Annotated in this window: 50 protein-coding genes, 1 tRNA gene and 8 pseudogenes (1 of these 59 running past the window's edge); 8 read left to right on the top strand and 51 right to left on the bottom strand. The window is 37.6% G+C overall.

Features of this window, described 5'->3' with window-relative positions:
- A protein-coding gene (locus JCM21531_RS00745) for a J domain-containing protein (RefSeq protein ID WP_038286667.1) crosses the window boundary here: on the top strand, positions 1-29 show its 3' portion. Its footprint begins 172 nt before the window's first position; 29 of the gene's 201 nt are visible here — the last part of the coding sequence; its start codon lies off the left edge, out of view; its stop codon occupies positions 27-29.
- 135 nt (positions 30-164) lie between these two features.
- Here JCM21531_RS00745 and JCM21531_RS00740 read toward each other — a convergent pair whose 3' ends face one another.
- From JCM21531_RS00740 to JCM21531_RS00660, 19 genes are all read right to left on the bottom strand, one after another.
- On the bottom strand, positions 165-1346 hold the full coding sequence (locus JCM21531_RS00740) for an electron transfer flavoprotein subunit alpha (RefSeq protein ID WP_094184698.1): 1182 nt from the start codon (positions 1344-1346) through the stop codon (positions 165-167).
- A gap of 47 nt (positions 1347-1393) precedes the next feature.
- A complete protein-coding gene (locus tag JCM21531_RS00735; protein ID WP_038286663.1) occupies positions 1394-2176 on the bottom strand; it encodes an electron transfer flavoprotein subunit beta/FixA family protein in 783 nt (260 codons plus the stop codon).
- Between the two features lie 33 nt (positions 2177-2209).
- Positions 2210-3907, bottom strand: coding sequence for a thiamine pyrophosphate-binding protein (locus JCM21531_RS00730; protein WP_038286661.1), 1698 nt, complete (start codon positions 3905-3907; stop codon positions 2210-2212).
- Between the two features lie 10 nt (positions 3908-3917).
- Complete coding sequence (locus tag JCM21531_RS00725) at positions 3918-4538, bottom strand: cupin domain-containing protein (RefSeq protein WP_038286659.1); 621 nt, start codon at positions 4536-4538, stop codon at positions 3918-3920.
- 94 nt (positions 4539-4632) lie between these two features.
- Positions 4633-5172 carry an acyl-CoA dehydrogenase family protein gene (locus JCM21531_RS00720; RefSeq protein WP_038286657.1) on the bottom strand — a complete coding sequence of 180 codons (540 nt, stop codon included), beginning with the start codon at positions 5170-5172 and terminating at the stop codon, positions 4633-4635.
- A gap of 23 nt (positions 5173-5195) precedes the next feature.
- Entirely contained in the window at positions 5196-5372 is a 177-nt protein-coding gene (locus tag JCM21531_RS18155) for an acyl-CoA dehydrogenase family protein (RefSeq protein WP_243466998.1), read from the bottom strand.
- Positions 5373-5377: 5 nt separating this feature from the next.
- Entirely contained in the window at positions 5378-5773 is a 396-nt protein-coding gene (locus JCM21531_RS00715) for an acyl-CoA dehydrogenase family protein (protein WP_038286655.1), read from the bottom strand.
- A complete protein-coding gene (locus JCM21531_RS00710) occupies positions 5773-6468 on the bottom strand; it encodes a type 2 periplasmic-binding domain-containing protein (protein ID WP_038286653.1) in 696 nt (231 codons plus the stop codon). The genes JCM21531_RS00715 and JCM21531_RS00710 overlap by 1 nt, the downstream gene beginning before the upstream one ends.
- Before the next feature lie 15 nt (positions 6469-6483).
- Positions 6484-7686, bottom strand: a complete 1203-nt coding sequence (locus JCM21531_RS00705; RefSeq protein WP_157833633.1) for a phenylacetate--CoA ligase family protein — start codon at positions 7684-7686, stop codon at positions 6484-6486.
- 207 nt (positions 7687-7893) lie between these two features.
- Positions 7894-10086: a chorismate-binding protein gene (locus JCM21531_RS17515; RefSeq protein ID WP_054846949.1), complete on the bottom strand. Its 2193-nt coding sequence runs from the start codon at positions 10084-10086 to the stop codon at positions 7894-7896.
- A gap of 2 nt (positions 10087-10088) precedes the next feature.
- A complete protein-coding gene (locus JCM21531_RS00695) occupies positions 10089-10700 on the bottom strand; it encodes a flavodoxin family protein (protein ID WP_054846948.1) in 612 nt (203 codons plus the stop codon).
- A gap of 23 nt (positions 10701-10723) precedes the next feature.
- Complete coding sequence (locus tag JCM21531_RS00690) at positions 10724-12070, bottom strand: B12-binding domain-containing radical SAM protein (RefSeq protein ID WP_054846947.1); 1347 nt, start codon at positions 12068-12070, stop codon at positions 10724-10726.
- A gap of 497 nt (positions 12071-12567) precedes the next feature.
- On the bottom strand, positions 12568-13614 hold the full coding sequence (locus JCM21531_RS00685) for a copper amine oxidase N-terminal domain-containing protein (protein WP_038286650.1): 1047 nt from the start codon (positions 13612-13614) through the stop codon (positions 12568-12570).
- 341 nt (positions 13615-13955) lie between these two features.
- Complete coding sequence (locus JCM21531_RS00680) at positions 13956-15002, bottom strand: copper amine oxidase N-terminal domain-containing protein (protein ID WP_038286648.1); 1047 nt, start codon at positions 15000-15002, stop codon at positions 13956-13958.
- Positions 15003-15239: 237 nt separating this feature from the next.
- A complete protein-coding gene (locus JCM21531_RS00675; protein WP_369347548.1) occupies positions 15240-15806 on the bottom strand; it encodes a class I SAM-dependent methyltransferase in 567 nt (188 codons plus the stop codon).
- 464 nt (positions 15807-16270) lie between these two features.
- Positions 16271-16408: a hypothetical protein gene (locus JCM21531_RS19250; protein ID WP_173400162.1), complete on the bottom strand. Its 138-nt coding sequence runs from the start codon at positions 16406-16408 to the stop codon at positions 16271-16273.
- 231 nt (positions 16409-16639) lie between these two features.
- Positions 16640-17251, bottom strand: a complete 612-nt coding sequence (locus tag JCM21531_RS23370) for a serine O-acetyltransferase (RefSeq protein WP_038286646.1) — start codon at positions 17249-17251, stop codon at positions 16640-16642.
- A 401-nt stretch (positions 17252-17652) separates the two neighbouring features.
- Positions 17653-17727, bottom strand: a tRNA-Ala gene (locus tag JCM21531_RS00665).
- Positions 17728-17823: 96 nt separating this feature from the next.
- Entirely contained in the window at positions 17824-18114 is a 291-nt protein-coding gene (locus JCM21531_RS00660) for a DUF503 domain-containing protein (protein ID WP_038286643.1), read from the bottom strand.
- Positions 18115-18262: 148 nt separating this feature from the next.
- Between JCM21531_RS00660 and JCM21531_RS00655 the strand changes: the two genes are divergently transcribed.
- From JCM21531_RS00655 to JCM21531_RS00640, 4 genes and pseudogenes are all read left to right on the top strand, one after another.
- Positions 18263-19447: a response regulator gene (locus JCM21531_RS00655; protein WP_038286642.1), complete on the top strand. Its 1185-nt coding sequence runs from the start codon at positions 18263-18265 to the stop codon at positions 19445-19447.
- 16 nt (positions 19448-19463) lie between these two features.
- A complete protein-coding gene (locus JCM21531_RS00650; protein ID WP_038286641.1) occupies positions 19464-21200 on the top strand; it encodes a PAS domain-containing sensor histidine kinase in 1737 nt (578 codons plus the stop codon).
- A gap of 156 nt (positions 21201-21356) precedes the next feature.
- Positions 21357-23119, top strand: a pseudogene (locus tag JCM21531_RS00645) (Rqc2 family fibronectin-binding protein).
- Positions 23120-23136: 17 nt separating this feature from the next.
- Entirely contained in the window at positions 23137-24330 is a 1194-nt protein-coding gene (locus JCM21531_RS00640; RefSeq protein WP_038286640.1) for a pyridoxal phosphate-dependent aminotransferase, read from the top strand.
- A gap of 290 nt (positions 24331-24620) precedes the next feature.
- Here the strand turns inward: JCM21531_RS00640 and JCM21531_RS00635 are convergent, their stop codons facing one another.
- The gene (locus JCM21531_RS00635; RefSeq protein ID WP_054846946.1) at positions 24621-25136 is read right to left on the bottom strand and encodes an alpha/beta hydrolase; all 516 of its coding nucleotides are present in this window, start codon (positions 25134-25136) and stop codon (positions 24621-24623) included.
- Between the two features lie 51 nt (positions 25137-25187).
- Positions 25188-25708 (bottom strand): annotated as a pseudogene (locus tag JCM21531_RS00630) (nitroreductase family protein).
- A 468-nt stretch (positions 25709-26176) separates the two neighbouring features.
- Here JCM21531_RS00630 and JCM21531_RS00625 point away from each other — a divergent pair.
- Positions 26177-28405: a glycoside hydrolase family 9 protein gene (locus JCM21531_RS00625; protein WP_038286638.1), complete on the top strand. Its 2229-nt coding sequence runs from the start codon at positions 26177-26179 to the stop codon at positions 28403-28405.
- A 74-nt stretch (positions 28406-28479) separates the two neighbouring features.
- Here the strand turns inward: JCM21531_RS00625 and JCM21531_RS19760 are convergent.
- The 24 genes and pseudogenes from JCM21531_RS19760 to JCM21531_RS24185 all read right to left on the bottom strand — a co-directional run bounded on the left by JCM21531_RS19760 (position 28480) and on the right by JCM21531_RS24185 (position 45313).
- Positions 28480-28760: pseudogene (locus JCM21531_RS19760) on the bottom strand (hypothetical protein).
- Positions 28742-29113 (bottom strand): thiamine diphosphokinase, encoded by a 372-nt coding sequence (locus JCM21531_RS19755; RefSeq protein WP_243466984.1) that lies wholly within the window; start codon positions 29111-29113, stop codon positions 28742-28744. Before JCM21531_RS19755 ends, JCM21531_RS19760 begins: the two are co-directional and overlap by 19 nt.
- 15 nt (positions 29114-29128) lie before the next feature.
- A complete protein-coding gene (gene rpe / locus JCM21531_RS00615; protein ID WP_038286636.1) occupies positions 29129-29791 on the bottom strand; it encodes a ribulose-phosphate 3-epimerase in 663 nt (220 codons plus the stop codon).
- Between the two features lie 106 nt (positions 29792-29897).
- Positions 29898-30781: pseudogene (rsgA, locus tag JCM21531_RS00610) on the bottom strand (ribosome small subunit-dependent GTPase A).
- Positions 30782-30794: 13 nt separating this feature from the next.
- Positions 30795-32852 (bottom strand): Stk1 family PASTA domain-containing Ser/Thr kinase, encoded by a 2058-nt coding sequence (gene pknB / locus JCM21531_RS00605; protein ID WP_038286632.1) that lies wholly within the window; start codon positions 32850-32852, stop codon positions 30795-30797.
- A gap of 67 nt (positions 32853-32919) precedes the next feature.
- Entirely contained in the window at positions 32920-33657 is a 738-nt protein-coding gene (locus JCM21531_RS00600) for a Stp1/IreP family PP2C-type Ser/Thr phosphatase (RefSeq protein WP_038286630.1), read from the bottom strand.
- A gap of 62 nt (positions 33658-33719) precedes the next feature.
- Positions 33720-34768, bottom strand: a pseudogene (gene rlmN, locus JCM21531_RS00595) (dual-specificity RNA methyltransferase RlmN).
- Between the two features lies 1 nt (position 34769).
- Positions 34770-36136 (bottom strand): annotated as a pseudogene (gene rsmB, locus JCM21531_RS00590) (16S rRNA (cytosine(967)-C(5))-methyltransferase RsmB).
- On the bottom strand, positions 36136-36819 hold the full coding sequence (locus JCM21531_RS00585) for a zinc metallopeptidase (RefSeq protein ID WP_038286626.1): 684 nt from the start codon (positions 36817-36819) through the stop codon (positions 36136-36138). Before JCM21531_RS00585 ends, rsmB begins: the two are co-directional and overlap by 1 nt.
- A 15-nt stretch (positions 36820-36834) precedes the next feature.
- On the bottom strand, positions 36835-37056 hold the full coding sequence (locus tag JCM21531_RS23365) for a DUF116 domain-containing protein (RefSeq protein ID WP_279378941.1): 222 nt from the start codon (positions 37054-37056) through the stop codon (positions 36835-36837).
- Entirely contained in the window at positions 36980-37330 is a 351-nt protein-coding gene (locus JCM21531_RS00580) for a DUF116 domain-containing protein (protein ID WP_279378945.1), read from the bottom strand. Before JCM21531_RS00580 ends, JCM21531_RS23365 begins: the two co-directional genes overlap by 77 nt.
- Positions 37331-37574: 244 nt before the next feature.
- Positions 37575-38509, bottom strand: a pseudogene (fmt, locus tag JCM21531_RS00575) (methionyl-tRNA formyltransferase).
- A 32-nt stretch (positions 38510-38541) separates the two neighbouring features.
- The gene (gene def / locus JCM21531_RS00570; protein ID WP_038286623.1) at positions 38542-39054 is read right to left on the bottom strand and encodes a peptide deformylase; all 513 of its coding nucleotides are present in this window, start codon (positions 39052-39054) and stop codon (positions 38542-38544) included.
- A 46-nt stretch (positions 39055-39100) separates the two neighbouring features.
- Complete coding sequence (locus tag JCM21531_RS19750; protein ID WP_243466983.1) at positions 39101-39793, bottom strand: helicase-related protein; 693 nt, start codon at positions 39791-39793, stop codon at positions 39101-39103.
- On the bottom strand, positions 39730-41403 hold the full coding sequence (gene priA, locus JCM21531_RS00565; RefSeq protein ID WP_243466982.1) for a replication restart helicase PriA: 1674 nt from the start codon (positions 41401-41403) through the stop codon (positions 39730-39732). Before priA ends, JCM21531_RS19750 begins: the two co-directional genes overlap by 64 nt.
- Positions 41376-41546 carry a hypothetical protein gene (locus JCM21531_RS19745; protein ID WP_243466981.1) on the bottom strand — a complete coding sequence of 57 codons (171 nt, stop codon included), beginning with the start codon at positions 41544-41546 and terminating at the stop codon, positions 41376-41378. The genes priA and JCM21531_RS19745 overlap by 28 nt, the downstream gene beginning before the upstream one ends.
- Before the next feature lie 292 nt (positions 41547-41838).
- Positions 41839-42129, bottom strand: coding sequence for a hypothetical protein (locus JCM21531_RS00560; RefSeq protein WP_243466980.1), 291 nt, complete (start codon positions 42127-42129; stop codon positions 41839-41841).
- Positions 42129-42251 (bottom strand): hypothetical protein, encoded by a 123-nt coding sequence (locus JCM21531_RS23360; RefSeq protein WP_279378940.1) that lies wholly within the window; start codon positions 42249-42251, stop codon positions 42129-42131. The genes JCM21531_RS00560 and JCM21531_RS23360 overlap by 1 nt, the downstream gene beginning before the upstream one ends.
- Before the next feature lie 82 nt (positions 42252-42333).
- On the bottom strand, positions 42334-42900 hold the full coding sequence (locus JCM21531_RS23355; protein WP_279378939.1) for a polyprenyl synthetase family protein: 567 nt from the start codon (positions 42898-42900) through the stop codon (positions 42334-42336).
- Complete coding sequence (locus tag JCM21531_RS23350; RefSeq protein ID WP_279378938.1) at positions 42876-43289, bottom strand: polyprenyl synthetase family protein; 414 nt, start codon at positions 43287-43289, stop codon at positions 42876-42878. Before JCM21531_RS23350 ends, JCM21531_RS23355 begins: the two co-directional genes overlap by 25 nt.
- 28 nt (positions 43290-43317) lie before the next feature.
- Positions 43318-43830, bottom strand: coding sequence for a Gx transporter family protein (locus JCM21531_RS00550; RefSeq protein WP_038286618.1), 513 nt, complete (start codon positions 43828-43830; stop codon positions 43318-43320).
- Between the two features lie 55 nt (positions 43831-43885).
- Complete coding sequence (locus tag JCM21531_RS00545; protein ID WP_038286613.1) at positions 43886-44266, bottom strand: NusG domain II-containing protein; 381 nt, start codon at positions 44264-44266, stop codon at positions 43886-43888.
- Positions 44250-45065, bottom strand: coding sequence for an FAD:protein FMN transferase (locus JCM21531_RS00540; protein ID WP_243466979.1), 816 nt, complete (start codon positions 45063-45065; stop codon positions 44250-44252). Before JCM21531_RS00540 ends, JCM21531_RS00545 begins: the two co-directional genes overlap by 17 nt.
- Entirely contained in the window at positions 45062-45313 is a 252-nt protein-coding gene (locus JCM21531_RS24185; RefSeq protein ID WP_243466978.1) for a hypothetical protein, read from the bottom strand. Before JCM21531_RS24185 ends, JCM21531_RS00540 begins: the two co-directional genes overlap by 4 nt.
- A 345-nt stretch (positions 45314-45658) precedes the next feature.
- On the opposite strand from JCM21531_RS24185, the gene JCM21531_RS00535 reads away from it, so the two are divergent.
- Positions 45659-47434 (top strand): FAD-dependent oxidoreductase, encoded by a 1776-nt coding sequence (locus tag JCM21531_RS00535; RefSeq protein WP_038286610.1) that lies wholly within the window; start codon positions 45659-45661, stop codon positions 47432-47434.
- Positions 47435-47571: 137 nt separating this feature from the next.
- Here JCM21531_RS00535 and JCM21531_RS00530 read toward each other — a convergent pair whose 3' ends face one another.
- The 4 genes from JCM21531_RS00530 to JCM21531_RS00520 all read right to left on the bottom strand — a co-directional run bounded on the left by JCM21531_RS00530 (position 47572) and on the right by JCM21531_RS00520 (position 50141).
- The gene (locus JCM21531_RS00530; RefSeq protein ID WP_038286607.1) at positions 47572-48258 is read right to left on the bottom strand and encodes a single-stranded DNA-binding protein; all 687 of its coding nucleotides are present in this window, start codon (positions 48256-48258) and stop codon (positions 47572-47574) included.
- Between the two features lie 385 nt (positions 48259-48643).
- Positions 48644-48820 (bottom strand): hypothetical protein, encoded by a 177-nt coding sequence (locus tag JCM21531_RS19735; RefSeq protein WP_243466977.1) that lies wholly within the window; start codon positions 48818-48820, stop codon positions 48644-48646.
- Positions 48817-49260: a Mur ligase family protein gene (locus tag JCM21531_RS19730; protein ID WP_243466976.1), complete on the bottom strand. Its 444-nt coding sequence runs from the start codon at positions 49258-49260 to the stop codon at positions 48817-48819. Before JCM21531_RS19730 ends, JCM21531_RS19735 begins: the two co-directional genes overlap by 4 nt.
- Before the next feature lie 110 nt (positions 49261-49370).
- The gene (locus JCM21531_RS00520) at positions 49371-50141 is read right to left on the bottom strand and encodes a polysaccharide deacetylase family protein (RefSeq protein ID WP_038286604.1); all 771 of its coding nucleotides are present in this window, start codon (positions 50139-50141) and stop codon (positions 49371-49373) included.
- A 273-nt stretch (positions 50142-50414) separates the two neighbouring features.
- Here JCM21531_RS00520 and asnB point away from each other — a divergent pair, with 273 nt between their 5' ends.
- On the top strand, positions 50415-52256 hold the full coding sequence (asnB, locus tag JCM21531_RS00515; protein ID WP_038286602.1) for an asparagine synthase (glutamine-hydrolyzing): 1842 nt from the start codon (positions 50415-50417) through the stop codon (positions 52254-52256).
- A gap of 56 nt (positions 52257-52312) precedes the next feature.
- Here the strand turns inward: asnB and JCM21531_RS00510 are convergent, their stop codons facing one another.
- The gene (locus tag JCM21531_RS00510; protein WP_038286598.1) at positions 52313-53545 is read right to left on the bottom strand and encodes a peptidylprolyl isomerase; all 1233 of its coding nucleotides are present in this window, start codon (positions 53543-53545) and stop codon (positions 52313-52315) included.
- Positions 53546-53804: 259 nt separating this feature from the next.
- Positions 53805-57583: pseudogene (locus JCM21531_RS00505) on the bottom strand (phosphoribosylformylglycinamidine synthase).
- Positions 57584-57671: the final 88 nt, after the last annotated feature.

Here is a 57671-nt window from a genome sequence, read left to right as displayed (position 1 = left end):
TGAGGAAACGCGTAATTGTCAACCCTTAGTTTGCATTTTAAATGACTAGGTATATTCAGCAGTTAAAGCTTTTAAAGTCTGAAGGCAAAAAGAACAAAACTCTCCTTTATGCCTTCAGACTTATATAATTTACGGCTTGTTAGTTGCACTACAAAATTTACAGATTATATTTCATCTAAAAGCAGATTCAGTATTTCCATAACGTCCCCAACAATACCTATAGATGCAATTTTAAATATTGGAGCGTCTTTATCTCTATTTATAGCAATAATAGTATTAGACGAAATAATACCGGCTGTATGCTGCACCGCTCCCGAAATTCCTAAAGCAATATAAATTTTGGGTGACACAACTCTGCCTGTTTGTCCAATCTGATAACTACAATCCATCCAGCCGGCATCTATAACAGCCCGGGTAGCGCCTAATTCAGCTCCCAGTTTATTTGCCAACTTTTTCACCATTGGTATATTTTCAGGTTTTCCAATTCCCTTGCCAATACCAATAATAATTTCTGCATTAGAAGAACATATAGATTCCTTTGCAACCCTTTCAACTATTTCAACTTTTTCACTTTTATTTATAATAACAGGTACCTCTTCTATAAAACCTTTACGTTCAAATTCTTTATTTGCCGGCATAAATATTCCCGGTCTTACTGTAGCCATCTGAGGCCTGTGAATTGGACATATTATACGTGCTAATAAATTTCCTCCAAAAGCAGGCCTAGTTTGCAATAACAACCCAGTTTCATTTTCAATCTCAAGCTCAGTACAATCAGCAGTCAAACCTGTTTTCAAGCGTGTTGCAACACCAGGTGCCAAAGCCATTCCATATTTGGTTGCCCCAATAAGAACAATTTGCGGATTAAATACATTTATAATCTGCTCTAAAACATCAACATAAAGATATTCGTTGAAAGTTTCCAATAATGAATTATCTACTTTTATTACTTTATTTACATCGTAATAAGTAAGTTCAATAGCAATATTATCGATTTTATGACCAATAACAATCACTGAAAGCTCTTCTCCAAGCTGATTGGCTATTTCTCTTCCCTTGCAAATTAGCTCTAATGAGACATCTTTGATACATCCGTTTTCATGCTCACAATAGATAAAAACCCCTCTATATTCTCTTTTCCTTTGAATTATTTCCTGTCCCTCATCAAAAACTATTGCATTAAACGAACATGATGATATACATACTCCACATGCATTACAGTTATCTTTAATTATAAATTTACCGCCTTCAAAAGCAATCGATTTGCTGGGACAATTGTCAATACATGCCATACATTCAAAACATCTATCCTTTATAATTCGTATTTGTGCCATCAATACCTCCATCCAATCCTTCTTCTAAGAGCCAAAAATAAGTTTTATTTAATCCAATTCTAACATTTTAACTTAATAATCCTATTAATAATTTCTTTGGCCTGCTCTTTAGGAGAACCTTCAAGAAATTCACATGTTTGTAGAAAACAAGGCGTATATGTTTCTTTTACTCTTGTAGGCGAACCGGCCAAACCGCATAAGTTTTTATTCACCCCAAGCTCCTCTGAATTCCATACTTTTATTTGAGTTCTGCGAGCTTTTTTTATGCCATTTAACGACACAAACCTTGGTTGATTTATATTTTTTGCAACCGATATAACGCAGGGAAGATGCGCTTTTATAATATCATATCCGGTATCATTATCTCTTCTACATTGGATTGTATAGTTTGAGATGTTTTCAATGTGATTAACGTTAACAATATACGGTATATTGAGGGTTATACCTATACCCGGCCCGACATGTCCGGTACCCCCATCTGCAGTATGCTGACCGCAAATAATCAAATCAAATTTTCCCATTTTTTTGATACCCGCAGACAATATATAGGAAGTAGCAAGAGTATCAGAACCTTTAAAAGCCGGATCGCTTAACAATACAGCTTCATCTGCCCCCAATGATACGGCTTTCTTTAGCAAAAAAGCTGTTGAAGGCACACCCATACTGATTACTTTAACTGTACCTCCAAAACAATCTTTTATTTTCATCGCCTCTTCGAGGGCAAATAAATCATTTGGGTTTATTATTCCTTTCATATCCCCACGTTCTATAACATTAGTAACGCTGTTTAACTTGACTTGATTTGAATTAGGAACCTGTTTAATGCATACAATAATATCCAAATTTAATCCCCCAATTAGTATCTCTTTTTTTACTTATTTCATAGCTTTTAATGACTCATTAAACATAATTGCCCCTGGCGCAAACAAATCATAATCTACAAGCACATTGATGCAGGCTGGTTTGCCGGAATCTATTGCATTTTTTATAGCAGGAATAATTCGGTCATTTCTGCCGACAAATTCTCCATACCCCCCTAAAGCTTCCACCATCTTTTCATAGGGCCTTATCCCCAAATCACATGATGAAACATTTTGTTCTCCATATAATACCTGTTGAGTACTTTTACAAAATCCCCAAGCAAGGTCATTGTGAACAATCACCGTAATAGGTATGTTCAGCCTAACGGCAGTATCCATCTCAATAGCATTAAATCCAAAGGAACCGTCTCCAGTATATAGTATTACTTTTTTATCCGGATTTGCCAATTTTGCTGCAAGCGCTAACGGAATTCCGCATCCCATAGGTCCAAGAGTTCCATCCGGTCCAATAATTAAACGTCCAGGTTTATTAAAACTAAATAACAGACTTCCCCAAAACATAGCATTAGAACCGTCAAGTACAACAATGTCGTCATCGTCGATATATTCCATAATTCCTCTGATAATATTTATCGGATGTATCCTTTCATTTCCTGCCTGACTTGAAATATTTTCCCAGTAATCAGCATCATTTTCTTTTAATTTATCAATCCAGGAAGAATATGATTTTAAAACAATATTTTTTTCTTTAATTAATGTACAAAGTGCGGACAGTGTTTCTCCCGGCTCTGCTATTACAGTCAATGCAGGTTTTGAAGTTATTCTGCTGTTATAATATTCATCTCTACATATATTAATAAATTTTTGCCCGGCTCTAAAAAACGGCAACTTAGCAAGTCCCATCTGATAATCTATGTTTAGCCCAACATTAATTATAACATCTGCCTCATGTAATGCGTATAACTGAGGGCCTGCTTCCAGAACTCTTCCATTTCCGAAACACAGAGAGTGACTATCTGGTATACATCCTCTTGCTTTGTTAACAGTTACAATAGGTATGCCGGTAGTTTCAACAAACTTTACCAATTCATTCTCGGAATGTCCGTAATATATCTCATCTCCGGCAATTATCAATGGTTTCTCTGCATCAACTATGGTATTTAAAATAATATCAAGTGTCTCTCGATTTGGAGAACTTTTGCTTATTATTGTATTATTTTCAGGCCAATTTACCTCTTCTTCATCTATAGAATTTTTCAATATGTTAATAGGAATTTCCAATACTACCGGTCCTCTTAAGCCTGAAACTGCTTTCTTCATTGCAATACTTATGTACTCGGGTATACGTCCGGTATCAAAAACACTTGCACTCCATTTGGTATACTCCCGTATCATACCTATCTGGTCAATATCTTGTAATCCTCCAACATCCCTTTGCTGCGGAACGGTAGAACCCACAATCACCAAAATAGGTGTATTTGCCATATAAGCTTTTACGATACCCGTAATAGAATTTGTAAAACCGGGTCCACCTGTAACAATTGCCACACCAATATTCCTCGTAACTTGTGACCATCCGTCCGCCATATGTATAGCTGCCTGTTCATGTCTGACATCAATGATATCAAGACCATGCTTTTGGGCATGCACAAAAATTGGCGATACGTGATTTCCGACAAGTCCAAAAACATTTTTTATGTTATTCTTCCTCAGAGCAAGTACTAAAAGCTCCCCACCAGTAATCTTTGACATTTTGTGCCTCCTATAGAACAATGAAAACTATGCTACTGTCTTTCATGTTAAGAGTCATATTTTCAATTGAGTTTATCGTTAACTCATAAATTTTCATGGGCTCAAGTACAAACTTTTCTTCCTCATAGGATAAGCAAATATCTTGGGATACTACAGCATAAACATTTTTGAATTCATTTAAGGCTTTCATATGTTGGCCAACGTCAAGAGTGCCGTTTCCATCAATCTTTATAATCTCAGTTGAGCCAATTACGGTTTTTTCAATAGATACTCCATCGGTTTTCGCCTCAGTATGGAATACATTTTGCAGAATCCTATTACCGCCCAAATCAACAGGATAGTCATATTTAAAATCCAAAGCGTAAAAAGTATCCAAAGCATCTGCATAATGAGGTATAGATGAGGCCAACAAATAACTACTGCCTGGATTAATGTCTAAATAGTCGTCGTTATAGAAAAATCTAAAACTACCCCAGAAGCAATATCCAAATTGCGTGTGTGAATGATGGTGCAAATCTAATCCTGTACCCTTATTAATGGTAGATAGCAGTATCTCATACCTATCTTTTATAAAATATGCTTGAATAAAGCCATCTTTAATAACACGGTTTAATGAAACCTGTCTAACCATATGTCCTCCATTAAAATTATCACAATTTTTTTAAAATAAACACAGTCTATAAAATCTTGCCTCTAACTCTTTTTCACCTAAAGTTTTTAAAAATTTATCCTATAATACTGTTAAAAATAGACCATTTAAGTGATTCGCTGGTTCCTCCAATGATACTCAAAATCCTTACGTCTCTATATAATCTCTCTACAGTATATCCTCGAACATAGCCATATCCTCCAAAAATCTGCAAAGCCCTATCACAGATTTCTTTTGCATATTCAGTAGTCTTTAATTTGCATGTGTTTACATAATTGAGTATGCCAGGAGTATTATTATCCAGAAGCTCTGATGTATAAAAAACCGCCAGTCTCATTAATTCAAGCTTTGCTTTCATTTCTGCCAATTCAAATTGGACAGTAGACAATTTATACATGGGAACGGAATTAACCTGTCTTAATTTAGAATATGCAACAGCTTCTTCAAAAGCCCTTTCTGCAATTCCTAAAGCAACCGCAGAATTGGATATTCTCATGATTTCCATCGATTTCATCATCACATTAATTCCCTTACCCTCAGTTCCAAGCAGGCTTGATTTGTGGAGCTTCACATTGTCAAAGTGAATATCTGCTATTTTTAATGACTGTAGCCCCATTGTCTCATCTTCTTTTCCTATTATTACTCCAGGGTTGTTCTTGAGTTCAACAATAAAGAAACTATATCCATGGAACCAACGGGGTTATCATCGGTTTTTGCAAATACAAGTGCATAGTCACCAATGGATGCGTCGGTAATCATAGCTTTCGTGCCATTTAAAATATAGTGTTCACCATCTTTTTTAGCAGCAGTTTTTATCTGGCCTATCCCAAAACCATCCGGTTCATTAACGGCAAAGACACCATTTTTTCATTCTTAATACATGGAAGCAAATACTTTTCTTTCTGTTCTTCAGTAGCAAAAAAGAGTAACGGATAATTATATGTAAAGTTCCTGCATCCAATCATGTGAGCAATTGAAGCATCTGATTTTGCAATTTCACTGATAACAATCATGCTGGAAACTGTATCGATTTCACTTCCACCGTATTTTTCAGGTATTTTAAGAGCTTTATAGCCTAGAGAGCCCAACTCGTTTAAAATATCTTGCGGATACGTACCGGAATTAACTCTTTCATTTACATTAGATTCTATTCTTTTAGCAACAAAATCAGAGATAGCATCTCTTACTAATAGATGTTCTTCATTAAACCGATACATTATATTCCTCCAAAACTATCTGCATATAACTTAATAATGCCTTCCTCTTGAACAGTATTTTCGTCAGAATTGTTTTTAAACAAGCACCAAACAATATGTGCATTATACTTTTTAGATATAAATTGAATACCTTTATCTCGATAAAGCTCATAAGATGTTTCATTTGTTATTCCTACATCTGCTTTTCCCTCTAAAACGAATAATACAGCCTCTGTGGTAGAGCGTGTAGTAACAATTTCAATTTCGGTATCCAAAAGCACATCCCCGGCTAGATATTGCAATATTCCTTGTACTGCCGGACAAGCTGCCACCCTAACCTTCTTTTTAAATGAATAGTTTTCGCCTACTTTTCCAATCATTCCGTAATCAGGTGTATGATAAATAAAATTAAGTACGTTTGAAAATCTGTGATTCCAAAAATAATCGGTAATTCTTTCGTATGCTGAAGGTATTAGGGCATATTCAATCTCTTTATTATTCAATGCATCAAAAACATACCTAAAGTCATCCATTAGACATATTTTATAGCTGCATTTACTGTTGATTTTATTTAGGTAACCAATCATATATTTCACAGCTTGTTCGCTGCTCGTTCCGTGAGGCCCAAGAGAACCAATACGTATATTCTTCATAGAGCTAATTTCATTAATGAAATCTTTATATTGACGTTCAAAAGGCTCAATAATAGTTGTCATAACTACTATCTCCTATCATTCCGTTCTTATAACTTTATTTTCAATAATCCGCTGTGCAGAATCTTTTTCCATATCACCCTCGGATTTCTTCCTACGATCGACAATTCTTGCAGCTTTCCAACTGACTAACGCACCAGTGTATATTACCGGGCTAAGTTCATCGGAATATGCTACTTTTGCTTTTATACCTAATTTATTTTTAAACATCTGTTCGATATTTACGGCACTTTCTTCGCTTTCATCATTCTTCGTCAGCATTTCGATTTTTATTTCAATTTCATCTACACCATCAACATTATCAATAAAAATCTGGTATCCGAGACACTTGTTAATATTCGCCATAATAGTTTCTTCAAATTCTGAAGCTGCATAGTTTCTTCCGTTAATTTCAATTCTATCTTTAACTCTTCCTATTATTTCTATAACATTAGACGGAATTGGCGAATCACCTTCGGGTTCATATATTCTTACCATATCACCGGTACGGTATCTAATAAGAGGTTTACCTCCCGGATTCAACATAGTTACAACCAATTCACCCTCGCCTGTAAATCCTCTAAACTCTCCAGTCACAGGGTCAACTACTTCATAAATATAATTATGTGGAAAGATATGCATTCTATTATTCCTATCACATACTGAAATAACCAGCGCTTCTTGGGAACCATAAAGGAAATTGAATACCTTTGCTCCCCATATACTTTCAATGTTTCTTACCATTGGCTCAGTACACATTTCACCGGTTACCATAAGCATCCTTACATCAAAATCTTTTTCAATATCATAACCGTATTTTTGTGCTGCTTTAAATAGGGTCATGGAAAGTCCAGGTGTACACATTAAAGCATTTATTTTCAGTTTTTTCATTACTTCCAGTGTCTTTGGAAATCCAACAACAGGAGAATACGGCCATGCTTTAACAGAGCAAAATCCAAGATTATCACATACATTTGTAAGGGTATCTCCAAAAGAATGAAGCTCTGTAGGACCAAATATACCGACAACAGGTTTCTCATCTCCAAAAACACTTTGAAACAAATCTTTATATGCCATTGAAATGGTTACATTACTGGAAATAACATCAATCATATTTCTAGGGCACGGCGTAGCTTTACCAGTTGTACCTGTAGTTTCATAAAAATACGCATTGCGGTTAATGGGCTGAGACAACATATCTAAGTCTTCATTCCTTAAATCATCCTTTGTTGTAAAAGGCAATTCTTGAAAATTAAAAATATTATAATTGCTAAAATTATCTTTATAAGGCTCTAGCAGCTTCTTATAGAATGGCGAATTATTATATACATACCTCAAATTGTCGACAAGTTTCTTATTCTGAAGCTCTATAAGGGCTTCTCCTTTTAATTTGCCTTCAAAAAAGCTTTTGCCACTTTCTTAAAATCAACCAAATACTTCTCCAATTCTTCATTCAGCAACAGCATATTCAAACCTCCTTGTGTGCAGTTCTTCAATCGCAGTATAGGTAGCCTTCATTTTATAAATGGTTTCCATCCATTCATTTTCATCTATTGAATCGGCAACAATTCCGGCTGATGCTTGTAAGTATAATTTTTCTCCCATTTTAAGCACAGTTCTTATAATAATAGAACTTACAATATTACCGTTAAAATCAAAAAATCCAAATGCACCGCCATATGGTCCTCTAATCTCAGATTCAAGTTCGGAAATAATCTCCATAGCCCTGACTTTGGGTGCTCCCGTTAGAGTTCCTGCAGGAAAAGTCGCCTCAAAAACCTCCATAGAATTTAAACCTTTATTTAATCTGCCAACCACAGTACTTGTAAGGTGGAATACATGGGAAAACTCTTCAACACTCATTAATTGCGTTACTGCTACAGTACCCGGTATCGCCATTATACCTATATCATTTCTTGCCAAATCCACCAGCATAATATGTTCGGCATTTTCCTTTGCATCATTTTTCAACTTCTCAATGATATTGTTCCTGCTAATTTCATCATGGCCTTTTCCTTTAGATGTACCTGCAATTGGCCTAATCATCACTTCACCGTTCTCTATCCTTAACTGCAATTCCGGGCTGTCTCCTATTAGCTTGTATTCTTTTGAATCCCAGAAGAACATATACGGAGACGGATTAATTTTCCTAAGCTTGTCATACAAATCCAAAGCTTCAATATTTGTTCCTTCTACCGTTAATCTTTGCCCTAACTGAACTTGGAAAATATCTCCATCGTAAATATATTTCTTTGCTTTAGCAACAATATCAAAAAATCTTTCTTTTGTAATATTTGATTTGACAACCATTTCGCATTTTTCATTTTCAAATGTACTTTGATCAGTCTCTTGTAATCTGAAATCATCGGTAGAATTTTTGTCTTTACCGTTCTTGATAAGAGAAATGACTTCATCCAATCCTTCTATTTCCCTGTTTTCTATTCTGTTTTCTATAATCAAGACCTCTTTACTGTTATATTCTACCTCAATAAGCACCTGGAAATATTTTAAATGTACATCAGGTAAATTCAGAACGTTTTTAGGTTTTCTCGGGACATTTTCTATATAATGCAAGTATTCGTATCCGAAATATCCTACAAGGCCATTATTAATCATAATATCCAAATCATGCATATTTACCTGATTAATAGATTTGCTTATAACATTAAAGACATTGGAAAACCTATCATTATCAATATCAAATACTCCGTTATCTTCTCTGTATACTTTTCCAATTATTTTTTTCAGAACTGACTTAATATTTTCACAATCTGAATCTACAATTAATTTTTTATTATCCAGTTTGATCTCAAAACTAGGAAACAGCCCTATAATAGTTTTCGTACAGTCTATATCAGGACCATAAGCAGACTCTAACAAAAAGACTTTGTCTGTTCCTATACTATAGGCTATTCTCCTGAACATTTGATATACGCTTTCGCTAATGGTAATCTTATGAGTATACTGATATATATTCATAAAAGTATCCTGTTCAAATTGGCGTATATTTGATTTTAATAAATTTATTTGCTTTATTTTTTTTGTGTTATCGCTGCATGTTTGAATCAATTTGGATGTCCGCTCAAGAAAGCACTGCAATATTCTTTTTCCCTCAACAGTTAAAACTGACTCAGGGTGAAATTGGACTCCTTCAATATTATAAACCTTGTGTACAACTCCCATTATTTCGCCATCATCACTTTCGCATGTTATTTCCAGACAATCAGGCAATGTCTCCTTTACAATGGCTAGAGAATGGTAACGCGTTGCAACAAATTCCTTATCAAATTCTTTCATTACACCTTTTTTCAATGGTTTTATAATTGAAGTTTTACCGTGCATTAATGTCTTAGCATGTGAAACCACTGCACCAAAGGCTTCACCAATAGCTTGATGTCCAAGGCATATTCCAAAAATTGAAATCTTGCCTGCAAATTCCTTTATAACAGGTATGCAAATCCCCGCATCTGCCGGAGTACCCGGTCCCGGAGATAAAAAGATTGCATCCGGCGACATTTCTCTAATATCATCTAAGGTTATTTTATCATTTCTAAACACATAAACATCATGTCCCAGTTCCCTAAGATATTGATACACATTATACGTAAACGAGTCATAATTATCAATCAATAACAATCTCATTTTCATTTCACTCCCTTTTTAGCAAAATGCCATTCTAAAGTTCTTTTTAAATTCTGTTTAAGAGCTTCTATACCCTCAGTATCAAAGTTCACATCACCAGGAAATTTTCCCAAACCGTAAAACAAAGGAAGAAAACCGCTGCCTACAACAATCATTTCGTTTAACAGGATATTGAGCAAAATTTGAGTTGCGACAGTTGTATGAGCATACCTTCTGCCAATTACAATTACCATAGCAAGCTTGTCTCGAAGAGGTCTTCCCTGGGGTCGCAAAAATCCAAACCCTGCTCTCTCTAGAAATGTCTGAAAGATGCTATTGGATGAAAATGCGTAAATAACCGGAACATATACAATTATATCTGAAGCTTTCATATCTTCGATTACTTCTTTAACATCATCATCCAATACACACTCATTCATAGAATTACACTTATAGCAAGACTTGCAATAAAGTATTTTCTTTTCAAGCAGAAATATGCTTTTAATATTTATCCTGTCACAATACGGACTTGTCTTTACAATATCCAGTATCTTTTCAGAGTTTCCGTTTCGTCTATGAGACCCAAATATAAACAATAAGTTTGCCTTATCCTGAGGCTCGTTTATTGATTTCATGTTATACCTCTCTTATTTGTTTTTCAGCTTTGGTTTTCCAATTTCAGGTTTTTTATTCTGCTGTTGTAAAGTTTACCCCATTCCTTGTTGATTCTATAAACAGCTTTCGCATTTTTCAATTTTCCCGTACTAATAAATGCCATACATGCTCTCTGCGTAATCGAAAACCTTGAAAATAATTTTTTCCATAACCATATAGTACCGTCTTTTAGCTGATGGCTCGTAAGCTTTGATAACTTATATAATGGAAATTTTGATCTCTTATAATGTTTCCAGTCTTGAGGGAAGTTGGTATAAATCAAACGTCCTTCCGCACGCATCCTTTCAAATAACCTTGTTCCAGGATACGGCACCAGCGGTCCGACATGTGCCATTGCAAGCTTCAATTTTTTTATTGTTTTGAATGTTTGCTTGAAGCAATCGAGACCATCTTCATCATTGCCAACTATAAATGAACCAAATACTTGTATACCATGCTTTTGAATCTTTTTAGCAAACTGAGCACTTTCTAAATATTTCACATTCATTCTCTTGTTCATTTTACCTGATAAAACCGCTAAAGAACCCGATTCAATACCAATGCAAACACCTATGCATCCGGCTTTTTGCGCTATTTTTATCAGTTCTTCGTTGTCGGAAAATTGTACAGGCACTTGGGCAATCCATATTTTATTGATATTGCTTTCGATCATTTTTTCACATAGCTCTTTAAATCTTTGGTGATCATCATGAGAAAACCCAAGCAAGTTATCATCTGCAAAAAAGAAACTTTTTTGGGGCATATTTTTAAGCTCTTCAATAACATTATCAACAGGCCTTTTTCGATATGTTGCTCCGTTTAATGCTGTAACTGCACAAAATTCACAATTCGCAGCACAACCCCTGGTTGTTTGAATGATACCCCAATTATATTTGGGATTATATAAATGAAAAGCTTGTTGCGGAACTTTTGCCAAATCTACAGGCTCCTTAGCTTCGTAAAGCCTTTTCAAAGAATTGTTCTCAAAATCACTTATAATCTCATTCAAAACATCCTCTACTTCTCCCTTTACAACAACATCAACAAATTCAAGAGCTTCCTCACTGCAAACACTTGCATGTATGCCGCCCATCATTGTAGTAATTCCCATTTTCCTGAATTGGTCAGCCATTTCATATGCTCTTAATGCATGACATGTCATTGCTGTAATACCAACCAAGTCACATGGTTCGGTTCTAAATTCTTCAAAAAATTCATCCCTAATTACAACTTCCCAATTTGAAGGCATTAATGATGCAATAATTCCCAAACTCAAAGGCGGATACAGCCTTTCCCCTACTTCCTGCTCAAAAGGTTTCGGGTTCCACAACACAAGTTTACGTTTTTTCATTTTATCCCCCCGCCACATATTGAAAAATTTACCAGACAAACAAACTAAAAAAGCTAGATGCACAAGCATCTAGCTATATACCCAAAGTACTAGATCTCGTCTCATCTTATCTCACCTCACCTAATCTCGTCTCGTCTCACCATATTTACTTGTTAAACTAAAACATATACTAAAAACTAATCTCATCTAACTCTAACTCAACTCGTCAAAAAACATCGAAAACTTCAATAAGAGGATTATTATTTTCTACTATTAATAAGAACTTAATATTTTCATCAGGCAGTACTTTCTTATCTTTATATTAAATAGTACTTAAAACCCTAACAATCTCAACTCAATCTCAAAATCTAGCAAACCAAAAACTCTAAAATATAGGATCATTTTAACATACAATGTTAATGAATGCAATAGAATTTTAATTTAATTTCAGTAAACATTATTCACTTGTTTTGCCGGTTGGCTCAATCCCAATTTTACTGCCTGTTTTTCTTTTAATCTCATATTAGTTCTTCAAAAGTATTATCCAAAAAAACTCTATCGATATCCAGCAAACCTCTTTGTAGAGAAAGCAAAACAGCTATTTTCGTAGTATACCATACTCCTTTTTTCAACTTACCTTCAAACCTGTCAAGATATTCGTCAGATGCTTCGTGATATATAAATTCCAGTCTACCTACAACTACTGCATCTGTGGGTGCTAATGTAAAAATTTCCGCATCGGCAAGAACTTCAAGATCAGAAGGACCCGCAATAAGCTTTACTTCCCGTATTATAGAATTCTCCACAGCATTTTTATATACTGCTCTCATAATTCCTGTAAACGGCGCATCGGGATAGTATGCAACAAATTCTTTGCTATAATCCACATTTCCAATAAAATGTTCTACATGTGATTTTACCATGGAGAAATAATATTCTCTGTCTTTGTCAGTAAGAACAACCCTGATCTCAGGCATTTTTAAATGAGGAATAAGCTCATCAAAATCTATCCCCATATTATCGATACATTGATAATAATTATCACATAATGCAGGATTTATAAGGAACACACGCCGTTTATTTTTGGTATCTATAATAACCTTATATTCGCTTGCATCCCAGTAAACATTATAGCCAAATGCTTCAGTAATAGCCCTATAAGGTACAAAAGTTCTATTGTTTCTAATAACAGGTTTGGAGCCTATCGGAACTGATTTGTATTGATATTCTTCCAAATCGGTAATATGTATGAAATCTTTATCATCATTAAGATAAAATCTTATTTCTATGTCATCATGAGTAATTATAACTCTTCTTAGAATATCATCCCACTCAACCTTTGCTCCAAAACTCTCTGCAATTGCACGAATGGGTACCATAGTTCTTCCAACTTCATTTATATAAGGTTTTGCATCTGGAAATTGCAGCTCTTTGTCATCGACATATACTTTGAGCTCGGGATGTTCTGAGGTTGAAGCAATCGTTACGTTGCCTGTAAAGCCTGTGATAAAAACAACAAATATTACAATAACCGCTAAATGCTTGAATAAAAGATTCCTCTTCATTTTGATTCCTCCACTTTTCCGGTATTATTCAGCCTGCCGCAAAATAAAAACCAGCTTCTGCATTAAATCTACTTTTAACCGTATTTAATTTTACTCCATGTTTTTGGCAGAGTATAGTCTAAAGTTTAGCTTATCCGGATCTTCCGGTCGGCTTGCCACCAATAATAAAAGCTCGAGACATCGAGTCCCTTCGCTTTTGCCTCTTTCATTTCATTCCAAGAGGCCAAATAATATAACCGCCACACAACATGGCGGTAACAACTAACTTCACATAATATTAAAATTTACGATACGTTTTAAACTTACTATAAAAAACAATGTATAAAATCAAGCATTATATCTTACTTTATTTCCTCAAATGTATTGTCTAAAATGACATTACCGAGAACCAGATCGGTTGGCCGCAAGTTTAATCTTACAGCTATTTTTGTACTGTACCAAACGCCCTTTTCCAACTTGCCTCCAAACCTATTAAGATATTCATCAGACGCTTCATGATATATAAATTCCAGTCTACCTAGAACTATTGCCTCAGCAGGCCCCATTTCAATAGCAGGATAATCGGCAAGAATTTCAACATCGGAAGGATCTGCAATAAACTTCACTTCCCGTATTATAGAATTTTTGACAGCGTCATTATACACTTCTTCCATAACTGGTGTAAATGGAGCAGTAGGATACTCCGGCTCAAATTCTTTACTAGAATCAACATTTCCAATTATATTCTCGACATAATCTTTAGCCCGGTATAAATAACTTTTTCTCATTTCATCAGTAAGATTTGTCCTAACCTCCGGGCTTTTTAAATGCGGTATAAGATTTTCAAAATCTGTGTTGAAATTTGACACACATTGATAATATGTATCACTTAAGCCGGGATTTATGCAAAATACAGGTTGCCTGTTATTTGTATTCACCGTAACCTTGTATTCTTTTTCATCCCAGTAAACTTGATAGCCAAAAGCTTCGGTAATAGCCCGATAAGGTAAATATGTACGGTCGTTTCTAATAACAGGTTTAGAGTCTAATTGAACAGTTTTACTTTGACTCGTTTTTATATCGCGAACAAGCATGACACTTTCGACATAGTCAGGCAAAAATTCTATTTCTATGTCATCATAAGTAATTGTAACTTTTCTTAGAACACCATTCCAATCAACCATTGCTCCAAAACTCTCTGCAATTGCACGAATCGGAACCATAGTTCTTCCGGATTCATTTATATAAGGTTTTGCATCCGGAAATTGCAGTTCTTCATCATTAACATATACTTTCAGTTCGCGTTGTACCGGAGTTGAAGCAAACGTTACGTTGCTTGCAAAACCTATGACAAGGGCAAACACTATAGCAATAATCTTTACATTTTTCAATAAAAGATTCTTTTTCATTTTGATTCCTCCACTTCCCAGTATTTAGTATAATTACACTTATACCTTTAAAAAAAGCTTGTACATTGCCAAACTGTTCTCTTCATACCACATAAGCCCATCTATGTGCATACTCCGATTAACAGTAATTCGCACTATATAACTATATTACTACAAAATTCCTAATAAGAATGTTAAATTTATATTAAAAAAATATAAATGTCGAAGAGAAAGGTTTACTAAACCGTTAGGCCCGGCTTATTTTACTGCTATAACAACAAAGGCCTTGATGGTATGCTTCACTCCATAGTTATCGGTAAAATAATAGTCTACAGGAGCAATATCAATATTTGAAAAGCCCATATATAATTCTTCAATCTCTTCTTTGGAAAAATAATGATGCGGAATGTTTTCCTCGCCTTCAACGTTATTGATAAATGTATTTTTTTCAATTTCTATACCTTTTCCATAGTTCTCATCTTCTATTGAAACATAGTCAACAACTAAGACTCCGCCAGGCCTAAGAATTCTATACATTTCATTTACATTTTTGCGTACATCTTCTATATTTCCGTGTCCGGTTGTCCATACACACAAAATTGCATCCGGCAAATTATCCCCAACAGTCAGATTCCTCATATCAAGCTGTGCAAACTCGATATTAGTTAGATTAAGCTTTTCTGCCTTCGCTCGGGTAACTTCTATTCCTGTCTCTGAAACATCTACAGCTAAAACCTGAAACCCGTTTTGGGCAAGATATATTGTATGCCTACCGGTACCGCATCCTAAGTCCATTACTTTGCCGCATCCAAACTTTTTAAAGATTTCTTTTGCTGCTATTACAGTGGGTAGTACTTCCGATTGTACTTCGCCCTACTCTTTATAGATTTTATCCCATTCTTGCTCCCAGTTAACAGTCAACATTCGTCACCTCAAAATACATTTTCACTCCTATTGATATAAAATTATTATAGCGAATTGTTACAATAATAGACAAGATTTTTATACACATTAATATTTTAGCACCTAATCATCATTAAGATAAACAGATGCAATTTTTTAGAGCATACAAACTAACTTTCTACTATAAAACTAATATTTCAAATTAAAAGTTCGGGACATCGAGTCCCTTCGCTTTTGCCTCCTTCATTTCATTCCAAGAAGCCAAATAATAAAAGAGGAGGCAATTACCTCCCCTTTTAGATTCAGTTAACAAAACATACAGTTTGCCATTGCAATTCTTATGTACTTGCATCAAATGCTCTTAAGATAATTTCAGTTACAATGCATTAGTTTTTATAGCCGCATCCGCCAAATCCGCCGAAAATTCCTGGGCATAAACACAAAATAAACAGAATTATAATTATGCACCAGATAACGTCATTACCGAAACCAAAACCACAACCAAAACCTCTATTTTCTTCCATAGCGATTCATCCTTTCTTTTATTGTTTTTCTTCACGGTAGTATAATATTCACACGGATAGAAAAGTGTTACATTGTTTTTTATTAATGGCTATAAAAAATCCTGAATAAAAGCTTTGGACATCGAGTCCCTTCGCTTTTGCCTCTTTTATTTCATTCCAAGAGGCCAAAAAAATAGAAGGGTGTAGATTGACTCTACTCCCTTCGGTTAATTGAATTTATGAGAACTTAAATCATGAGTTTAAGTACTCCTTTGTTTTTACTCCATTTCTTTTTACTACGAACGCCGGATTTCCTACAACCACACAATTATCAGGAACATCTTTATTAACTACAGAATTTGCACCAATAACTGAGTTATCACCTACATTAACACCTCCCACAACTATAGCACCTGCTGTAATTCTTACATTATTACCAATCACAGGACATTTATCTTTAATATAGCCAATGGTAACTTGCTGATTAATCCAACAATTTTCACCTATGCTTTTGGCGTTTATAATTGTGGAGAAACCATGTTGTATAAACAATCCAGGCCCAATATTATCAGCATAAATAAAAAGGCTGTCCAACGGTCTGTAAAAAATTTGAATAAGCTTTGATGCTATGATATTCCACTTTTTTAACCTGTAATAAAAAAGGTTCCTAAATTGTGGGTAGTATAGCAAAAACCAATTTAAATATAACCATTTCGGAAAATTTAAATTTAAATTGCAACAACTAATCCATCTGTCAATATCCTTTTCAATAATGTCTTTATTTGCAGCCAAGTTATATAAAATTATTGACGGTAAACCTCTTAATAAGTTTATAAAACACCATGCTTTTTTCAGTTTTTTCATGACAATATCAACCTCCGTATGAAATAATACTAATTATATCATACCTTGGTTAACTTAGCCAACAACTGCAAATTTAGTCTTATTGCCAAATTATTAACCTTATAGCCAATGCAAAATAATCTATGTTTATGGCAAAAGGCAAAGTATAATGGAAGAATCAAAAGAAAGCTATTGATGTATTTGCTCAGCGTATATACGTTTATAATAACCGCATTGATATGAACATCTTAACTATCACAACGAACAATACTAAAAATAAAATCTCGGGACATCGAGTCCCTTCGCTTTTGCCTCTTTCATTTCATTCCAAGAGGCAATAAAAACCGCCAGTCGGAAAACTGGCGGCAATAAAACTAGTCAAGTAGATATAACGAACCCTCTTGACAGCAGTTTGGACTTATTGGTGGAGCTAAGGGGTTCGAACCCCTGACCTCTTGAATGCCATTCAAGCGCGCTCCCAACTGCGCTATAGCCCCGAAATATTTATCAATAGCAATAAATATTTTAATACAATTTTCATCGTAATTCAATAGGCTTTTTTGGAAAAATAAAAAAACTTTAATCTTTACAGTCTAATCTACATATATATTTTCAGTACTGTAGTCCACCAATACTACCCTGCCGTCATTCTCAATAAAGTTCACAATATTTGCCATCATACTATCCGCATGGGCAGCCTCATTGGATACGCAAGATATCCCTATCACAGCATTTTTCCATTTATCATTAAAGCCTACTTCTGCCACCGAGGCATTAAACCTTGACTTAATTCTTCCGACTATACTTTTAACAACCTGCCTTTTTTCTTTTAATGAAAATGCTTCATTAATATTTAAAATCACTCTGCAAACACCTATAACCATATGCATCACCTATTAATTATAAATATAATTTATGATTTATAATTTATGCTTTTGGTGCTTTTACTATTATAACACAAACTTAATGATTATAGAAAATTCATATAAAACTTGCTATAATAATAAGTAATATTGAATAGGAGTTAGGAAAATGGCGAAAATTCTTGTAATAGACGATGAAAGCACTATTCTTCAGAACATTAAATTTCTTCTCGAAATTGACGGCAACGAAGTAATAACGGCTTCCAGCGGCTTAGATGGGCTTAGGATTTTCATGGACAACTACAACTCTATCGATGTCGTCATTACCGATATGAAAATGCCCAAACTTTCCGGCATGGATATCTTAAGAGAAATTAAGAAAATCATTCCTCAAATGGCCGTGATTATCCTTACCGGACACGGTGACCTGGATAATGCCATTCTTGCAATGAAAGAAGGGGCATTCGAATACCTTAGAAAACCGGTCACCGCCCAGGATTTATCAATAGCTATAACCAACGCCATAAACAGAAAAAAACTTCTTATGGAAAATGAAAAAATGACCCGGGAACTGTTAGAGCATAGAAACTACTTACAGGGTCTTCATGATTCTGCGGCAAAAATACTGCTCAACATGCTTCCCAAAAGTTTGCCTAATATAGACGGCTTTAACTTTGCCGTAGAGTATAAATGCTGCGACGATGTCGGCGGCGATATGTACGATGTATGCGATATAGGAGATTATATTTGCTTTTATGTATTTGACGTATCCAACCACGGTATTCTTGCTGCCGTCATTTCAATAATAATCAAAAGTTTTCTTCAAAACATAGAGTATAACTACCGGCAGGGAATCAACAAAAGAAGATTTCCCGAAATAGTCCTGGATCTGAACCTTGAGCTTTTGTCCAACACAGCGCAAAATGTATTTGCTTCCTTGTTTCTAGGATTTATTGATAAAAACAGCAAAAAGCTTTATACTGTGTCGGCCGGTCACATTACCCAGTATATAGTAAAAAACAGCGGACTCGTGCCGTTAGAGTCAACAGGTCCTATTCTTGGAGTTTTCGAAGATTCAACTTATACATGCACTGTAAATCAGTTAGAACCTGGAGATAAAGTTCTGCTTTTTACAGACGGTATAGTTGAATCCCCTTCGAATTCAAACTGCGAAAATGCCGCCAACAACCAATTTTTCGGCTACGAAAACATGCTTAAAGTTCTCGAAAGCTGCAAAAATGAGTCCCTTTCAACCATTATTGATAAAACTATGAAGGCTGTAAAAGAATTCTCCAACAATACTTGTCTTGACGACATGACGATATTAGGTATTGAAGTCTTAAAAGAGAATTAAAATTTCGGAGGTCAAAATGAGGAAAAATCCGCGAGCAAATGAAAATCTTCCGGAAGATATATTGGAGAGCATTATTATAAGTTCAACGGAATATGCCATTATCGCAACAGACATCCAAAACAGGATAATTATTTGGAATAAGGGTGCTGAACTGATTTATGGCTACTCGAAGGAAGAAATGCTGGGAAACAAGTTCCCTTCCGACCTTCACAGAAAGGGTTTGCCCAACAGTGAATTCCTTTTTGTACCTGACAAAAAAACAAAATCCAACTTGATAGATCGAACAATGTATGCAAAAAGAAAGGATGGCTCCTTTATTCCCATTTCCATTACATCAACACCAAGAGTTAATAAAAACAATGAAACACTGGGACTGCTGATTCTTACCAGAGATATTACAAGGTATAAGCTCTTAGAGCAATTCAACAGCCTGCTGATTGAAATTACACACCTGGTGAATTCATCATCCAGCATAGAGCAGATGTGCTCCCTGGTATGCAATACCATAAGCAGTTTTCTCGGAATACCGTCGGTATTCATTTGCTTGTATGACTATCTTGGCAACAACTTCTATATAAACGCAATGACAGGCTTGTGCAAAAGTTGCAACACCCATACCTGCAGCTATTTTACCGATGAAAATGCCCCAGTAGAAAACATAAAAGACTGTTTTAAAACCTACACCCAGCTTACAATAAACCACACTCCCCTATCCGAACACGCCATTTATGAATATATGGACACATCTTTGCCCAACGTCAAAGAAAACTACATAATTCACATTCCGCTGATTTCGGATGTTTCAATTATCGGAATACTTCACATTGTTGTCTCAAAGCCCCAGAAAACCTTTCTTCTCAATGAAACTCAAGTTCTAAGCCTTATTGCCAATGAAATAACGGCAGGAATTCAAAGGAAAAGACTGATTGAAGAAATAAAGGAATATGCAGATAACCTCGAAAAGATGGTTAGGGTCAGAACCCATCAACTACGCGAAAAAGATGCCCAACTGGTACAGTCGGAAAAACTTGCCACTCTTGGCGAAATGGCTACCGGCATAGCTCATGAAATCAATCAGCCTTTAGGAGGAATAAGCCTGATTACCCAAGGACTTATCCTGGCCAAAAAACGAAATAAATTGACCGATGAATTACTGCTTGAAAAACTCAATGCCATTGTGGAGCAAGTGGACCGCATTGATAAAATAATCGGGCACCTTCGCACCTTTGCAAGACAGTCCGATCAAACCAAGACACCGATAAACATAAAGATGCCGCTCCTTGATGTATTCAACCTTGTCGGTGAGCAGCTGAAAAAGCGGAAAATCAATGTTGATACCTATATTGAAGAAGACCTTCCTTACGTTCTTGCCGACCACAACAAGTTGGAACAGGTATTTTTAAACCTCATTGTCAATGCCAGAGATGCCATAACGGAGCTTGAAAAAATCAACAAGCGTCTTTTGCCTGACAATGAAGCCGATAAAAGAATAACCATAAAAGCCTATTCTGACGGCACAAATGTCATTATTGAAATTATCGATAACGGAATAGGTATCCCCAAGCCTATTATCAATAAAATCTTTGAACCCTTTTTCACTACGAAAGAAGTGGGAAAAGGCACCGGTATAGGACTTTCAATATCATATGGAATCGTCAAAGAATTTGACGGGACCATAGAAGTTGAGTCAGAAGAAATGAAAGGGTCTAAATTCATAATGAAACTTCCCATATATAAAGAAAATGAAATGTAAATATCTCCAATCACATTTTGTGTTGTTAAAAATCTTTTCAAGTGATATGATATTCAAGGGAAAAAATAATTGAAGCTATTGTTTTATGTTTCCAATAGCTTTATTTTGCCTGTAAAAAATTTTATTCAAAATGTTTGATAAAAGAGGTGTAATAGTTTGCCTTTTGACGGTATAGTAACAAAAAATGTAGTTAACGAGTTATCGGACGCCCTTATAGGCGGCCGCATTGATAAAATTTATCAGCCGGAACAGGATGAGATAATAATAAACTTAAGGGCTAAAGGACAAAACCTTAAGCTCTTGTTATCCGCAAATGCCAGCTATCCAAGGATTCATCTTACCGATGTTACAAAGGAGAATCCCGTAAATCCTCCTGTTTTTTGCATGCTTCTTAGAAAACACCTTTCTGGAGGAAGAATAACACAAATAGAATTTCATGACTTTGAAAGAGTTATTACAATACATATTGAAACCATTAACGAATTGGGAGATCTTACTTTAAAAAAGCTTGTAGTTGAAATAATGGGTAAACATAGCAACATTATACTCGTAAACAATGAAAACAAAATAATCGACTCAATAAAGCACGTAGACAGCGATATTAGCCGTGTAAGAGAAGTTATGCCTGCAAGGCCCTACTCCCTGCCGCCAAGTCAGGACAAAACCAGTCCTCTTGCACTTGATGCAGAGCTACTCTTTTCAAAAGCCAAAGAACAAGGGGATTTACGTATATCAAAGCTTCTTCTAAACAATATCAAAGGCTTTAGTCCCCTTTTGTGCGAAGAAATATGTTATCGTGCAGGTATTGACCCAAGAATACCGGTTTCAAGTCTCTCGGAAGATGTTGTCCAAAGCTTAAAGCAAGTATTGAAAAAAATAATTTCAAAGATTGAGAATTCGGAATTTACCCCATGCATAATATGGAATGGTGATGATAGACAAAAGCCTATAGATTTTCATTCTTTCGAGATTAAGCAGTACAATACATTGGATTTTTATCCCTCTATCAGCAAAGTGTTGGATTTGTTTTATACCATTAGAGATACTTCCGAAAGGCTCGCACAAAAGAAAGCGGATCTTGTAAAAACTCTAAACAACTGTATTGAACGATGCAATAAGAAAATATCAATCCACACGGATACACTGAGGGAAGTTGCCGAAAGGGAAAAGTTCAAGCTTTATGGGGAGCTTATAACCGCAAACATATACTGTATCCCTAAAAACTCCAGCAAAGTGTCCCTTTTGAATTACTACAGCGAAAACGGAGAGTATGTGGAAATCCCCCTTGATGAAAACCTTCTTCCCCAAGAAAATGCGCAGAGATATTTTAAGAAATACGCAAAAGCTAAAGCAGCTTATACTCACACCATACAGCAGCTTGAAGAATCCCGCGGCGAGCTTTCATATCTTGAGAGTGTGCTTCACAGCCTTGAAAACAGCAATTCCATAAAGGACATTGACGACATTCGTCAGGAGCTTGCCGACCAAGGTTATTTGCCTTCAAAGAAAAAAAGAACGGAAAAGAAAAACTCAAAAGCTTTTACTCCCTACATTTACAAGTCCACCGACGGTCTTTATATCTATGTGGGAAAAAACAATGCTCAAAATGATATTTTGACCCTGAAGTTTTCATCTTCAAATGACATCTGGCTTCATACAAAGAATATTCCGGGCTCTCATGTCATAATAAAAAAGGATAAGGGAGATATACCCGACAGTACCCTGCTTCAAGCAGCACAGCTGGCGGCTTATCACAGCAAAGCAAAGAATTCCTCCCATGTGGAGGTTGATTACACCCAGGTCAGAAATGTAAAAAAACCCAACGGAGCAAAACCGGGAATGGTATCTACGATAATTATAAAACTATTATTGTTACACCGGATGAAAATATCATAAATAATTTAAGAATGGAAAAATAGATAAGGAGTGTTAGTAAATGATTTCAGAAAGTGTAGTAAACAATTTAAAGAAAGCCTCATGGATAAGGGCAATGTTTGAAGAAGGTGAAAAACTTCGTAAAATCCACGGTGCAGATAATGTATATGATTTTACGTTGGGAAATCCCGACCACGAACCCCCCGCATCGGTAAAAGAGGCATTAAAAGACATTGTTACTGAAGATAAACCCGGTATTCACCGTTACATGAATAATGCAGGATATGAAGATGTAAGACAAAAAGTTGCGGACCATTTAAACAAAACCTCGGGACTGTCTTCCGTCTCGTCCCAGCATATAATCATGACCTGCGGCGCTGCCGGTGCTCTAAACGTTGTATTAAAGACTATTCTAAATCCGGGAGAAGAAGTAATTATATTAGCCCCTTATTTTGCGGAATATATATTCTATGTCGGAAATCATGGCGGAAAAGTTGCTATAGTGCCTCCCGAAAAGGATAGTTTTAAACCTGACCTTAAAATACTTGAAAGCAGCATTACAGCGAAAACCAAGGCAATAATTATAAATTCTCCGAACAACCCATCGGGTTACATATATAGTGAAGAAACATTAAAGGAGATGTCTGCCATCCTCGAAAAGAAGGAAAAGGAATACAACACAACTATATATGCAATTTCCGATGAGCCCTATTACAAACTGGTTTACGACAATGTCAAACTTCCGTTCCTTTTCAAGCTGTTTAAGAAATCCTTTATCGTAAATTCTTTCAGCAAGTCCTTGGCTCTTCCGGGAGAAAGAATCGGTTATATTGCGGTAAATCCCGAGATTCCGGAGTTAGACCTCATATTGGAAAGTTTGGTATTCTGTAACCGTACTTTAGGTTATGTCAACGCACCGGCATTGTTCCAAAAAGTAATTGCCGGCTCACTGGATGAGGACATTGATATTGAAAGCTATAAGCAAAGACGGGATATAATTTTTGACAATTTAACCCGGCTGGGCTTCTCATGTATAAAGCCTCAAGGAACCTTCTATATTTTCCCCAAGTCCCCTATCGAAGACGATATACAATTTATAAAACACGCAGTTAAATACAACCTTCTACTGGTTCCGGGCACAGGCTTCGGTTTACCGGGCCACTTTAGAATTTCCTACTGCGTAAGTATGGATACCATAAAGAAATCGATTCCTGCTTTTGAAGCATTGGCAAAGGATTTTAATCTTATAAAATAAAGGCTTAAAAGACTTCCGGCAGCATTAACCGGAAGTCTTTTGCTCTGGCCTCTTGGAATAAAATGAAAGAGGCCAAAGCAAAAGGACTCGATGTCCCGAGCTTTTATTTTATCTGGTTCTTTAGAAATTAATATTCTCAATGAAATTTTCAATATCTGTGAACACATCTTTACTGTCAATACTGTGACAAATAATATGATTTGAATTCTCATAATACTTTACATACTTGACTTTTGAGGATACATTTTTATAAATATAATCTGCACTTTTATGGTGCACTGTATCGTCAATCAACCCTGGGCAATAAATATTGGACATCTTATATTTTTTAACAATGGTTTTGTTTTTCCAAGCAACACCTTAAAATTAATCATCGACGAAAAAGGAATGGATGTTGCAGATCCAATATAGTATTTTATATGTTTATAATCCTTTGTCTTTATATCATTTGCAACATTCTTTACAATTCTCTTTATATCCCAATGATATATCGGTGTATTAAGGGTTACAATACCATAAGTTTTATACTTTGCAGCAAGGTTTACAGCAATCAGCCCTCCCATCGAAAAACCTATTATAATTATCTTATTACACCGAGAATTGAGTTCTAACAAACTGTTTTCCGCCGACTCTATCCATTGAGTATATTTGGCAACCGCCAAATCTTGCCTGCTTCCCATATGACCTTTTAATATCGGACATTGGGTTACAAAACCTTTACTTGACAAATATCTGTTTAAAGGTTCAATTTCCCCGAGATTTCCGGCAAAGCCATGTATTATAAGACATCCTATACCATCTTTCATAAAAATATTTTCACATCCTGAATAAACTATTTATTTATACAACTTCCTTCGTTAGAAGCTTTCAAAATGTAGTTTATTGTAAGGCAATCCGTCTACATTGTACGGCTTCTTTTCTTCATCGGAATAACCACTGCTATTATGCATTCCACTTCATATTCGCCGGGAATTTGCAAAATCTCTTTTACGGTGTCCCCTGCTTTCTCATTGTTAGGTCCAAATCTTTCTCTGACTTGTATCCAGCAGGAACCCAACCCTAAGGACTGAGCAGACAGTTGAATTATAATTGAAGCTATTGAAGCATCTTCTATCCATACATCACAAAGCTTTGGATTTGCTGCAACAACAATGCCCAAGGGAGCACCGGCCAAAAAATCCGAACTATGCTCTCTGATTTTCGAAAGTCTTTCAAGCTTCTTCTTGTCAGTAACCGCAATAAATTCCCATGGTCTTCTCGAACGGGACGAAGGTGCCAGCAAAGCGCTTTTTAAAATTATATCTATTTTTTCCTTCTCCACTTCTTTGCTTTGAAATTTTCTTATGCTTCTCCTGTTTTTCAGCAATTCATACAGCATAGATTTACTCCTCCCTCTTTAATCATCATTTCAAGCTTCATCCGAATACATTAATACTTTTTAATCCTATTTACTGTATTTTGCTTATGATTTCAAAATAACATTCTGAAATTCCGTATATTTTGCAATAAACCTTTTATATTGAATTTGGATATTGCAAAATTAGATTTAGCATAATTACATTATATTACCTGTATAATATCAAAACAACTGTTATACTCACAATTGCTTTCAAAGTTTAATGAATTCATGCTTTTATATATCGCCAAATTAAATCGCAAAAAAATTGCCGGAAAAATATTCTGTATCGGTAAATTATGATATAATTAAGACATAATATTGTGTTTATTTGTTCGCATTTATCCTATATATACTTGGGGCTAATTTGCAAAATTTCGATATTGTTTTTCCGTAGCTTATCCAAACCACAGATGTGAACAATCAAATTTTATAAAGGAGAGATGTGTGGTGAAAAAACTTATTATCACAGTTATAGTATCTGCTGTCCTTTTCACTGTTCTTTTGCCGCAATTGCCTGCTTTTGCAGCAGACTATAACTATGGAGAAGCACTCCAGAAAGCAATCATGTTCTACGAGTTCCAGATGGCCGGGAAGCTTCCCGACAACATCCGGAACAACTGGCGCGGCGATTCGTGTCTTGGAGACGGAAGCGATGTAGGCCTCGACCTTACGGGAGGTTGGTTTGACGCAGGAGACCACGTAAAATTCAACCTGCCTATGGCCTACACAGCTACTATGCTTGCATGGGCAGTGTATGAGTACAAGGATGCATTGCAAAAAAGTGGTCAATTGGGGTATATGATGGACCAAATTAAATGGGCATCGGATTACTTCATAAGATGCCATCCTGAAAAAAATGTATATTACTATCAGGTGGGTAATGGTGACGCAGACCACAGATGGTGGGTACCGGCCGAATGTATAGATATTCAGGCGCCAAGACCGTCTTATAAAGTGGATCTGTCAAATCCCGGTTCCACCGTTACTGCCGGTACGGCTGCGGCACTTGCTGCAACTGCTGTAGTGTTCAAAGATACTGATCCGGCATATGCCGCCGAATGCATACGTCATGCAAAAGAACTCTTTGATTTTGCCGAAGCCACTATGAGTGATAAAGGATATACCGCAGCATTGAATTTCTATACATCCCATAGCGGATGGTATGACGAGCTTTCTTGGGCAGGTGCATGGATTTATCTTGCAGACGGTGACGAAACTTATCTTGAGAAAGCTGAAAAATATGTAGATAAATGGCCTATTGAAAGCCAGACACCTTACATTGCTTATTCATGGGGTCACTGCTGGGACGACGTTCACTATGGCGCAGCACTTCTCTTGGCAAAGATTACAAACAAGTCCCTATACAAAGAAACAATGGAAAGACATCTGGACTTTTGGTCAGTAGGGTATAATGGTCAAAGAATCAGATATACTCCAAAAGGTCTTGCCCACCTCACCGACTGGGGTGTATTAAGGCATGCTACAACCACTGCATTCCTTGCATGTGTATATTCCGACTGGTCGGGATGTTCTAGTGAGAAAGCCAATATTTATCTGGATTTTGCAAAGAAACAGGCTGACTATGCTTTAGGCAGCAGCGGCAGAAGTTATGTAGTAGGCTTTGGCGTAAATCCTCCGGAACATCCGCATCACAGAACTGCCCACAGCTCATGGTGTGACACTCAAAAGGTTCCTGAATATCACAGACATATTCTTTATGGAGCTCTTGTAGGCGGACCGGATTCCAGCGATGCTTATGTTGATGATATAGGAAACTATGTAACAAATGAGGTTGCCTGCGACTACAATGCAGGTTTTGTAGGATTGCTTGCCAAGATGTATGGCAAATACGGCGGAAACCCTATACCAAACTTCATGGCTATAGAAGAGAAAACAAATGAAGAAGTCTATGTTGAAGCTTCAGTTAGCTCAAATAACGGTGCCGACTTAAAAACATTCCTTTACAATAAATCAGGATGGCCGGCAAGAGTATATGACAAGCTTTCTTTCAGATATTTTATGGATCTTTCGGAATATGTATCTGCCGGATATGACCCGAATGATATAAGCGTTTCTATAGTTTACAGCGCAGCACCAACTGCTAAAATTTCAAAACCTATACTCTATGACGCATCCAAAAATATATATTACTGCGAAATCGATCTTTCCGGTACAAAGATATTCCCCGGAAGTAACTCGGATCACCAGAAAGAAACCCAGTTTAAGATACAGCCTCCAACAGGTGCTCCTTGGGATAATACCAATGACTTCTCTTATCAGGGAATCAAGGAAAACGGTGAAATCGTAAAAGAATTGCCTGTTTACGATAACGGGGTTCTCATATTCGGTGAAGAGCCAAATGGTACTGTTCCTGCAACACCAACACCTACAGTAAAACCGTCTCCAACGCCGTCTGTAAATCCTTCACCGACACCGACACAAAATGTCCTTTACGGCGATATTAACCTGGACGGAAAAATAAACTCCTCAGACGTTTCAATGTTAAGAAGATATGTTGTAAAGTCCATAACTGTCTTCCCAACTGAAAACCCTGATTTGAGTTTAATCGCTTCGGATGTAAACGGAGATGGAAAGGTAAACTCTACTGACTATTCGTATCTTAGACGTTATATACTTAAAATTATACCTACCATACCCGGAAACGAAGGTAAATAAGCGATAAATTAAAATTCAAAAAAGAGAAGAGTTTAAAAGCCTCTTCTCTTTTTTAGCCAAAATCATAATAATATTTATTCCCTTGTTTTTATAGCAATCAAAATACCCGAAGTTATTGATATTTGCGCAGTCTTTGCAACAAAGCAATTGCTTACCCCTCTGGTTGAACCCATTTCAATAGTCTCTCCTTAAGGGGATAATAAAGTCCTTTTGTGGTTATGCCTTCAACTTTTGAGGTAAGAGGCAACAAAGTAAGATAACATCCCTCTTCGGCTTCAATCTCGACACTGTGACTAATTAAAAAAATTTCATTATATTCATTTACAATTCTGCCCCTTACACCTCTATCAAGCATTTGCTTAAGCAAAAAATATTTGATAAAGTGTGATCCAACCTTGTACCCGTACCACCGATTATCACAATATCTTTGTAACCTTTGTCAATGACCGTATCTACTGCAAGCTCTGTATCCGTCATATCCTTTTCCGATGGAAATTTAAATATCTCAACATTTTGCTCTTTGTAATATTCAAGATGCTTATCTTCTATGGAGTCAAAATCCCCCAAAAGAACATCCGGCTTTATTCCAAGCCTTTGCAAATGTAAAGCTCCTCCATCGGCGCAAACAATAAAATCAGCCTCTTCAAAGAATTTTTTATGATATGAATAATCTATTATGCTTCCATTACAAACAATAAGTGCATACATAAGCTTTTCACCGGCCTATTCCCTATATGAGTTCATCCTGAGTTCTTGAATTATCTTTACAGTATCCTCTGCCGCAAATATGGTGGAACCCGACACAATAACATTTGCCCCAGCCTTTGTGACGCTATGAATATTTTCAGTATCTATTCCTCCGTCCACCTCTATATCAATATGAAGTCCTCTGCTATCAATAATCCTCTTTAGTTCCTCTATTTTACGGGTCACTCCACTTATATACTTCTGCCCTCCAAACCCTGGATTGACCGACATAAGAAGAATCATGTCCACATCTTCCAGCACCCATTCCACAGTGCATAATGAAGTGGCAGGATTCAAAGCTACAACAGCTTTTTTACCCAGTTGTTTAATCTTCTGAATCGTTCGATGGAGGTGACAACAAGACTCTGCATGAACTGAAATGATATCTGCCCCGGCATCGGCAAAGCTTTCTATATACATATCGGGATTTTCAATCATAAGGTGAACCTCAAAGGGCAGATTCGACACTTTCTTTAATGACTTTACGACAGGAGGACCAATTGTTATATTAGGTACGAAATGTCCATCCATAACATCTATATGTACCAAATCAGCTCCAGCCCTCTCTATGCGCAATACTTCTTCGCCCAATTTTGAAAAATCGGCCGAAAGTATGGATGGAGCAATTTTAATCAACATTAAGCACTTCCTTTCAAAAACTTAAAACTATTTATATATCTATATCTACACAAAAAAATATATATTAAACAAAAACTTTAGATTCTCTGCACAAAATATCGGACTGTCAGGAATATTTTCGGCGCTGCTTGTCCTTTAATGACTTATAAAATATTATATACCGCTCATATCTGTCCTTATTTATCTTTCCGTCCTCCAGGGCCTTTTGACCTGGCATCCCGGCTCAGTGATATGACTGCATCCCACAAATTTACAATTACCGATGTACTCCTTAAACTCCGGATAATAGTTTTGAAGATGCTCCGGCTCAATATCTGAAAGTTCAAAAGAACTAAAGCCTGGAGTGTCCACTACAAATCCTCCCGACTTTAGTTCCAAAAGCTCCGCATGCCTTGTCGTATGCTTTCCTCTCTCGATTTTGTCACTGATATCTCCCGTTTTCATAACATACGAATCTAAAATTCTATTTAAAATAGTAGACTTGCCTACTCCCGACTGGCCCGCAAAAACAGTAATCTTCCCTTCAAGCATTTTTGCCAATTGCTCGAATCCAACATCTAAAACCGAACTAATAGCTACAATTTCAAACCCTGTATCTTTATAGCAGTCGACTACAAAATCTTTATATTCTTCATCCAAATCAATCTTATTTATACAGATTATGGCATTTATTTTTTTCTGCATTACGGTAACCAAAAGCTTATCTAAAAGAGTGAAATCCGGCAAAGGTGATTTAACCGAAACAACCAATGCTATCTGATTTATATTTGCCACTGCCGGCCTTACCAACTGTATTTTTCTAGGACAAATTTCTTCTATATATCCTTTCTTTTTTTCTTCGTCTACCACCGATAGGATAACTTCGTCACCAGGTAAAGGAATTTTGGAATCTTTTCTGAATGCGCCTCTGGCCTTGCATTCATAAACACCGTTCTCTGATTTTACATAATAAAATCCTCCGATACCTTTAATTATAATACCTGATGGCAAACTCTATACCTCCTTAAACCTCTTCCGCAGACTCAGTTTGACTTGCTTCATTTGTTTCATTTGCTTCTTTTGCTTCTTCTGTTTTTTCTGCATTATTTTCAGTATTATTATTTCTGGTAGTATTTTCCGTGTTACGCTTATTAAATTCCTCCGTAAACTCCATATAACTTTTATTGTCAAGATAAACTCTTACAAAAGTACTTCCTCCATTGGGTACAGGTATTGAAATCGTTATCGGGAAGTCACTTTTTTTCCGTACTTCACTGTACAAGGTTTCAACTTTGTTGGTATCCGATCTTGTTATGTTGACCAAAAGCTTTATATTTTCTCCGAAATTGTCGGGATTGTCAAGCTCAATAGTACGAGCTACGAGCTTCTGATCAGGATTGTAATCCTCAAGGTATATGTTCACAGGAGTTCCCTCTTCAACCTCAACACCAGCTTTAGGTTCCTGCCTAATTATCTTGTCTCTGGCATACGTCATATCTTCCGGGAATATTTTACCCATGGTAAGATTTGCTCCCACCAAGAGATTTAAAGCCTCACTTTTTGTCTTTCCCACCAGGTTCGGAACCAGACTGTATTTTATCTCCGGTCCTAAACTTTTATAAACTTTTACAACAGTACCGGGCTTTACTTCTTCGTTTATGTCCGGTTCTGTCCTGATTACGACACCCTTTGAAACAATATCATTGTACTCTTCAACTTTCTCAGGTTTAAGTCCCAGCTGTATAAGTTCTATTTCCGCCTGCCTGTATTCCATTCTTCTGAGATCCGGTATTTTTACAAGCAACGGACCGTTACTTACTTCAAATTCAATCTTCGCAAATTCTCCGGGCTTAATTTTTTCTCCAACGGCTTTATCTTGAGAAATTATTATATCCTTCGGTATATCATCATGATTTTTCCTTATTTCCACTGCTTTAATATCGTATTGGGACAACTTGCCTTTTACCTCATAGAAATTCTGATTCCTGTAATCTTCAACAACAAAATCCTCAGGCTTGCTAAACATTGAAAAGACGACATCCCCCAAGCCCGTTATCATAAAGGCACCTAAAACCAAAATAACCAGAATTGACGTCACCACTGCCAAAATAGTGGTTTTATTGTCTTTTTTCTTCTTTTGTACCATTTCATCACCTGCTTTTTTAGATGTATCACTCTCAATAGCAAGTTCCTTCTTCTTAATTGACGGAATTCTTACCGTAGGACTGTCTTCTGCGGTTCTAGCCTTCATAAACTGGGCATCGGGCTCTTTTAAGACTCTGTGCAAATCCCGCAGCAACTCGGATGCAGATTGATATCTTAATGTCTGATCTTTTTGAATGGCCCGCATAACAATACTGTTAACACCCGCAGGTATATCCTCTTTGATACTTACAGGCTCTGCCGGTTCATCCTGAATATGTTTTATTGCGACAGCAACAGGAGACTCTCCGTCAAAGGGAAGCATCCCTGTCAAAAGTTCGTAAAGCACTATTCCCAAAGAGTACAGATCCGATTTTTCATCGGTAAACCCTCCTCTTGCCTGTTCCGGTGAAAAATAATGTACCGAACCTATTGTGTTCCCAGCCATGGTTATGGTGGATGAGCTGACAGCTCTTGCAATACCGAAATCCGTAACCTTTAACATGCCATCCTTTGTAAATAGAATGTTGTGCGGCTTTATATCCCTGTGAACAATGTGATTTTTGTGGGCATGTTCAATAGCCTGAGTTATCTGGATGGCAATATTTACTGCATCTTTCCAGTAAAGAGCTCCGTTCTCCTCAATATATTCCTTCAATGTCTGCCCGTTTACATACTCCATAACAATATAATGGATGTCATTTTCATGGCCTACATCATATATGGAAACAATATTTGGATGCGAGAGACTTGCAGCAGCCTGAGCCTCTATCTTAAATCTTTTTAGAAATTCCTCATCGTTTATAAACTCCGATTTTAAAATCTTAACTGCCACAAATCTGTTTAACAATCTGCATTTTGCTTTATATACAAGGGCCATTCCGCCCCCACCGATTTTCTCGATTAACTCATATCTATTTCCAAGAATTTGACCAACCATATTAAGCACCTCTGCTTTTCATAGCATTATCAATTAACATCTAACTCCCTATTTTGATATTCTCCCCTTAGCTGTTTTTTACCACAATGACCGTAATATTGTCTTCTCCACCCTTTTCATTTGCAAGTCGTACAAGCTCACTACATGACACTTCAGGGTCATCGTTTTTTATAATTATGTCCAATATCTCATTCTCTTTTAACATGTTTGTCAATCCGTCAGTGCATAAAACAAATATATCATTTTCCTCTATTTCAACGGTAAGTGTGTCGATGAGAATCTTTTCCTCACAGCCTAAAGCCCTTGTAATTACATTCCTCTTAGGATGATTCTCCGCTTCTTCCCTTGTTAATGAACCGTTTTTAATCAATTCCTCTATGTATGAATGATCAGTTGTAACCTTTTCCATTTTTCCGTCTCTAATCAAGTATACTCTGCTGTCTCCCACATGGCCAACATACATTTTGTCTTTCAGTATAACGGCTGTAATAAAGGTGGTGCCCATGCCGAAGTTGAGTTGTGATTCTGCAGCTCTGTTAAATATCACGGTATTTGCTTCTTCCATAAGTTCTTTTATAGTAGAAAGTATGCTTTCCTCACTGGAGAATAGTTCTCGGTGCTCTAATATGTACTTTTCTGCAAATTCAACCGCCATTGTACTGGCCAATTCTCCCGAACTGTGTCCACCCATTCCGTCGGCAACAACAAAGACATCCGGAACACCAGCATGCCCCGTTATTAATTTGTAGTTATCCTCATTTTGCTCCCTTACTATTCCCCTGTCGCTTTTCGCTGCAAATCTCACCCTATCACTCCCCTGTTTAGCTTGAAATGTTGTACATTTAAATAGCCTTAAGTGCCCAAACCCTAATATACCGTCTGTCCATCTTCCATAAGGCTCCTTCGAAGCTGTCCGCACGCAGCATTTATGTCACTTCCAAGTTCACGCCTTACAGTAGTTTCGACACCATGCCTTTCAAGAATTTCTTTGAATACCGCTATTTTCTCCTTTGAACTTCTTTCAAATCCGGTATCTGATACAGTATTTACCGGTATCAGATTGACATGGCACAACATGCCCCGGATCCTTTTTGCAAGCTCCAATGCACTTTCCTTTGAATCATTCACTTCGTCAATCATAGCATATTCAAAGGTAATCCTTCTATTAGTAGCCTCAGTATATATCTTACATGCTTCAATAATTTTGTCAATAGAATACCTTTTATTTACAGGCATAATTTTTTCTCTGATGGTATCATTTGGAGCATGAAGAGAAATGGACAATGTAACAGGTATTTTTTCTTCTACCAGTCTTAAAATCTCGGGAACAAGCCCACAGGTAGAAACCGAAATATGCCTTGCCCCCAAATTAACACCATCCTTGTGATTTATGAGCCTTAAGAACTTCACCACGTTTTCATAGTTGTCCAAGGGCTCTCCTATGCCCATTATTACTACATTTCCAATCCTGTTTTTTGAATCATTCTGTATGGTCAAAATCTGGTCAAGCATCTCCCCGGTGTGAGATTTCTGACAAATCCGGCACCTGTAGAGGCACAAAATTTGCACCCCATTTTGCAACCCACCTGGGAAGAAATACAAGCACTAAACCCATGCATATATTTCATAAGGACGCTTTCAATAATATTACCGTCCTTTAATCTGAACAGATATTTAATTGTGCCGTCAATTCTTGAAACAAACTTTTTTATGATTTCAAACCTGTTTATATATGCCTTTTCTCTTAACTGCTCCCTCAATTCTTTTGAGAGATTGGTCATCTCATCTATGTCTTTAATTCCTTTGTTGACCCACTGGAAAATCTGCTTCGCCCGAAATTTTTGCTGACCCATTTCAGCCATCATATTCTCAAGTTCCTCTATCGTCATGCTGAGAAGGTCTACTTTTGTGTCCATTTTAATTACTCCTTTTTCTCATTCTTGCAATAAAAAATCCATCAATTCCGTCTATATTCGGATATAGTTGAATGTATCCTTTGCGCGCACTTTCTTTTCTTAAAGTGTCCGGAAGAAAGCTTGTTATATCTTCCAAATAGAAGTCTTTATTTTCTTCAATAAACTTTTCCACCGCTTTTTCATTCTCTTCCGGCTCTATGGTACAAGTACTGTACACAAGTACACCACCGCTTTTAACATATTTTGATGCAGTAGAAAGAATTTTTTCCTGAAGGCTCACAATCTCAGCCTTATCCTCCAAATTTCTCGACCATTTTATATCAGGCTTCCTTCTTATTATACCAAAACCGGTACACGGAGCATCCACCAAAACCCTATCAATTTTCCCACCAATTTGCTGTCCAAAACTGCAGCATCAAACACCTCTGTTTTGATTATCTCAAGCCCCAGTCTTTCTTTCGCCTGCTCTATAAGCTTTATTTTATGTTCATGAATGTCTCTGGATATGACAGTCCCCCGGTTTTTCATAATCTGAGCTATATGAGTGGACTTTCCCCCGGGTGCGCTGCAAACATCAAGTATTGTCTCTCCCGGTTTTGAGTCCAATACCTTTGCCACAAGCATGGAACTTTCGTCTTGTACTTGAAAATATCCCTTTGCAAAGGCCTCAATTTTTTGAACCGCCGAAGGATTTTTTATTATCAGTGCTTCATCCAGATACTTCCCGTTTTCAACTTCAAATCCGTCCTCTGCTAAAATGTCTGTCAGTTCTTTTTTGGATATTTTTAAATCATTCACTCTGACCGTAAAGGGTGCAACGTCATTATTGGCTTTTAAAAGCCCTTCGGTAAATTCATCCCCAAAAAGGTCAAGCCAATCCTTTACCATCCATAAGGGATGGGAATATTTTATTGAAAGATAGTGTGCCGTATCCTTGCTTCTATCGGGATACGGCAGGCTCTCCTTATTTCTTGCTATATTTCTCAAAACAGCATTAACATATTTGCTACTAGCAGTATGACCGTACTTTGCCGCAAGCTTCACACTTTCATTACATGCAGCAGAAACGGGTATTTTATCCGTGTAAATCAGCTGATAAATACCCGTCCTCAAAACATTGAGTATCCATGGAGAAATCTTCTTAATTTTAATTAACGAAAACTTCTCAATCAAATAATCAATGGTATATTGCCATTTTAATGTACCGTACACAATATCAGTGATAAAGGCCCTGTCAACACTCTCAAATTCCAAGCTATTCAAATATTTATTCAGGGAGATATTCGAATATGCTCCCTTTTCATTGATATCGTACAGTATTTTAAGTGCAGTCTCCCTGGGTTTGTCAACTTTTGCTCTCATATCCATCAATCTCTTCTTTTCGTAAGCATAATCAGACGCAGAAGGTTTCCAACCGCGACGGCAGCTGCTGCAACATAGGTCATAGCCGCAGCGGACAACACCTTCTTTGCCGGGTCAATTTCGTCATAATTTAGCACTCCGGTATCTTCAATGGTTCGTATAGCTCTGCTGCTTGCATTAAATTCAACAGGCAGAGTAACTAGATAGAAAGCTACTGCAAGAGAGAAAAATATTATTCCCAAATTAACCAAAAAAGGTAATCCAAAAAACAATCCTGCTATCGCCAGCGGAAAGCCCAAGTTTGAACCTATATTTGCCACCGGAACCAAAGTGCTTCTTAAAACCAGCGGACCGTATTGCTCACTGTGCTGAATGGCATGACCGGTTTCGTGAGCTGCAACTCCAATTGCCGCCACAGAATTGCTGCTGTATACAGACTGGGAAAGCCTAACCACTTTTGTTCTAGGGTCATAATGGTCTGTGAGTTTTCCCGCAACCATTTCAACCCTGACATCACTAAGCCCGTTTCTTTCAAGAATCAACCTGGCTATATCCGCTCCCGTCATACCGCTGGTATTTCTAACACGACTGTATTTATTGAATGTACTTTTTACCTTGAACTGTGCAAATAATGAAAAAAGAAGCGCAGGTAAAACAAAAATTAAATAGTATTGATCAATACCGTACATGGCAAAACCTCCTTTTTAATCCATTATTATATTTTCAAGCTTTTTCTTAAGAGCATTAACATCTACATTTGTATTATAGCACGGACCGTTAGGTCTGTCATTTATTATTCCAATGACAGGTATACTCCCAACATCGGCAATACCGCTGCTCAAATCCCTCTCACATGCTACAGAAACAATAATTTTGGGCCTTATCTTTGAAACAATGTTCCTTGCTGCAGTCCCTCCGGTAACCACATAAACCGGAACCTTTTTTTTCTAAGGCTATGTCAGCTATAGAACCAATGCAGCACTTTCCGCACCTTTTGCAGTTATTTATGTCATTTGTTATTTTATATTGACACTCGGAATACTGCAAACAATGGGGAAGAAGTATGATTATCTCATCGGGACTGTATTTTTTATCCAGAGTCCCTACCAGCAAATTGTTAAAATCAATATAAAATTTCTTTACCGCGTCCTTATTGCCCCTAAACAACCCTGTCAATACAATGACCAAAGGAAAAAGCATTTTTAACCCGATTCTTGCAATATTCAAAATCGGTTTGCCTGCATTTTTGCGCCGGTAAACATACATAATAGCTATAGAAGAAACGAAATAAAACAACGTAACTATTATTGTAAGAAGTATTAAAACCAATAATATAAAATTATATGTATTTATTGTAGAGTAACTGTACAATAGCCCAAAAGCAATCAATACGGATATAAACAAAACAAGTACAGTACCCATTAAGGAAGCAAACTTTCTATAGCTATTGTCCAAGTATTTCACCTTCGTCCATTCTATGTCCGCAAATATATTCCTCTATGGTCATTCTCCTTGAAGATTCAAATTGTACTTCTTTTATTAAAATCATTCCAACACCGCAAGCAACAACAAGACCTTCTTTTCCTGCTTTTAAAATTGCACCCGGTGTAGAATTATGGTTTTCTTCGTTTAAAACGGATGTGACCCATACTTTCATCTTCTGTCCCTTATAATATGTAAACGCCACCGGCCACGGATTGGTACCTCTTACGAGATTGTGAACAGCCCTTGCCGGCTTTGACCAGTCAATACATCCGACAGATTTATCCATAATCGGAGCATATGTAGCCTGATCATGGGGCTGGGGAATCCTTTGGAGAGTACCGTCCTCAATCTTTTTAACGGTATCCTTCAAAACCTGTGCTCCAAGCTGGGCAAGCTTGCTATACAGCTCTCCTGCGGTCATATCTTCGGGTATCTCTATTTCAGCCTTAAGTAGCATATCCCCTGTATCCATGCCTGCATCGGTATACATTGTCGTAATCCCGCTGGTCTTTTCTCCGTTTATTATCACCCAATTTACCGGAGCCGCTCCCCTGTATTTGGGAAGAAGCGAACCATGAACATTTATGCACCATAGGGAGGTATGTCCAGAACATCTTGGGGAAGAATTTTACCGTAAGCCGCAGTAACCAACAAATCAGGTTTTAAATCCCGGATAGCATTCACAAATTCAGGGGTTTTTACCTTTGACGGCTGCAAAACCTCGATATTGTTTTTTATTGCAAACTCTTTTACGGGAGGCATAGCCGTTTTCTTGCCCCTGCCCTTGGGTTTGTCGGGCTGAGTAACAACTGTCACCACTTCATATCCTTCCCTTACAAGCATTTCAAGGCTCGGAACGGCAAATTCCGGAGTACCCATAAAAACTATTCTCAAAGCTGTCACCTCATTTTTCTGGAAATCCATTTTTATTCATTATCCTTTATTCTTTTGATTTTTCGTTTCTTTTCTCTTCTCTTTTCCATTTCATCATCATCAATAAAGCGTATAACCTTGTCTTTGAACAAAATACCGTCAAGGTGGTCAATTTCATGGCATAATGCAACAGCAAGAAGCTCTTTGCCTTCTACGGTTATTTTTTCGCCTTCCCGATTCAAAGCTTCTACCACAACCCTTGCTGGCCTTTTTACCTCTCCGGCAACTCCGGGTATGCTAAGGCATCCCTCTACATCTATCTGCTCGCCTTCCTGCTCTATTATTTCAGGATTTATAAGCTCCATCAATCCATCTCCAACGTCAATTACAACCACTCTCTTTAAAATACCCACCTGAGGTGCTGCAAGACCTACGCCGTTAGCAGCATACATCGTTTCTACCATATCATCCAGCAGTGTTTTAATTTTTTCATCGATAACATCAACTTTCTTCGATACCTTTCTTAATATTTCGTCTCCATCTTCTCTAATAAATCTTACAGCCATTTTCCTTCCCCCATGTATTTATTTAGTTTACAAAAATATAAATGTATTATAACATATTAACCGGATTTATATCCACACTTAAGGCGACAGAATTTTTCGCACTGTTTGAATAATAACTGTCCGAAACTTTTGTCAATACATCTATAAGTTTATCTGATTCTTCGCATTTTATTACTATTCTCCACCTATATTTATTCTTTATTTTAGACAGCGGTGCTCTAAGCGGCCCTAAAATCTGTTTCTTCGAACCGTCATCTTTAAAATGTTTACACAGCTCATTTTTGACAAAAAGCGCTCTGTTTAATACCTGTTTGTCATTTATTCCGCTCAGTATCAGCGACGCCAAATGCGTAAAAGGAGGATACAGAAGCTTCTCTCTCACAAGGATTTCATTGTTGTAAAATGAAATATAGTCCTGTTCACAAGCGCAGACAATACTATAGTTATCCGTGTTGTACGTTTGAATTATCACCCTTCCGGGAATCGTTCCCCTTCCGGCTCTTCCGGCAACCTGAGTAAGCAGTTGGAATGTTCTCTCCGCAGCTTTAAAGTCCCCTGCGTTTAGAATGCTGTCTGCCGCAAGTACTCCTACCAGTGTGACATTGGGAAAATCATGACCCTTGGCAATCATCTGAGTTCCCACCATTACATTTATATTGTTGTCTCTAAAGTTTCTCAGTATCTCCTCGTAAGATTTTTGCCCGTGGTGGTGTCCAAATCCATTCTTATTACGGTACAACCCTCAAACTGCTTTTTAATCTCTTCTTCAATCCTCTGGGTACCCGTACCGAAATTCCTTATATGATTGCTTTTGCATTTCGGACAGCTCTCGGGGTTCTTTACGGTATAGCCGCAGTAGTGGCAGATAATTCGCTCCTCATGGGAATGGTATGTCAGCGAAACATCACAATAAGGGCATTTTAAAACATAGCCGCAGTTTCTGCAAAGTATAAATGTTGCATAACCCCTTCTGTTTAAAAAAACGATTGTTTGCTGTCCGTTATCTATGTTTTTCCTAATCTCATCTTTAAGACACCGGCTAAACACAGACCTGTTCCCGGCGTTCAGTTCATCCCTCATATCAATGATTCTAACTTCGGGAAGGAGCATGTTGTTGGCCCTTTTGTTCATCTCCAAAAGCTCAATTTCCCCTGTCTTTGCCCTGTAATAAGTCTCCACCGACGGCGTGGCCGAACCGTGCAATAGCACCGCATTTTCAATGATACATCTTTGCCTTGCAATATCGGCAGCATGATATTTGGGCACAATTTCCGATTTGTAGGAGCTTTCATGTTCCTCATCTATTATCACCAGTCCGAGATTGTCAAAGGGCGCAAATACAGCCGACCTTGCCCCGACCACAACCTTGGTCTTGCCATCCCTTACAAGCCTCCACTGGTCAAATCTTTCCCCCAGGGACAAACGGCTGTGAATTACCGCCACGTCCTCTCCAAATCTCCCCTTAAACCTATTCACCATCTGGGGAGTCAGCGATATTTCAGGAACCAGCACAATGGCCTGTTTTCCCATATTGATGCAGTGTCCTATCAATTGAAGGTAAACTTCGGTTTTTCCGCTTCCCGTGATTCCATGCAGCAAAACTTCCTGAAACTTTCCCGAATCCGTCATGTTTTTTACCCTGTCTATTACAATTCGCTGTTCATCCGTGGGATTCATGGGAAGAGTTCTCTCATAGGTCATGTTGGCTGCAGGGTCCCTTGTAACCTCAATATCTCCAAACTCCAAATACCCGTTTTTTTTCAGAGTCTCCAAAACACTGGCCGACACCCCGACAAAGCGCACAATGTCCCCCACCGGAATGTATTCATTTTCAACAAGAAGTTCAAGTATTCTTATATGCTTGATATTTTTAATCTTGTTGCTCTCAATATCGTAAATTACCTCTTCCCAAGGCTTTGCAAGATATACCACTCTGATGTGTTTTTCCTTCACTTTAGAGGTAAACTCCTCATGTATCTCGATACATCCTTGCTTTACAAGACTGTTAATATGTTTTGCAAAGGTTTTGGCATTTACCTGCTTTTTTAATTCTTCATACTCCATTTCACCGCCGTTATTAGCCAAAACATCAATTATTTTTTTAATACTTTCCTTAAATTCACCCTTATCCTTTTTCAGCCTGACAATTTTTGTACTGCTTACTCCTATTCCCGGCGGAAGCATGCATTTTATGGTGTCGGAATAGGTGCAAATATACTGTTTTTTCATCCAATATGCCAGCTTTATCATATTTTCCTTCAAAACGGGCTTATCGTCTATAACTCTACTTATCTCTTTCAATGAAGAAACTTCAGGGTCGCTTAACAGCTCCAGGACATAACCCTCCACCAGCCTGTTTGACTTTCCGAAGGCACAATCACCCTCATACCCGGTACTATACTGTCAATATATTTATCAGGAATTATATAGTGATAATCTTTATCAAATTTTCTTGTGGCGTTGCTAACAGCAACTGAAGCAATTTTGATCATCCCAGCACCCTTTTACAAGTTTTTTGCTACATCATCTTATTATAACATTGTACATCATTTGCACGCCAACAGTATTATAACACATAATACTGTTATTTCACTTAAAGACTCTAAAAAATAAAAGCTCGGGACATCGAGTCCCTTCGCTTTTGCCTCTTTCATTTCATTCCAAGAGGCCAAATAAAAAGCCAAGGATACATTTTAGTTCTCCTTGGCTCAATATAATTTCCACATAAACGCAAACCTTCTGTCCGGCTTTATCTGCCCAAAAACAAAATCCCTTTTCCAGCCTCTAATAACACTCCTTTATAAACTCAGGCATGGAATCGGGATCACCTTCAATCGAAACATAAAAATCAACATTAAATTTTTCTGAGATGTCATTAAAACCTTCGAATAGCTCTTTCATTTCATCAGGCAACTTCCTGACAATACGTATCAGGTCATCAATATATACCCACTTAATATCAAAATTGCCTGAAATTATGCCGCAGATAAAACCGAGAAAAGTACAGGAACTGCTGATGTCCATCGGAAACTCAGATACATTGATGAACCTAACTTTGTGATTCAGGTCGTACATTAACTGGCTGCTTCCGTCAATAAAACTGCGTCGCCCAAAGCTGTTGACACGAAACTGTTTGCAGAATCTACAAGTGTCCTTGTCTTTCCGACACCCTTTTTGCCACAAACCACTTTAATCATCAGCATCTATCCTTCCTATATTAATTTTACCCTCTAATTATACAATAATATAAATTCCAAATCTTTTCAAGCCCATTTTGCATCACAACGCCATAATTATTCTTTCAAAAGCCTTTTTATATTCGTTATCCGGAAGATTCTCAAGTTCTTTTATTGCTTTTTCAATGTATTTATTAAGAAGACTTCTTGATTGCTCGATTCCACCGGATTTTTTAATCAATTCTACTACACTGGCCGCATCTTCCCCGTCAATATCTCCTCTTTTATCCAAAAAACTCTGAAGAATATCCCTCAATTCAGGCTTTAACCTAAGCCCCAATATTACAGGCAGGGTTATTATTCCTTCCAATATATCGTTGCCCACAGGCTTATCCTCCTCATATTGGGCTTTGGTATAATTGTTGATATCGTCCTTTATTTGAAAGGCCATTCCATAGTAGAATCCAAACTTGACAAGACTTCTTGAAATCTTTTCGGGACATTTTGCGATATCAGCCCCCAACGCACATGCCGAGCTAAAAAGCACTGCAGTTTTTCTGCCTATTCTTTTCAAATAGGTAAACACTGAGGTTTCAATGGAGTATTTGTGCTGATACTGGTCAACCTCACCTTCACATATTGCTTTTATGCCTTTTGCAAGAATACCCACCTTTTTTCCGGAACATTACCGGCCAGCAATAAAACAGCTTTAGTATACAAATAATCTCCCACATACACAGCCATATCCACGCCAAATTTTTCAGATATGGTAACCCGGCCCCTCCTGAACTTCGTCCTGTCTATAATATCATCATGCACCAGCGTGGCGGTATGAAGAATTTCAATTGCCGCAGCAGCAGGAATAACTTTTTTTCTGTTATACTTTCCAAATTGGGATGCAAGGATAACAAAAGCAGGTCTCAGCCGCTTTCCCCCTGATTGAACAATTTCACTTACAGTCTCATTTAAAAGCCGGTTTCTAGACCTGACATTTTTATATATAAACTCCTCTATCAAGGCTAATTCCTTTTCAATTTCAGGATAATGTGACAATAGCATTTTCTCATATCCCCTTTTAAAGAAAATATTACTCAAATATCTTTGTTTTCCTCAATGCATTTTCCAAAAAACTGCTGACAAGTCCCACAAAAAAACCCATTATACAGCCTGATATCAAAAGCACCGGCAAAACCACAGCGACTGCCAGATCCTTCATTAATAAAGCTGCTATCAGTATCTGACCGATATTATGCGAGATTGCTCCTGCTATACTTATTCCCGTTATACTGAATTTATTATTTCCTGATTTAAAAAGAACCGACATGACGACAGCGCTAAGCACTCCTCCCGTTACGCTGAACAGGAAAAGCATCCATCCCCCTCCACCAAATATTGACGAAAGAACGCACCTCACAATTACCACCGAGACAGCTTCCCTAAATCCAAAGAATATAATTGCTATAACAGTTATTATATTGGCAAGCCCAAGCTTTACTCCCGGTACAGGAGTAGGAATGGATATCCAAGATTCAATTAATGATAGAATCAAAGCTTGAGAAACAAACAACCCAAGCAAAACTGTCTTTTTTACATTATTCACTTTTATTACCTCATAATCTTATGTTTTAATATAACTTAGTAAATTTATAGAGCTTCTAATACGTAACTATGTCCACATTATCCGATTGACCTTCAATCTTTATCATAGTTCTGTTGGGAAGGCAGACCGCCATATCCCCTTTTTCCGTGAGCCAGCCGGTGTTTACGCACACTCTGTCCGGACAGCCGGCATCCTTAAACCTGATTCGTCCTTTTTCCACCAATATTATATTGCTATAATCACCCGAAACCGCAATTTCCATAGGCTCACTTACAGCATCTATGTCAATCCTTTTTATCTCCTCGTTGTCTTTTATAATAACTGCTATTTTATTAGTATTTGCCCCCGAACTTTTGTAAAGGGAAACACCAATAAAAGATGCAGCTATTAATATTATGACAAACCCGAAAATAATTAAATCATCTTTTTTCAACATATTCAAATTCCTTGCTTTCATCCCGAAATACGAAAGTGTCTTTTAGTCCGTCCGTAACATATATTTCTTTATCCTCAGTAATGAAAACAGCCTCTACTCCTTCAAGGCTTTCAATGAGCTTCATGCCTTCCTCAAGCCCCAACACAAAAACCGTTGTAGACAGGGCATCGGCATCTATTGAATAGTCTGAAATGATAGTGGTCCCGATAAGTCCTGTATTGGCAGGATATCCGGTCTTGGGATCCAAAATATGGTGGTATCTCACACCATCCTTCTTGAAAAACCTTTCATAATCACCGGAACTCACTACGGCCTTGTCCTTCACGCTAACGATACCAATATAGGAGCTATCCTTGCCTCTGGGGTTTCTTATGCCCACATTCCAAGGTCTTCCGTCGGGTTTGGCGCCAAGCGTTAAAATATTTCCTCCAAGGCTTATCATTGCAGACTTTACCCCGTGTTTTTTGTATATCTCAACCGCTTCATCCGCAGCAAAACCCTTTGCAATTCCTCCAAGGTCCACAATCTGTCCTTGTTTTGCCAGCATAGCCTTGGAATTTTCAAAGTCAATATTTATATCTTTATAATTTACCAGGTTCAAAAGATCATCTATTTCAGTTTTCGACGGTACCTTCGGATTATCAGTAAATACGCCCCATGACTTCACCAAAGGCCCTATGGTAACGTCAAAGGCACCTTTACTTATTTCGCTATATTGTTTGGCTTTATCAAGCACATACAGGGTATCCTCGCCAAGGCTTACATACTCTTTGCCTGCCGCATCATTTAAAAGGTTCACTTCTCCCCTGGCTTGTTAATTGTCATAGCCGCTTCAATCTCTGTTATTCTGTCATTTACCTCTTTTGCAATCGCATCGGCATTTTCATGGTATATTTTTTGTAAAACAAAGGTCCCCATCAAGAAATCCTGAGTTTCATAGAAATTCGAAGAATTATATCCGCACGATGCAAACAAAACACCCATGCACAAAACCATACTTAAAATAATTGCTGCAAACTTTTTTGTCATACAATCACCAATTAGCAAACAATGCCCCTCATAAGGCACTATTATTATTCAACCAATATAATTATTTATTCCCAAGGATTTATAAAACTATCATTCAAGTTAAAATTATATTATACCGAAAAATAATATGTCAATTATAAAAGTTTAACCTATAAATAATAATTTCTAATACAAGGATAATTTGTGTTATATATAAAAATCCGTGGTATATAATATATGTATTACACAATATATAAACTATTATGTTCATTTCCATCTTGTTGAACTAATAGAAATTTATTAAAATTATTAAAAGACAAACATAATACAGGTGTAATATGGAAAGACAGTACTTAAGACTATTTTTATGCAAGGAGGATGCGAATGTCTCAAAAAGTATTGATATTGGGAGCCGGATATGCAGGAATCGAAGCTGCTTTGACGCTCCAAAAAAAGAAACGTAAAACAGATGATATCGAAATAACCATCATCGACAAAAACTCTTATCATACTCTTCTTACAGAACTCCACGAAGTTGCCGGAAACAGAATAGATGAAGATGCCGTTATAGTACCGTTGAAAGATATTTTTGCATATACCGATGTAAAAGTCGTTAAGGACGAAATCAAAGACATTGATTTAAAAAATAACAAACTCATATCCGACACCAAAGAGTACCAATATGATTATCTTATTTTTGCAGTTGGAAGCGAACCCAACTACTACGGTATTCCGGGTATGGAAGAACACGCTTTCCCCTTGTGGTCCTTTAAGGATGCGGTTGCAATAAGGGAACATATAAAAGACTGCTTTCACAAAGCTTCCCGCACCGACGACCCAAAAACAAGAAAAGCTCTTCTTACCTTCGTTGTAGGCGGTGGCGGTTTTACCGGCGTTGAAACTATCGGGGAAATCGCTCACTGGGTTAAATCCTTATGCAGAGAATACAATATTGAAAGAGATGAAGTTGACTTAAAGCTGATTGAAGCTTTGCCAAAGATATTAAGCAACCTAAAAGAAAAGAATATCAACAAGGTCATGAAATACCTCACAAACACCTTGAAGGTTGATGTTCTATTAAACAGTGCAATAAGTAAGCTAAACGAAGACAGCGTCGAACTTAAAGACGGGCGCACAATACCGACAAAAACCCTTATCTGGACTGCAGGAATAAAAGCTTGCTGCCTCACCGACAATGTTTCCATGGAAAAAGGAAAAGCTTGCAGAATAAAGGTGGATAAATACGCCGGAACTCAACACAGAAATGTATATGCGGTCGGAGATACTTCATGCTTTGAGTACGAGGGACACACGCTCCCGGCATTGGTTGAGGCGGCATTGCAGACCGGAAAGGGAGCTGCATTAAACATACTCAATGATATCAGAGGCAAAGACAGAGAAGAAATAAAGCCCAAGCTTCATGGAGTCATGGTTTCCGTCGGAAGCTTCTTTGCTGTTGCGGAAATTATGGGACTACAGCTTCCAAGACTTTTTGCAATATTGATGAAATACCTTGTAAACGTACATTATTTGTTTGGAATTGGCGGTTTTGAACTTGTATTAAGGTATATCAAACACGAATTTTTCAAAAAGAAACAGGACAAATTCCTGCTGGAAAAACACTATTCCGTCACAAGTCCCACTTTCTGGCTTGTTCCCTTACGCCTCTTTTTAGGATATTCGTGGCTTATGGAAGGACTAAACAAGCTGTTTGAAGGATGGCTCAGCACCCCGATGCTGGCAGGCATGGCTGTTGACGGTCAGACCAGTGCTTCTGTAACCGAAACCGGGGAAAAGGTGTTTAGAATCATTTCATCCCACACCCCCTCATGGTATGCCTTTATAGCAGAAAAAATTGTAATTCCCAACGCCTTACTTTTCCAATGGCTTATAGTCCTTACCGAAATAGGTCTGGGTATTGCATTTATTTCGGGAACATTTACGTTTATAGCAGGTTTGGGTTCATTGGCACTAAATTTCAACTTCTTGTTGTCAACAGGATTGTACGAGACTTCTTGGTGGTATATCCCGGCTGCAATTTGTATGCTTGCCGGAGCCGGAAGGGCCTTTGGAGTAGACTATTATCTTATTCCGTATCTTATGAGGCAATGGAGATACTTTGTAAGAAACCGAAGAATAAAACTCTTTCTTTTTCGATAACCGTGTAAATTAAAATACTTATAAAAACTAAAAAATTAATATCAAAAAGGTGACCTGTAGAAATTCAGATCACCTTTTTTATGTTATTGCTACACTTATAAATTGCATCAAAGAAACATCATAAAAAATCACGCCCATCAATTTCCATTCTCTTCCTGCGTTTCTTCCTGTTCTTGTTCCTCTTTCTTACCTTCTTCTGAACATATCTCCATCTTGGAAACAGAAACCTCGTATGCCACCTTTGTTACAATCTCTCCCGTTTCCAATTTCTTCTGATATTCACGGCTTTGTATCCTTCCCCATATCTTTATGTTCTGGCCAACCTCAAGCCCGGCTGAATATCTGGCATTTCTTCCCCAGCAAATACATGGTATGTAGTCCGACTTGTTGTACGGTCTGTTGACGGCCAGCAATATATCCGTAATTTCCCTACCAAATGGAGTTGTTCTGTATATGGGCTTTTTACATATAAAACCGTTCAGAAAAATCTGATTCGGATTTTTGACCTTCTTATCGTCCTCCAAGAAACTGATTTCTCTGGCAAACACAGTTAGTATAAGTTTGCTTCCATCAGTAGTGTTGTAATTGTTGTAGGAACGAAACTGTCCCTCTACCTCAATGAGTTTGCCTATTTGCAAGCTCTGCTTCGAAATCAGCCGCTCCGACACTGTAACAATAATTCTGTCATAGCTCTCGCTCAGTCTTGGAACCTCCAATGTAAAGCAATAAAAACCCTCACCGTAAACCTCATGACTAAATTCTGCTTCTGATACTATCTTACCGGAAATGGTCACCATGTTGTTCTCAATGATGTTTCCGACCATCCGACCCCCACACTCCTCTCTTAGGCTTCTTACGTATATCCAATAATTTATCTAATGTAATGTTATTCACCTGTGATGCTTTTTAGAATTACTTTATTCACACATTAGCTAAATTTGTGTGTGTTTTATGAAAGAAGCTAATAATTTTATATAAATATGCTGAAATAAAACCCAATCAAAAATGTTCCTAAAGAAAGGAATCCGGCGTGGATGCATCCCCTCTTTACATTGATTAATAAACAAAAAACGCCTTGTAAACTTACCTATAATATCCAAAAAACTATTGGCAATCATTATTATATTATATATCGACCAACTTGAAAATGCCTGAAAGTATTTTTATATGACTTGTCTTAGTTTTTCATCTGATTTATATCAAAACCATTTACCAAACAAAGGTTGCAGCAGCCAAAACATTATTAGGATCCACGCTCTCAAGGTCCGTCCTAACCTTAAACTCCTGGGGCTCAATTACCGTTCCGTTTTTCGTATATATCCTTCTTTGCAGGCAACACAGCATATTGTCCTTTGCCACAAGGTCTCCTATGCTGGATGTAGTCATGCTGGCCTTGAGATTAAACCGTAAGTTACAATATAATGTTTAATATCTTTAAAAAACTTGTTTAGTTCGTTATCATCGGCATTTACTATTGCAATGCCTTTTTCTTTCAGCAAGGAAAAAGCCTTTTTCATCAAATGCATATAGTTTTGTTCCATTTCTCCATTTATTTCATCGGCTTTATCTGTAAAAACAATAATATCAAATCTCAAATAGTCATAAATTTCCTTTGAAATCTCAGACAAATCAAGCTTTAGAATAAGAATATCGGTATTGTTTCGCTCAAGCTCAGCCAAATAACTCTTTACAAGTTTGCCGTCCAATCCGGACAAATTCTTTGAATCAACAATACTGATTCGCTTTCTTGAATTGTGCAATATAGAATTAATGATATTTGCAGTTTTTTCCTTGTCATTTTGTCCAACTATTGCTGTTATCAGCACGCGGTTCAAACCCCATTTCTTTTGATAACTGTAATTTTATAATGTACTTTTTTCTTAATTTTATGTAAAAGGATAAAAATCACTCTGCAAATTTTGACAAAGGACTTGCGCTACTGCTTTTTTATTTGCCTGCCTCTATAGTCGATTTCGAAATTTTCCCTCATAATCATTTTTGAAACGGGAATAAAACCATACCCCTTTTCCTTAAGCGATACTATTATTTCCGGAAGTATTTTGGCCGTATGTTCGGTATCATTATGAAATAATATAATAGAACCGTTGTTCACATTCCTAAGCACCCGGTTCTTTATTTCGTCAGCAGTAATTCCCGGCCGCCAATCCAAAGAATCCACATCCCACTGAATGGTATAGTGATTCAATTCCCTAGCGACTCTCACAACGTCATTATTGTAATCACCATAGGGCGGCCTGAACAGATCCACATTTTTTCCCGTAATCTTTTTTAATGAATTGTCACACTTTAATATTTCGCTTTTTATTGCCGAACTGTTGAGGCTTGACATTTTGTAATGGGAATAAGAGTGATTTGCCACATCGTGTCCTTCATCCGAAATCATTTTTACCGCATCAGGGTTCTTTTCAGCCCACACCCCGATAATGAAAAAGGTTGCCTTAACTTCATGCTCCCTCAAGGTATTCAAAATATCGGGTATATCTTCGCTTCCCCAGGCACAGTCAAAGGTCAGGGCAACTTTCTTCTCAGGATAATCCACAGAATAAATGGGAATTTCTCTTTTTTGCTGAAATACTGCAATAACATCTTCGCGGGAAAAATAAAAAAGTGATGCAACGGCCAATATTAGAATTGCCAGGAAGCCATACTTTAATAAGGCATTTACTTTGACAACATAAAACTTCATTTTTCATACTTCCAATTTTTATAATCCTGAATTATACATATTTTGAGTGCCTAAAATATATGACATATAACTCCCATATTTAAAAAGTAGCAATAAGTATTAAGAAAGAATCATTAATTTTCAAAAATTTTGATACAGCCTTCAAGGTAACAAATCATGCTTTTTCAGCATATATTACTGGTATATAAGACTTATCAAAACTTAAGGCAAAGGTGCCACAAGTTATAAGGGCACCTTTATATTTTTATCTAAATATTGGGAGTTGATATTAATATGTGCGGAATAGCAGGTTGGATAAATCTAAAAGCAGACTTAACCGATCAAAAAGATGTATTGAATTCAATGATTGACAGGTTGACACCTAGAGGTCCGGATGCATCCGGAAGCTGGATTTCGCCCAATGCGCTTATTGCCCATAAGCGTTTGATAGTCGTGGACCCTGAAGGCGGATTGCAGCCCATGGTTCGCACTCAAGGTGAAAACAGATATGTCATTACATACAACGGAGAACTTTACAATACTGCGGATTTGCGAGACGAACTTAAGTCAAGGGGTCACGAATTTTTCACCAGCTCGGACACTGAGGTTTTACTTGTGTCTTACATTGAATGGGGCACAAAATGCGTTGAATATCTAAACGGAATATATGCTTTCGGAATTTGGGATGAAGGAAAAAAGAGACTTTTTTTAGGCAGGGACCGTTTCGGTGTAAAACCCCTGTTTTATGCCCAAAGAGGAGATTCTTTGATATTCGGTTCTGAGTTAAAGTCTCTCTTGGCAAATCCCTTTGTAGAACCGAAACTGGATGCTGAGGGTCTGGCAGAAATATTTGCATTAGGTCCTGCCCGAACACCGGGACACGGTGTATTCAAAGATGTTTCTGAGCTTAAGCCGGCTCACTCGATGCTCTTCGATATTAACGGAATACACATACAAAAATATTGGTCGCTGGAAAGCTATCCCCATACCGATGGAGAAAAAGCTACCATTGCCCAAGTCAGAGATTTGGTATTGGACGCCATCATAAGGCAACTTGTGGCCGATGTTCCTGTTTGCACCTTCCTGTCGGGAGGGCTTGATTCAAGCGCTATTACGGCTGTTGCTGCAAAGACTTTTGCTAGTCAGGGCAAAGAACATCTCAACACTTTCTCAATCGATTATGTGGACAACGATATCTATTTTAAGCCCAGCATGTTTCAGCCAAACTCGGATGAACCCTGGATAAGAAAAATGAGTGAAAGCTTTAATACATGTCACCACTATGTAAAATTCGATACACCTCAACTGGTTGATGCACTTATTGATGCTGTAAAGGCACGAGACTTGCCGGGAATGGCAGACATAGACTCATCCCTGTTTCTTTTCTGCCGTGAAGTAAAAAAGCATTCGGTGGTGGCACTATCCGGTGAATGTGCCGATGAGATATTCGGCGGATATCCGTGGTTTCACAACGAGAAAATGCTTTTTGCCGACACTTTTCCATGGGCCGTTTCGGTGCAGGAAAGGACAAAAATACTGTCCCGTGAGCTTTTGAATTTGATAAAGCCTGAAGAATATATCAATAGACGCTATAGAGAAACTCTAAGCGAGGTTCCGCATCTAAAGGGAGAAAACAGGCTAGAAGCCAGAAGAAGAGAAATCTTCTACCTTAACATTAACTGGTTTATGTCCACCCTGCTCGACAGAAAAGACCGCATGAGTATGGCATCAGGCCTTGAAGTAAGGGTTCCCTTCTGTGACCACAGGCTGGTACAGTATGTATGGAATGTTCCATGGGACTTAAAGATGTATAACGGAAGAGAAAAGGGCCTTTTAAGGCAGGCTCTAAAAGGCATAGTACCCGATTATATAATTGAGAGAAAGAAAAGCCCGTATCCCAAAACTCACAATCCTTCATATAAGAAAGCAGTCAGCAAGTGGCTGTTGGAAATACTAAGCGACAGCAGTTCGCCTCTTCATCAACTAATTGATGTAAAAGTGATAAAATCTATGGCAGAAGGAAATTCAGACAACTCAAATCCTTGGTTCGGCCAGTTGATGGCACAGCCTCAAATGTTTGCCTACCTCATACAGGTTGATTTTTGGTTGCGGGAAAACCGAATATCGATTATATAATGAAGATACTAAAAATCCTGGCAGTCCAAACCGCCAGGATTCTTTGATTTATAAGATTACAGCAACTCATCATACCTTACTATCGTAGAAGCATTTTCCCACTCTTTCATCTTTTCGTCCATGAAAGTCGTCTTCTTATCGCTTTGTAACATTTCCTTTATCTCATCCTTCTTCTGTTCCAGTGGATATGATTTTGCATCAGTCTTCTCGTACACTTTTATTATATGATATCCGTAAGGACCTTCAACAAGATCCGATATCTCGCCTACTCCTAAAGCCAGAGAAGCATCTTCAAAACTTTGAATAAATCCACTGTTTTTTGAAACTATATATCCGTCCTTGTAATCTTCTGATTCCATTCCGGGGTCTTCGCCGTATTCTTTTATAAGAGCTTCAAAGTCTTCTCCGCTTTTTGCTTTATTTAATACCTCTTCAGCCTTCGGCTTTATTGCTTCAAGTTTTTCCTTCAGATATGCCTCAGCTTCTTCAGTCTTTCCTTCTTGTGCCAATGTTTTGTACTCCTGCTGTTCTTCATCAGGCAAAGCTATCAATATATGTTTTACCCTTGAACTTGCAGGTTGAAGCAATTGTATTGGGGCATACATAGCTTCCTCAGGGTTTTCCTTTTGAAGCTTTAACTGTTCATCATAATACACTTTGATATCATCATCGGATACCGCAATATCCTTTGTAAGATCCTCCATAAATTCCGTTACAACTATATATTCGGCAGATTGCTGCATATACTCATCCATTGTCAACCTCATAGCCTTAAGCTCTTTATTAATAAAGTCTTTAGCTTCTTTAACAAAATCTTTGCTCTCTGCTTCGGACGGATTCTGCAGCTTTAACTGAGTTGCAAAGCTATTAACCATTTCTTCAAAAGCCTCTGAGGCTTCATTAAGTTTTTCGTCCGTTACCACATAACCTGCTTCTTTTGCCTTTTGCTTGGCAAGTTCTTGCTGTATTAACTGAGTTAATATTTCTTTCTTTATAGTCTTTAACATTTCCTTCATATCATCATTCAGTGAATCCTCGTCTGTAATACCATAATATGCCGCTTGCTGGCTGTATAGAAAATAGAAGTCTTTGTATAAAATCTTTTCACCATTTACTTCTGCTATTACTGTATTGGCCTCTTCTTCCGTCAATGGTGGAGTCTCAGAATTGCCGATTATTCCTTGATCTTTAAACATGGGTCTCAATAAAAAATATGTCGCTACTGACAAACCCGCAATCAGTAGTACTACTATACTGACAACCAGTATTATACTCTTTGATTTTTTCATTCTGATTCATCCTTTTTTTTAATTTTTTAAGCTTAAATACTTTTTCCTCATAAAAACCATTATAACATCTAAGTTTGACTTAATTGTGTCAAAATTGTAAACATTCTTTCGGAAGATGTTTCCCGATTGTCTTTATTTTGTTCATTACCTCACCCCTTATAAAAGTATAAAAACATCTTGTCTTTCTCTACGCCTTTTGATTATAACATATATTTCATAAATACTACATAAATTTTTTTTCAGCTTTTTAAGGGAAATCTTACTTAAAGTAGCTTACACCCGCTTCAAACAACTTTTGATCCTTATTTCCCGGCACATTTTTTGCAACATTGCTTCCTATTCTCTCGGAATGTCCCATTTTACCCAAAACTCTTCCGTCAGGACTTGTTATACCCTCAATAGCCTCGAAAGAGCCATTTGGATTAAACCTTATGTCATAGGTTGCGTTATTGTCAGGGTCAACATACTGGGTTGCTATCTGTCCGTTCTTTTCCATCATCTCAAGCACTTCTTTATTTGCCACAAATCTTCCTTCACCATGGGATACAGCTATGGTATGAACATCTCCCACATTTACATTGTTAAACCATGGTGACAGGGTTGATGTTATTTTTGTCCTAACCATACATGAAACGTGGCGGCCTATTGTATTAAAGGTAAGGGTAGGACTGTCTTCATTAAGGTCCCTGATTTCGCCATACGGTACAAGTCCAAGCTTTATAAGGGCCTGGAAACCATTGCATATACCCAGCATAAGTCCGTCTCTCTGCTTAAGAAGCCTCATTACCGCTTCTTTTACTCTCGGGTTTCTAAATGCCGTGGCTATAAATTTTCCTGAACCGTCAGGTTCATCACCGCCGCTAAATCCTCCAGGTATCATCACAATCTGGGAATTGTCAATCCTTTTTGCCATTTCTCTTATAGATTCATCTATTTCGGCGGATGTAAGATTCTTTATTACAAGCATATCCACCGCACCGCCGGCCTTTTCAAAAGCTTTGGCAGTATCGTATTCACAGTTGGTTCCGGGGAATATGGGCATAAATATTCTTGGTTTTGCCACTGAAACAGACGGCTTTATATTATTCCTCTTTTCATATTTGTACTGTTTTGGGGCACCGCTTACAAGCTCTGTATTTGTCGGGAAAACCTTCTCCAAAGGCTCCTGCCATTTTTGGCAAAGCTCCTCTATATCAAGGCTGACATCTTTAAAGTCAATTGCTTTTTTCTCCTGAGTAACACCCAAAACTTCATACTCTACGCCTTTTAACAATTCATCCAAGTTACTGTTCTCATCCATCTCCAGAACGACAGACCCGTAAAGGGGCTCAAAAAGACTTCTTGCATCTATAGACGCCTCAAACCTAAATCCTATCATATTTCCAAAGCACATTTTGCTTACCGCTTCAGAAATTCCACCGCTTCTAACAGTGTGAGATGCAAGCACCTTTCCTTTCATAATCATTTCATGTATCACTGTATAATTTTTATCCAACTGGACAAAATCCGGCAATCCCTTTTCATCTATTTTCAGAGGAACCAAAACAACTTACTTCCGGCTTTTTTAAATTCGGAAGACACTGTATAATTTACGTCCATTGTTGCAACGGCAAAGGAAACCAAAGTCGGAGGTACATTCATATCCTTAAAGGTTCCCGACATACTATCCTTTCCTCCAATGGCAGGTATGCCCATCTTGGTTTGAGCGTAATAAGCACCAAGCAATGCACTAAAGGGCTTGCCCCACTTTTTAGGTTCCTTACCCAGTTTCTCGAAATACTCTTGTAGGGTCAATCTTATTTTTTTGTAATCTCCACCCATCGCAACAATTTTAGCAACAGATTCTATCACAGCAAACATCGCCCCATGGAACGGACTCCACTTTGAGATTGAAGGATTGTATCCAAAGGTCATAAGCGTACCGGTGTTTGTTTCTGCGTCCAGTACCGGAATCTTTGCCGCCATTCCTTCCGAAGGTGTAAGTTGATACTTTCCGCCGAAAGGCATCAGCACAGTCCCGGCACCGATGGTGCTGTCGAATCTCTCTACAAGTCCTTTTTGGCTGCATACATTCAATCTCTGCAAGTTTCCAATCCATGCATCACGAAGATTCTTTGCGTAATCCTCAACTTCCTTAGGAATTCTGTCAAAATAATATTCTTCTTCCGAAGGAGCAGCAACCAAAACATTGGAATTTTGCTTTACCCCGTTGGTATCGAGAAAATCTCTTTTAATATTTACAATTGTCTTATCTCTCCAGTACATTACAAGCCTTCTGTCATCTGTTACCTCTGCAACAGGTGTAGCCTCCAGGTTTTCTTCGCCTGAAGCTTTAATAAAGGCTTCAACATTGTCTTTTGACACCACTACAGCCATTCTTTCCTGAGATTCCGAAATGGCAAGCTCAGTACCGTCAAGTCCCTCGTACTTTTTAGGCACTGCATCAAGGTTTATTCTAAGTCCTTCCGCAAGCTCACCTATAGCAACGGATACTCCTCCAGCACCAAAGTCATTGCATTTCTTAATCATGGTGCTGACCTCAGGCTTTCTAAACAGCCTCTGAATTTTTCTTTCAGTTAGAGGATTACCCTTTTGCACTTCGGCTCCACAGGTAAGCAAAGACTCTTCCGTATGCTCTTTTGAAGAGCCGGTAGCTCCTCCGCAACCGTCACGGCCTGTCCTTCCTCCAAGGAGTATGATTACATCTCCGGCTTTGGGCTTTTCTCTTTTTACATTCTTTCTCGGAGCAGCACCAATTACCGCACCGATTTCCATTCTCTTTGTCACAAAATCTTCATCATAAACTTCGGCAACCTGTCCGGTAGCAAGACCTATCTGGTTTCCGTAAGAACTGTAACCCTGAGCTGCCTCTGTTGTTATCTTTCTTTGAGGAAGCTTTCCCGGTATGGTGTCCTCTATACCGGTACGCGGATCGCCGCTTCCCGTTACACGCATAGCCTGATACACATAGGATCTTCCCGACAACGGGTCTCTTATGGCACCTCCAAGGCAAGTGGCAGCTCCTCCGAAAGGCTCTATTTCCGTCGGATGGTTGTGGGTTTCGTTTTTGAACATCACAAGCCACTCTTCTTTTTCCCCGTTTACATCCACATCAACTACTATACTGCACGCATTTATCTCCTCAGACTCATCAAGGTCTTTTAACATTCCTTTTTTCTTTAACTCCTTCATGCCCATCACTGCGATGTCCATAAGGCAGATATCTTTTTCTTTGTTACCGTAGACAAACTTTCTTGACTCAAGATAGCCCTCATAAGCCTCCTTAACAGGTGCTGTAAACCTGCCTTCTTCAATATCCACACTCTGTATATTGGTAAGGAATGTGGTATGACGGCAGTGATCGGACCAATAGGTGTCAATAACCTTTATTTCGGTAATGGTAGGGTCCCTCTTTTCATCGTCCCTGAAATACTTCTGGCAAAATTCCAGATCTTCCAAAGACATCGCAAAACCCATGCTGTCTGCAAAAGCTTTAAGCTCCTCACGGTTCATGTCAATAAATCCCTTTAAAACCTTTACATCTTCAGGAACACTCACTTCCACATCCAGAGTTGACGGCTTTTCCAAAGATGCTTCCTGTGATTCTACAGGGTTTATCAGATAATTCTTTACCTTTTCATATTCTTCCGGTGACACGTCCCCTTGAAGCACAACAAGCCTTGCAACCTTGACTTCGGGTCTTTCCCCGTGGGTCAGTATCTGAATGCATTGTGAAGCAGAATCCGCCCTCTGGTCATATTGCCCGGGCAAATACTCTATAGCAACTATTTTATCCTTTTCATCTATATTTATGGTTTCGTCAAAAACCTCTTCTACCGGCGGCTCGGAAAATATGGTCCTCTTCGCGCTTTCATACTCCTCATCGGATATTCCCTCAACATCATATCTGTTTATTATCCTAACTCCGGAAAGTCCGGTGATTCTGAGGTTTTCTTTCAAATCCCTGTACATTCTTTGGGCATCCAAATCAAAACCCTTTTTCTTTTCGACAAAAACTCTTCTTACAATCTTAACCATACCAGTACCTCTTTCAAATAATTTTTTTCGACATTTTGATGAATACAAATACATTATAATATGATAAAATAAATAAGTAAAATTAATA

The sequence above is a fragment of the Acetivibrio straminisolvens JCM 21531 genome (genome assembly GCF_000521465.1).
GTDB classification, from domain to species: Bacteria; Bacillota; Clostridia; order Acetivibrionales; family Acetivibrionaceae; genus Hungateiclostridium; species Hungateiclostridium straminisolvens.
This window is presented reverse-complemented; position numbering and strand designations above follow the sequence as displayed.

Coding starts and splice junctions, on each gene's coding strand:
- JCM21531_RS23350 (WP_279378938.1), bottom strand. CDS start 43,289: ATGCTATTGTCACATTATCCTGAAATTGAAAAGGAATTAGCCTTGATA.
- JCM21531_RS19735 (WP_243466977.1), bottom strand. CDS start 48,820: ATGACTACATCCAGCATAGGAGACCTTGTGGCAAAGGACAATATGCTG.
- JCM21531_RS00650 (WP_038286641.1), top strand. CDS start 19,464: ATGAGGAAAAATCCGCGAGCAAATGAAAATCTTCCGGAAGATATATTG.
- JCM21531_RS00660 (WP_038286643.1), bottom strand. CDS start 18,114: ATGGTTATAGGTGTTTGCAGAGTGATTTTAAATATTAATGAAGCATTT.
- JCM21531_RS00560 (WP_243466980.1), bottom strand. CDS start 42,129: ATGTACGACCTGAATCACAAAGTTAGGTTCATCAATGTATCTGAGTTT.
- JCM21531_RS19755 (WP_243466984.1), bottom strand. CDS start 29,113: ATGTATGCACTTATTGTTTGTAATGGAAGCATAATAGATTATTCATAT.
- JCM21531_RS00710 (WP_038286653.1), bottom strand. CDS start 6,468: ATGACAACTATTATTGAGCCTTTTGAACGTCAATATAAAGATTTCATT.
- JCM21531_RS17515 (WP_054846949.1), bottom strand. CDS start 10,086: ATGAGATTGTTATTGATTGATAATTATGACTCGTTTACGTATAATGTG.
- JCM21531_RS00535 (WP_038286610.1), top strand. CDS start 45,659: ATGTCTCAAAAAGTATTGATATTGGGAGCCGGATATGCAGGAATCGAA.
- JCM21531_RS00640 (WP_038286640.1), top strand. CDS start 23,137: ATGATTTCAGAAAGTGTAGTAAACAATTTAAAGAAAGCCTCATGGATA.
- JCM21531_RS00635 (WP_054846946.1), bottom strand. CDS start 25,136: ATGAAAGATGGTATAGGATGTCTTATAATACATGGCTTTGCCGGAAAT.
- asnB (WP_038286602.1), top strand. CDS start 50,415: ATGTGCGGAATAGCAGGTTGGATAAATCTAAAAGCAGACTTAACCGAT.
- JCM21531_RS19745 (WP_243466981.1), bottom strand. CDS start 41,546: ATGATCAAAATTGCTTCAGTTGCTGTTAGCAACGCCACAAGAAAATTT.
- JCM21531_RS19250 (WP_173400162.1), bottom strand. CDS start 16,408: ATGGAAGAAAATAGAGGTTTTGGTTGTGGTTTTGGTTTCGGTAATGAC.
- JCM21531_RS00585 (WP_038286626.1), bottom strand. CDS start 36,819: ATGTACGGTATTGATCAATACTATTTAATTTTTGTTTTACCTGCGCTT.
- JCM21531_RS00725 (WP_038286659.1), bottom strand. CDS start 4,538: ATGGTTAGACAGGTTTCATTAAACCGTGTTATTAAAGATGGCTTTATT.
- JCM21531_RS00715 (WP_038286655.1), bottom strand. CDS start 5,773: ATGTATCGGTTTAATGAAGAACATCTATTAGTAAGAGATGCTATCTCT.
- def (WP_038286623.1), bottom strand. CDS start 39,054: ATGGCTGTAAGATTTATTAGAGAAGATGGAGACGAAATATTAAGAAAG.
- JCM21531_RS23370 (WP_038286646.1), bottom strand. CDS start 17,251: ATGAAAAAACTGAAAAAAGCATGGTGTTTTATAAACTTATTAAGAGGT.
- JCM21531_RS00655 (WP_038286642.1), top strand. CDS start 18,263: ATGGCGAAAATTCTTGTAATAGACGATGAAAGCACTATTCTTCAGAAC.
- JCM21531_RS00720 (WP_038286657.1), bottom strand. CDS start 5,172: ATGGGGCTACAGTCATTAAAAATAGCAGATATTCACTTTGACAATGTG.
- pknB (WP_038286632.1), bottom strand. CDS start 32,852: ATGGTTGGTCAAATTCTTGGAAATAGATATGAGTTAATCGAGAAAATC.
- JCM21531_RS00510 (WP_038286598.1), bottom strand. CDS start 53,545: ATGAAAAAATCAAAGAGTATAATACTGGTTGTCAGTATAGTAGTACTA.
- JCM21531_RS00695 (WP_054846948.1), bottom strand. CDS start 10,700: ATGAAATCAATAAACGAGCCTCAGGATAAGGCAAACTTATTGTTTATA.
- JCM21531_RS00730 (WP_038286661.1), bottom strand. CDS start 3,907: ATGTCAAAGATTACTGGTGGGGAGCTTTTAGTACTTGCTCTGAGGAAG.
- JCM21531_RS23360 (WP_279378940.1), bottom strand. CDS start 42,251: ATGATTAAAGTGGTTTGTGGCAAAAAGGGTGTCGGAAAGACAAGGACA.
- JCM21531_RS00545 (WP_038286613.1), bottom strand. CDS start 44,266: ATGTTGAAAAAAGATGATTTAATTATTTTCGGGTTTGTCATAATATTA.
- JCM21531_RS00530 (WP_038286607.1), bottom strand. CDS start 48,258: ATGGTCGGAAACATCATTGAGAACAACATGGTGACCATTTCCGGTAAG.
- JCM21531_RS00740 (WP_094184698.1), bottom strand. CDS start 1,346: ATGGAGGTATTGATGGCACAAATACGAATTATAAAGGATAGATGTTTT.
- rpe (WP_038286636.1), bottom strand. CDS start 29,791: ATGTTGATTAAAATTGCTCCATCCATACTTTCGGCCGATTTTTCAAAA.
- JCM21531_RS00580 (WP_279378945.1), bottom strand. CDS start 37,330: ATGCTTTTTCCTTTGGTCATTGTATTGACAGGGTTGTTTAGGGGCAAT.
- JCM21531_RS00520 (WP_038286604.1), bottom strand. CDS start 50,141: ATGAAGTTTTATGTTGTCAAAGTAAATGCCTTATTAAAGTATGGCTTC.
- JCM21531_RS00685 (WP_038286650.1), bottom strand. CDS start 13,614: ATGAAGAGGAATCTTTTATTCAAGCATTTAGCGGTTATTGTAATATTT.
- JCM21531_RS00680 (WP_038286648.1), bottom strand. CDS start 15,002: ATGAAAAAGAATCTTTTATTGAAAAATGTAAAGATTATTGCTATAGTG.
- JCM21531_RS00690 (WP_054846947.1), bottom strand. CDS start 12,070: ATGAAAAAACGTAAACTTGTGTTGTGGAACCCGAAACCTTTTGAGCAG.